The sequence below is a fragment of the Roseomonas haemaphysalidis genome (assembly GCF_017355405.1).
Lineage (GTDB): Bacteria > Pseudomonadota > Alphaproteobacteria > Acetobacterales > Acetobacteraceae > Pseudoroseomonas > Pseudoroseomonas haemaphysalidis.
On sequence record NZ_CP061177.1, the window covers coordinates 2,968,352 to 3,023,243 of the forward strand.

57 protein-coding genes (2 of these 57 cut by a window edge) are annotated in these 54,892 nt (G+C 71.0%); 35 read left to right on the plus strand and 22 right to left on the minus strand.

The window, feature by feature from the left end; all coding sequences use genetic code 11:
- Positions 1-1,725, plus strand: the 3' portion of a protein-coding gene (locus IAI59_RS13750) for a penicillin acylase family protein (protein WP_207419663.1). 639 nt of this gene lie to the left of the window's left edge; 1,725 of the gene's 2,364 nt are visible here — the last part of the coding sequence; its start codon lies off the left edge, out of view; it ends in the stop codon at positions 1,723-1,725.
- Between the two features lie 4 nt (positions 1,726-1,729).
- Here the strand turns inward: IAI59_RS13750 and IAI59_RS13755 are convergent, their stop codons facing one another.
- The 4 genes from IAI59_RS13755 to IAI59_RS13770 are packed head-to-tail and all read right to left on the minus strand — an operon-like array spanning position 1,730 to position 5,181.
- Complete coding sequence (locus tag IAI59_RS13755; protein ID WP_207419662.1) at positions 1,730-2,632, minus strand: retroviral-like aspartic protease family protein; 903 nt, start codon at positions 2,630-2,632, stop codon at positions 1,730-1,732.
- A complete protein-coding gene (locus IAI59_RS13760) occupies positions 2,626-3,147 on the minus strand; it encodes a YaiI/YqxD family protein (protein ID WP_419556473.1) in 522 nt (173 codons plus the stop codon). The genes IAI59_RS13755 and IAI59_RS13760 overlap by 7 nt, the downstream gene beginning before the upstream one ends.
- Positions 3,123-4,400 carry a hydantoinase/carbamoylase family amidase gene (locus IAI59_RS13765; protein WP_237181128.1) on the minus strand — a complete coding sequence of 426 codons (1,278 nt, stop codon included), beginning with the start codon at positions 4,398-4,400 and terminating at the stop codon, positions 3,123-3,125. Before IAI59_RS13765 ends, IAI59_RS13760 begins: the two co-directional genes overlap by 25 nt.
- Positions 4,393-5,181, minus strand: a complete 789-nt coding sequence (locus IAI59_RS13770; RefSeq protein WP_207419660.1) for an SDR family oxidoreductase — start codon at positions 5,179-5,181, stop codon at positions 4,393-4,395. Before IAI59_RS13770 ends, IAI59_RS13765 begins: the two co-directional genes overlap by 8 nt.
- 131 nt (positions 5,182-5,312) lie before the next feature.
- Between IAI59_RS13770 and IAI59_RS13775 the strand changes: the two genes are divergently transcribed.
- The 4 genes from IAI59_RS13775 (at position 5,313) to IAI59_RS13790 (ending at position 9,060) form a co-directional block, all read left to right on the plus strand.
- Positions 5,313-6,284, plus strand: a complete 972-nt coding sequence (locus tag IAI59_RS13775) for a 2-hydroxyacid dehydrogenase (RefSeq protein ID WP_207419659.1) — start codon at positions 5,313-5,315, stop codon at positions 6,282-6,284.
- Between the two features lie 158 nt (positions 6,285-6,442).
- The gene (locus IAI59_RS13780; protein ID WP_207419658.1) at positions 6,443-7,270 is read left to right on the plus strand and encodes an ABC transporter permease; all 828 of its coding nucleotides are present in this window, start codon (positions 6,443-6,445) and stop codon (positions 7,268-7,270) included.
- Positions 7,271-7,272: 2 nt separating this feature from the next.
- Entirely contained in the window at positions 7,273-8,022 is a 750-nt protein-coding gene (locus tag IAI59_RS13785; protein ID WP_207419657.1) for an ABC transporter ATP-binding protein, read from the plus strand.
- An 81-nt stretch (positions 8,023-8,103) separates the two neighbouring features.
- A complete protein-coding gene (locus IAI59_RS13790; RefSeq protein ID WP_207419656.1) occupies positions 8,104-9,060 on the plus strand; it encodes an ABC transporter substrate-binding protein in 957 nt (318 codons plus the stop codon).
- Positions 9,061-9,070: 10 nt separating this feature from the next.
- Here the strand turns inward: IAI59_RS13790 and IAI59_RS13795 are convergent, their stop codons facing one another.
- The gene (locus IAI59_RS13795; protein WP_207419655.1) at positions 9,071-9,643 is read right to left on the minus strand and encodes a TetR/AcrR family transcriptional regulator; all 573 of its coding nucleotides are present in this window, start codon (positions 9,641-9,643) and stop codon (positions 9,071-9,073) included.
- Between the two features lie 122 nt (positions 9,644-9,765).
- Here IAI59_RS13795 and IAI59_RS13800 point away from each other — a divergent pair, with 122 nt between their 5' ends.
- Complete coding sequence (locus tag IAI59_RS13800) at positions 9,766-10,983, plus strand: MFS transporter (RefSeq protein ID WP_336512485.1); 1,218 nt, start codon at positions 9,766-9,768, stop codon at positions 10,981-10,983.
- A gap of 55 nt (positions 10,984-11,038) precedes the next feature.
- Positions 11,039-11,677, plus strand: a complete 639-nt coding sequence (locus tag IAI59_RS13805; protein WP_207419653.1) for a flavin reductase family protein — start codon at positions 11,039-11,041, stop codon at positions 11,675-11,677.
- Between the two features lie 60 nt (positions 11,678-11,737).
- On the opposite strand, the gene IAI59_RS13810 is transcribed toward IAI59_RS13805, so the two are convergent.
- Positions 11,738-12,799 (minus strand): glycosyltransferase family 4 protein, encoded by a 1,062-nt coding sequence (locus tag IAI59_RS13810; protein ID WP_207419652.1) that lies wholly within the window; start codon positions 12,797-12,799, stop codon positions 11,738-11,740.
- 276 nt (positions 12,800-13,075) lie between these two features.
- Here IAI59_RS13810 and IAI59_RS13815 point away from each other — a divergent pair, with 276 nt between their 5' ends.
- From IAI59_RS13815 to parE, 7 genes are all read left to right on the plus strand, one after another.
- On the plus strand, positions 13,076-14,470 hold the full coding sequence (locus IAI59_RS13815; RefSeq protein WP_207419651.1) for an alpha,alpha-trehalose-phosphate synthase (UDP-forming): 1,395 nt from the start codon (positions 13,076-13,078) through the stop codon (positions 14,468-14,470).
- Positions 14,471-14,520: 50 nt separating this feature from the next.
- A complete protein-coding gene (locus tag IAI59_RS13820; RefSeq protein WP_207419650.1) occupies positions 14,521-15,294 on the plus strand; it encodes an ABC transporter permease in 774 nt (257 codons plus the stop codon).
- Between the two features lie 23 nt (positions 15,295-15,317).
- Positions 15,318-16,265: an aliphatic sulfonate ABC transporter substrate-binding protein gene (locus IAI59_RS13825; RefSeq protein ID WP_237181025.1), complete on the plus strand. Its 948-nt coding sequence runs from the start codon at positions 15,318-15,320 to the stop codon at positions 16,263-16,265.
- A 102-nt stretch (positions 16,266-16,367) separates the two neighbouring features.
- On the plus strand, positions 16,368-16,931 hold the full coding sequence (locus IAI59_RS13830; RefSeq protein WP_207419649.1) for a nucleoside 2-deoxyribosyltransferase: 564 nt from the start codon (positions 16,368-16,370) through the stop codon (positions 16,929-16,931).
- 72 nt (positions 16,932-17,003) lie between these two features.
- Positions 17,004-18,635: an MFS transporter gene (locus tag IAI59_RS13835; protein ID WP_207419648.1), complete on the plus strand. Its 1,632-nt coding sequence runs from the start codon at positions 17,004-17,006 to the stop codon at positions 18,633-18,635.
- A gap of 94 nt (positions 18,636-18,729) precedes the next feature.
- Complete coding sequence (gene dps / locus IAI59_RS13840) at positions 18,730-19,221, plus strand: DNA starvation/stationary phase protection protein Dps (protein ID WP_207419647.1); 492 nt, start codon at positions 18,730-18,732, stop codon at positions 19,219-19,221.
- A 136-nt stretch (positions 19,222-19,357) separates the two neighbouring features.
- Complete coding sequence (gene parE, locus IAI59_RS13845) at positions 19,358-21,340, plus strand: DNA topoisomerase IV subunit B (protein WP_207419646.1); 1,983 nt, start codon at positions 19,358-19,360, stop codon at positions 21,338-21,340.
- On the opposite strand, the gene IAI59_RS13850 is transcribed toward parE, so the two are convergent.
- Complete coding sequence (locus IAI59_RS13850; RefSeq protein WP_207419645.1) at positions 21,337-21,840, minus strand: DUF4347 domain-containing protein; 504 nt, start codon at positions 21,838-21,840, stop codon at positions 21,337-21,339. The genes parE and IAI59_RS13850 overlap by 4 nt on opposite strands.
- A gap of 71 nt (positions 21,841-21,911) precedes the next feature.
- On the opposite strand from IAI59_RS13850, the gene IAI59_RS13855 reads away from it, so the two are divergent.
- The 11 genes from IAI59_RS13855 (at position 21,912) to IAI59_RS13905 (ending at position 31,187) form a co-directional block, all read left to right on the plus strand.
- Positions 21,912-22,601, plus strand: coding sequence for an ABC transporter permease (locus IAI59_RS13855; RefSeq protein WP_207419644.1), 690 nt, complete (start codon positions 21,912-21,914; stop codon positions 22,599-22,601).
- Positions 22,602-22,718: 117 nt separating this feature from the next.
- On the plus strand, positions 22,719-23,672 hold the full coding sequence (locus IAI59_RS13860; RefSeq protein WP_207419643.1) for an ABC transporter substrate-binding protein: 954 nt from the start codon (positions 22,719-22,721) through the stop codon (positions 23,670-23,672).
- 8 nt (positions 23,673-23,680) lie between these two features.
- Positions 23,681-24,457, plus strand: a complete 777-nt coding sequence (locus IAI59_RS13865) for an ABC transporter permease (protein WP_237181024.1) — start codon at positions 23,681-23,683, stop codon at positions 24,455-24,457.
- Positions 24,454-25,245, plus strand: coding sequence for an ABC transporter ATP-binding protein (locus IAI59_RS13870; protein WP_207419642.1), 792 nt, complete (start codon positions 24,454-24,456; stop codon positions 25,243-25,245). Before IAI59_RS13865 ends, IAI59_RS13870 begins: the two co-directional genes overlap by 4 nt.
- Positions 25,246-25,281: 36 nt before the next feature.
- Positions 25,282-26,055: an SDR family oxidoreductase gene (locus IAI59_RS13875; RefSeq protein ID WP_207419641.1), complete on the plus strand. Its 774-nt coding sequence runs from the start codon at positions 25,282-25,284 to the stop codon at positions 26,053-26,055.
- Positions 26,052-26,462, plus strand: a complete 411-nt coding sequence (locus tag IAI59_RS13880) for a dihydroneopterin aldolase (RefSeq protein WP_207419640.1) — start codon at positions 26,052-26,054, stop codon at positions 26,460-26,462. Before IAI59_RS13875 ends, IAI59_RS13880 begins: the two co-directional genes overlap by 4 nt.
- Positions 26,463-27,202: 740 nt before the next feature.
- Positions 27,203-29,227, plus strand: coding sequence for an excinuclease ABC subunit UvrC (uvrC, locus tag IAI59_RS13885; protein WP_207419639.1), 2,025 nt, complete (start codon positions 27,203-27,205; stop codon positions 29,225-29,227).
- Positions 29,228-29,250: 23 nt separating this feature from the next.
- A complete protein-coding gene (gene pgsA / locus IAI59_RS13890; protein WP_207419638.1) occupies positions 29,251-29,859 on the plus strand; it encodes a CDP-diacylglycerol--glycerol-3-phosphate 3-phosphatidyltransferase in 609 nt (202 codons plus the stop codon).
- Positions 29,860-29,951: 92 nt separating this feature from the next.
- Positions 29,952-30,485 (plus strand): hypothetical protein, encoded by a 534-nt coding sequence (locus tag IAI59_RS13895; protein WP_207419637.1) that lies wholly within the window; start codon positions 29,952-29,954, stop codon positions 30,483-30,485.
- The gene (gene moaD / locus IAI59_RS13900) at positions 30,485-30,736 is read left to right on the plus strand and encodes a molybdopterin converting factor subunit 1 (RefSeq protein ID WP_207419636.1); all 252 of its coding nucleotides are present in this window, start codon (positions 30,485-30,487) and stop codon (positions 30,734-30,736) included. Before IAI59_RS13895 ends, moaD begins: the two co-directional genes overlap by 1 nt.
- A 4-nt stretch (positions 30,737-30,740) precedes the next feature.
- Positions 30,741-31,187: a molybdenum cofactor biosynthesis protein MoaE gene (locus tag IAI59_RS13905; RefSeq protein WP_207419635.1), complete on the plus strand. Its 447-nt coding sequence runs from the start codon at positions 30,741-30,743 to the stop codon at positions 31,185-31,187.
- A 21-nt stretch (positions 31,188-31,208) separates the two neighbouring features.
- On the opposite strand, the gene IAI59_RS13910 is transcribed toward IAI59_RS13905, so the two are convergent.
- The 7 genes from IAI59_RS13910 to IAI59_RS13940 are packed head-to-tail and all read right to left on the minus strand — an operon-like array spanning position 31,209 to position 37,614.
- The gene (locus tag IAI59_RS13910; protein ID WP_207419634.1) at positions 31,209-32,132 is read right to left on the minus strand and encodes a cation diffusion facilitator family transporter; all 924 of its coding nucleotides are present in this window, start codon (positions 32,130-32,132) and stop codon (positions 31,209-31,211) included.
- A 58-nt stretch (positions 32,133-32,190) separates the two neighbouring features.
- Positions 32,191-33,159 carry a magnesium/cobalt transporter CorA gene (corA, locus tag IAI59_RS13915; protein ID WP_207419633.1) on the minus strand — a complete coding sequence of 323 codons (969 nt, stop codon included), beginning with the start codon at positions 33,157-33,159 and terminating at the stop codon, positions 32,191-32,193.
- A gap of 13 nt (positions 33,160-33,172) precedes the next feature.
- Positions 33,173-34,504 (minus strand): glutamate--tRNA ligase, encoded by a 1,332-nt coding sequence (gene gltX / locus IAI59_RS13920; protein ID WP_207419632.1) that lies wholly within the window; start codon positions 34,502-34,504, stop codon positions 33,173-33,175.
- Positions 34,501-34,893 carry a hypothetical protein gene (locus tag IAI59_RS13925; RefSeq protein ID WP_207419631.1) on the minus strand — a complete coding sequence of 131 codons (393 nt, stop codon included), beginning with the start codon at positions 34,891-34,893 and terminating at the stop codon, positions 34,501-34,503. Before IAI59_RS13925 ends, gltX begins: the two co-directional genes overlap by 4 nt.
- A complete protein-coding gene (locus tag IAI59_RS13930; RefSeq protein ID WP_207419630.1) occupies positions 34,890-36,185 on the minus strand; it encodes a nitrilase-related carbon-nitrogen hydrolase in 1,296 nt (431 codons plus the stop codon). The genes IAI59_RS13925 and IAI59_RS13930 overlap by 4 nt, the downstream gene beginning before the upstream one ends.
- The gene (locus tag IAI59_RS13935; RefSeq protein ID WP_207419629.1) at positions 36,182-36,706 is read right to left on the minus strand and encodes a DUF805 domain-containing protein; all 525 of its coding nucleotides are present in this window, start codon (positions 36,704-36,706) and stop codon (positions 36,182-36,184) included. Before IAI59_RS13935 ends, IAI59_RS13930 begins: the two co-directional genes overlap by 4 nt.
- A complete protein-coding gene (locus tag IAI59_RS13940) occupies positions 36,703-37,614 on the minus strand; it encodes a DMT family transporter (RefSeq protein ID WP_237181023.1) in 912 nt (303 codons plus the stop codon). Before IAI59_RS13940 ends, IAI59_RS13935 begins: the two co-directional genes overlap by 4 nt.
- A 197-nt stretch (positions 37,615-37,811) precedes the next feature.
- Between IAI59_RS13940 and IAI59_RS13945 the strand changes: the two genes are divergently transcribed.
- From IAI59_RS13945 to IAI59_RS13960, 4 genes are all read left to right on the plus strand, one after another.
- Positions 37,812-38,315, plus strand: coding sequence for a type III secretion system chaperone family protein (locus IAI59_RS13945; RefSeq protein WP_207419627.1), 504 nt, complete (start codon positions 37,812-37,814; stop codon positions 38,313-38,315).
- Complete coding sequence (gene proC / locus IAI59_RS13950; protein WP_207419626.1) at positions 38,312-39,127, plus strand: pyrroline-5-carboxylate reductase; 816 nt, start codon at positions 38,312-38,314, stop codon at positions 39,125-39,127. The genes IAI59_RS13945 and proC overlap by 4 nt, the downstream gene beginning before the upstream one ends.
- Positions 39,128-39,185: 58 nt before the next feature.
- Positions 39,186-39,818: a TetR family transcriptional regulator gene (locus tag IAI59_RS13955; RefSeq protein WP_207419625.1), complete on the plus strand. Its 633-nt coding sequence runs from the start codon at positions 39,186-39,188 to the stop codon at positions 39,816-39,818.
- A gap of 120 nt (positions 39,819-39,938) precedes the next feature.
- Positions 39,939-40,394 (plus strand): phasin family protein, encoded by a 456-nt coding sequence (locus tag IAI59_RS13960; RefSeq protein ID WP_237181022.1) that lies wholly within the window; start codon positions 39,939-39,941, stop codon positions 40,392-40,394.
- A 26-nt stretch (positions 40,395-40,420) separates the two neighbouring features.
- Here the strand turns inward: IAI59_RS13960 and IAI59_RS13965 are convergent, their stop codons facing one another.
- From IAI59_RS13965 to IAI59_RS13975, 3 genes are read right to left on the minus strand one after another with little or no spacing between them, the layout of a single operon-like run.
- Positions 40,421-41,770, minus strand: coding sequence for an ATP-binding protein (locus IAI59_RS13965; protein ID WP_207419624.1), 1,350 nt, complete (start codon positions 41,768-41,770; stop codon positions 40,421-40,423).
- 10 nt (positions 41,771-41,780) lie between these two features.
- Positions 41,781-42,476: a response regulator gene (locus tag IAI59_RS13970; RefSeq protein WP_207419623.1), complete on the minus strand. Its 696-nt coding sequence runs from the start codon at positions 42,474-42,476 to the stop codon at positions 41,781-41,783.
- A complete protein-coding gene (locus tag IAI59_RS13975; RefSeq protein WP_408887633.1) occupies positions 42,476-43,018 on the minus strand; it encodes a MarR family winged helix-turn-helix transcriptional regulator in 543 nt (180 codons plus the stop codon). Before IAI59_RS13975 ends, IAI59_RS13970 begins: the two co-directional genes overlap by 1 nt.
- Positions 43,019-43,132: 114 nt before the next feature.
- Here IAI59_RS13975 and IAI59_RS13980 point away from each other — a divergent pair, with 114 nt between their 5' ends.
- Positions 43,133-44,032 (plus strand): branched-chain amino acid aminotransferase, encoded by a 900-nt coding sequence (locus IAI59_RS13980; RefSeq protein WP_207419621.1) that lies wholly within the window; start codon positions 43,133-43,135, stop codon positions 44,030-44,032.
- Positions 44,033-44,133: 101 nt separating this feature from the next.
- Here IAI59_RS13980 and IAI59_RS13985 read toward each other — a convergent pair whose 3' ends face one another.
- Positions 44,134-44,385, minus strand: coding sequence for a con-10 family general stress protein (locus tag IAI59_RS13985; RefSeq protein WP_207419620.1), 252 nt, complete (start codon positions 44,383-44,385; stop codon positions 44,134-44,136).
- Between the two features lie 150 nt (positions 44,386-44,535).
- On the opposite strand from IAI59_RS13985, the gene IAI59_RS13990 reads away from it, so the two are divergent.
- From IAI59_RS13990 to IAI59_RS14000, 3 genes are read left to right on the plus strand one after another with little or no spacing between them, the layout of a single operon-like run.
- Entirely contained in the window at positions 44,536-45,822 is a 1,287-nt protein-coding gene (locus IAI59_RS13990) for a glycerate kinase type-2 family protein (protein ID WP_207419619.1), read from the plus strand.
- 25 nt (positions 45,823-45,847) lie between these two features.
- Positions 45,848-47,281 carry a pyruvate kinase gene (gene pyk, locus IAI59_RS13995; RefSeq protein WP_207419618.1) on the plus strand — a complete coding sequence of 478 codons (1,434 nt, stop codon included), beginning with the start codon at positions 45,848-45,850 and terminating at the stop codon, positions 47,279-47,281.
- A gap of 47 nt (positions 47,282-47,328) precedes the next feature.
- Positions 47,329-47,952 (plus strand): flavin reductase family protein, encoded by a 624-nt coding sequence (locus IAI59_RS14000; RefSeq protein WP_207419617.1) that lies wholly within the window; start codon positions 47,329-47,331, stop codon positions 47,950-47,952.
- Here the strand turns inward: IAI59_RS14000 and IAI59_RS23055 are convergent.
- Entirely contained in the window at positions 47,949-48,884 is a 936-nt protein-coding gene (locus IAI59_RS23055) for a choice-of-anchor A family protein (protein ID WP_237181021.1), read from the minus strand. The genes IAI59_RS14000 and IAI59_RS23055 overlap by 4 nt on opposite strands.
- A 175-nt stretch (positions 48,885-49,059) precedes the next feature.
- Positions 49,060-49,626: a tetratricopeptide repeat protein gene (locus IAI59_RS14010; RefSeq protein ID WP_207419616.1), complete on the minus strand. Its 567-nt coding sequence runs from the start codon at positions 49,624-49,626 to the stop codon at positions 49,060-49,062.
- A gap of 138 nt (positions 49,627-49,764) precedes the next feature.
- On the opposite strand from IAI59_RS14010, the gene IAI59_RS14015 reads away from it, so the two are divergent.
- On the plus strand, positions 49,765-50,931 hold the full coding sequence (locus IAI59_RS14015) for a M20 family metallopeptidase (protein ID WP_237181020.1): 1,167 nt from the start codon (positions 49,765-49,767) through the stop codon (positions 50,929-50,931).
- 21 nt (positions 50,932-50,952) lie between these two features.
- Here IAI59_RS14015 and IAI59_RS14020 read toward each other — a convergent pair whose 3' ends face one another.
- Both IAI59_RS14020 and IAI59_RS14025 read right to left on the minus strand, forming a co-directional pair.
- Complete coding sequence (locus IAI59_RS14020) at positions 50,953-52,554, minus strand: hypothetical protein (protein WP_237181129.1); 1,602 nt, start codon at positions 52,552-52,554, stop codon at positions 50,953-50,955.
- 92 nt (positions 52,555-52,646) lie between these two features.
- Positions 52,647-54,293 (minus strand): NAD(P)/FAD-dependent oxidoreductase, encoded by a 1,647-nt coding sequence (locus IAI59_RS14025; protein ID WP_207419615.1) that lies wholly within the window; start codon positions 54,291-54,293, stop codon positions 52,647-52,649.
- Positions 54,294-54,386: 93 nt separating this feature from the next.
- Here IAI59_RS14025 and IAI59_RS14030 point away from each other — a divergent pair, with 93 nt between their 5' ends.
- Positions 54,387-54,892, plus strand: partial view of a nucleotidyltransferase family protein gene (locus IAI59_RS14030; RefSeq protein ID WP_207419614.1) — the 5' portion only. Its footprint extends 85 nt past the window's final position; 506 of the gene's 591 nt are visible here — the first part of the coding sequence; the start codon lies at positions 54,387-54,389; its stop codon lies beyond the right edge, outside the window.

Sequence of the window (54,892 nt, forward strand, 5' to 3'; positions counted from 1 at the left end):
ACCTTCAGCCCCGAGCGGCTGGCCGCGCCGCTGGAGGACTGGCGTCGCTGGAGCAAGGTGGCCGACAGCGGCGAGGTGATGCGCGCGGCGGAGATGGACGGCTCCAACAACTGGGCCGTGCATGGCAGCCGCACGGAAAGCGGCCGCCCCATCCTGGCCAGCGACCCGCACCGCGCCCATGCGGCGCCGGGCCTGCGCTACATCGTTCACCTGGATTCGCCGGGCTTCAACGCCATTGGCGCCGGCGAGCCGGCGGTGCCCGGCATCTCCATCGGCCACAACGGCACCAGTGCCTTCGCGCTGACCATCCACGGCGCCGACCAGGAAGACGTGATGGTCTACGAGACCGTCGCCGAAGGCCGCGCCTACCGCTACGGCGACGGCGAGGAGGACTTCGTCGAGGATGTCGCCGAATTCGCCGTGAAGGGCCACCCGTCGCAGACCCTGACGCTGCGCTTCACCCGCCACGGCCCCGTGCTGGCCGAAGGCGCCGGCCAGGCGGTGGCCATCCGCAGCGTGTGGTCGCTGCCCGGCTCGGCGCCCTATCTGCGCAGCCTGTCCGGCATGCGCGCCACCACGCTGGACGACTACGCCGCGGCGATGCGCGGCTGGGGCACGCCCTCGGTCAACCACGTCTATGCCGATACCGGCGGCACCATCGCCTGGATGCCCGCGGGCTTCGCGCCGCAGCGCCCCAACTGGGATGGGCTGCTGCCGATGCCGGGGGATGGCCGCTACGAATGGTCCGGGCTGCTCGACCAGTCGCTGAACCCCACGCTGGTGAACCCGCCGGAAGGGTTTGTCGCCTCCGCCAACGAGCAGAACCTGCCGCCCGACTGGCCGCACCTGGAAAAGATGTACGGCTTCGAGTGGACGGAGGCATCGCGGGCCAGGCGCATCCGCGAAGTGCTGGGCGCCACCGGCGTCAACGGCGCGCCGCTGCACCGGGTGGAGGATTCGGCGGCGTTGCAGACCGACGTGCTGTCGATCCCCGCCCGCCGCCTTTGCGCCCTGCTGCTGCGCCTGCCGCGCGCCGGCGCGCCGCCGGAACTCTGGGCCGCGCTGATGCTGCTGGAGGACTGGGATTTCCGCCTGCGTGCCTCCTCCCCGGCCGCGGCGCTGTTCGAGGTGTTCCTGGCGAAGTTCCTGAAGCCGCGCATGCTGGCGGCGCTGGTGCCCGACGCATCGCTCCGCCCGCTGCTGCTGCCGCAGGATACCGAGGTGCTGCTGCGTGTTCTGGAAACGCCGGACAGGCGCTTCGGCAACGACCCCCGCACGGCACGTGACACGCTGCTGAGCGAATGCCTGGTGGACGCCTTCCGCGATTGCGAGAAGCGCATGGGCGCCTCGCCTTCCGGCTGGGAATGGGGGCACCTGCACCACGGCTACTTCCAGCACGCGCTGGCCGGGTTGCCGGATGCCCCGGCGCAGCTCGATGTCGGGCCGCTGCCGGTGGGCGGCTCCGCTTCCACGCCCATGCACACCGGCTACCGGCCCAGCGACTTCCGCGCCATGCACGGCGCTTCCGTCCGGCTGGTGATGGATGTGGGCGAATGGGACAACAGCATCGCCATCAACGCCCCGGGCCAGTCGGGCGACCCGCGCTCGCCGCACTACGCGGACCTCGCGCCGCATTGGGCGCGCGGCGAATACGTGCCGCTGCTGTATTCGCGCGACAAGGTGGACGCCATGGAGATGCAGCGCATCGACCTGCTGCCGGGCTAGCCGTTCAGCGCGCCGGCGCCTCGACCCGCTGCACGAAGAGGCGCTGGCTGGAATAGGACAGCCACAGGCGGCGGGACCGCATGAAGTCCTGCCCCAGCACCATGTCGAAGGGCTCGGTGTCGGGCAGCGCCGTGACGCCCACCACCATGCCCTGCGTCACGTCCTGCCCCACCTGCATGGTGTTGAAGCGAAACGCGCGGACATCCAGCCGGTCCTGCCCGGCGCCGTGCACCTGCCCCGCCACGGGCTGCGCCAGCACGGCGGCGGGCATGCCGATCCGCAGCGCCGTGGACTGGCGGAAGGTGCTGAGCGCGGCGCCGGTGTCCAGCAGCGCCTCGACCGGCTGCCCGTCCATCAGCACCCGCACCAGCACCCAGCCGCCCGGCAGCACCCGCACCGGCACCGTGTCGAAGGAGCCCGCCCAGGGGGGCTGGCTCGCGCTGCACGCCCCCCCTCCGTGCAGCGTCAGCCGCCGGGCGGGGATGTCGATCTCCAGGTCCGAGATGCCCAGGAAGTCCGCCCCCAGCACGCCCGCCATGACCGGCTGGCCGGGCATGCCATGCGCGATCACCGGTACGGTCAGGTTGTTGACCGCCCGCCGGCCCACCCGCAGCTCGCCTACCACGACATTGTTGGCGGAAAAGCCGCCGCCGATGCCGCGCCCCCGGGTCACGCGCGTCGCATCGGTGGGCAACCGCAGCCGCTCCACGCCCTCGGGCAGCATCACGGTGTTGGTGGCGCCGGTATCCAGCAGGAACGGCGTGGGCGTGCCGTTCACATGCGCCTGCACGATGGGCACGCCGCGCAGCATGGTCAGGTTCAACGCGTCGCCGGCATCGGGCGCGCAGGGTGCGGCGCAGGCGGCCAGCAGCCCCGCCAGCGCCAGCGCCGCCCCGCGCATCACCATTCGATCGGCCGCCACAGCGCCACGGGGGGCGAGGCCTTGGCGCGGATCGCCGCCTGGCATTCGGTTTCCAGCGCCGACAAAAAGCGGGACTTGTCGGAGCCCTGCATCGGCGCCGGCCCGCGCGTGGTGGCGCCGGTGGAGCGCAGGTGCTCCGCCACCGCGCGCCCGGCCAGCGCCGAGCCGATGTTGTCCGTGGTCCAGAGCCTGCCGTTGCTGCTGATGGCGCGGGCACCCTTTTCCAGGCAGCGGGACGCGAGCGGGATGTCGGAGGTCACGCAGACATCCTGCGCCGAGACATGCTCCGCGATCCAGTCATCCGCGACGTCGGCGCCGGCTTCCACGATCACCCGCCGGATCCAGTCGACCTCCGGCAGGCGGATGCCGCGCGAACCGTTGCTGACCACATGCACCGTGAGGCCGAGCCGCTCGGCCACGCGGAACACCTCGTCCCGCACCGGGCAGGCGTCCGCGTCGATGTAGATGTCCGGCTTCAACCCGCCGCCTCGGTCAGCCACTGCGTCACCACGGCGCAGGCGGCGGAGAAGTCCTCCATGCGCATGGCCTCGTGCGGATTGTGGCTGCCGTTCTGGTTGCGCACGAACAGCATGCCGGACGGAATGCCCGCCGCCGCGAAGGCCGCCGCGTCATGCCCGCCGCCGGATGCCATCTCGATGCAGCCGACGCCCGCCGCCGCCGCCGCGCGCGCCAGCCCGGCCCGCACGCCCGCATCCATGGGCGAGGCCAGGGAGCCGGTTTCCGGGCCAAGTTCGAAGCGCACGCCACGCCGTGCCTCGATCTCCGGCACCAGCTCGGCCAGCCGTGCGAACACGGCGTCCACGCTGGCCGGGTTCACCGCGCGCACGTCCAGCATGAAGGTCGCCTCGCCGGCGATCTTGGTGAAGCCCGCCTCGGCGGTGGTGGCCATGGTGCAGAAGGTGCAGACCAGCCGGTGGCCATGGGCTTCCAGCCGCGCCCATTCCTCGTCCAGCCCCAGCGCGAACTCGGCCAGCGCGATGGCGGCGTCGCGGCGGAAGCGGCGGGGGGTGCCGCCGGAATGGTTGTATTCCCCGACCACGCGGCCCTGCCGCAGGCGGCGCGAGCCGGGAATGCCCGTGACCACCGCGACCGGAACCTGCTCCGCGTCCAGCACCGGTCCCTGCTCGATGTGCAGTTCCAGGAAGGCTGCGGTGTTGGCGGGCGTGAGCACCGTCTCGCCACGTTCGGCGAAGCCGGGGTCGAAGCCTTCCTCGCGCATGTGGTCGGCCAGCGAGCGGCCGGTGTCCTGCCGCTTCACCTGCAGCTCGGCCGCCTTGAGCATTCCCAGCGCGCCGCGGCTGCCAGGGTAGGAGGTGGGGAACCACGCCCCCGCCTCCTCCGCCCGCGTCGCGATCACGGTGATGTCGCGCGCCGGGCGGAAGCCCGCGCGCTTCAGCCCGGCCACCGCCGCCAGCCCCGCCAGCACGCCGGCGGCGCCGTCGAAGTTGCCGCCTTCCTTCACCGAATCCAGATGGCTGCCGAGCAGCACCTGTGGCGCCGCCCGGTCGTTGCCCGGCAGGGTCATGTAAAGGTTGCCGACGGGGTCCGCCTTGACCTCCAGGCCCAGGGCCTCCGCCTCGCGGCGGGCCAGGGCATGCGCCATCCGCTCGCCGGGGCCATAAGCGTCGCGCGTGACGCCCAGGCCGTCGGTGCTGTTGGCGCGCAGCTCGTCGAACATGCGCGACGCCAGGTCCACATCCGGCGTCAGGTTGGCGCGCCGCGGTTCAGACACCGACCACGGCCCCGCCATCGACCAGGTGGATGCGCCCGGTGGTATAGGCGGCGCGGTCGGAAGCCAGGAAGGCGCCCATCGGCCCGAACTCATCCGGGGTGCCGTAGCGGCCGGCCGGAATGGTCTTGCTGCGCGCCTGGATGATCTCCTCGGCGGTCTTGCCCTGCTTCTGCGCGGCGCCGGAGGCCAGCTCCACGCTGCGGTCGGTGCGAATGGCGCCGGGGGCCAGGATGTTGCAGGTCACGCCATCGCCGGCCACCTCGGCCGCCAGCGTCTTGTTCCAGCCCACCATCGCGGCGCGCAGGGTGTTGGACAGCGCCAGGTTCGCCAGCGGCTGCACCATGCCCGAGGAGCCGATGATGATGATGCGGCCCCACTTGCGCTCGCGCATCGCCGGCAGCGCGCGGGTCGCGGCGCGGATGGGCGACAGCACGATGCGCTGGAACCAGGTGGACAGGTCCTCCTGCTTGATGTCGGCCGCCGTGCACTGCGGCGGGCCGCCGTGGTTCAGCACCAGGATATCGATGCCGCCCAGCTCCGCGATGGCCTTGTCCACCAGCGCGTCCATCTGCGCGCCGTCCGCCACGTCGGCCGGGATGCCCACGGCCTTGCTGGCGCCGAGCTTGGTCAGCTCCCCCGCCACGCGGTCGAGGCTGGCCTGCTCGCGGCCGGACACGGCAATGGCCACGCCCTCGGCCGCCAGCGCGTCGGCCACCGAGCGGCCAAGGCCCTTGGAGCCACCCATCACCAGCGCGCGCTTGCCCTTGAGACCCAGATCCATGTGTCGTCCTCCCGTATCGGTCGGGCGGGACGGTGGCGGGTCCGCCGCCGGAAGGCAAGACCGGGCCGGCCCTTGGCGGCGGCGCCCGCCCCCTCCAAGCTGTGCCCGAGGAACGCAATCCTGGAGCCCCGATGCCCAAGCCGCCGCTGCTGATGACCCGCCACTTCCCGCCCGCCGTGGAGGCCCGCGCCGCGCGCGACTACGCCACCGTGCCCAACGCCGCCGACACGCCGATGAGCGGGGCCGAGATCGCCCGCGCGGCGGCACAGGCCGGGGTGGCGGGCATCCTCTGCGCGGCGGGGGACGCCATGACGGCGGAAGCCATCGCGGCGCTGCCGGACAGCGTGCAGATCATCGCCACCTTCAGCGCCGGCACCGACCACATCGACCTCAAGGCCGCGGCCGCGCGGGGCATTCCCGTCACCAACACGCCGGACGTGCTCAGCGTCGCCACCGCCGAGATCGCCATGCTGCTGATCCTGGCCACCGCCCGCCGCGCCGGCGAGGGCGAGCGATTCCTCCGTGCCCGGCAATGGACCGGCTGGGCGCCCACGCAGCTGATGGGGGTCACGCTGGCGGGCAAGAAGCTCGGCATCCTGGGCATGGGGCGGATCGGGCAGGAGCTGGCGCGGATGGCGCGCGGCTTCGGCATGGAAATCCATTACCGCAACCGCCACCCCCTGCCGGATGCCGAGGCGGGCGGCGCACGATATCACGATAGCGATGAGGGTTTTCTGGGCGCGATCGACGTCCTGTCCATGCATATCCCCGGCGGCGCCGCCACGCGACACTGGCTGGATGCGCGGCGCCTGGCGCTGCTCCGCCCCGGCAGCATCGTGGTGAACACCGGGCGCGGCTCCACGGTGGACGACGCGGCGCTGTGCGCGGCACTGGGCAGCGGCCATCTGCGCGCCGCGGGACTGGATGTCTTCGATGGCGAGCCACAGCTGTTCGAAGGCTATCACACCACCCAGAACCTTGTTCTGCTGCCGCATCTCGGCAGTGCCACCGTGGAAACGCGCGACGCCATGGGCCACCTCGCCCTCGACAATCTGGACGCGGTCCTGCTGCGCGGCGAGTCACCGCCGAACCGGGTCGGCTGACGACCGTCCAATAAATTACGATGGCTAACGGCATAAATATTTTACTAGCGACCGATTCTTGTTAAAACTGTCGCCGGACCCGACCGGCGACAGGAGACCTCGATGCCCGACCCCGACCGCAGCCCCCGGGATACCGCCTGCCACAGGGGCGGCCGGCCGTGAGCGCCACCACCGCCACCCCGGCGGCGCTCGTCGTCCCCGCCCGGGCGGGGCCGCGCCGCTGGTCGCTGGGCCGCGCCCGCCGCTTCGTGGTGCCGCTGCTGCTCGTGCTGGCGTGGCAGGCGGCCGCGCAATCCGGGTTGATCTCCACCCGGCTGCTGGCGCCGCCTTCCGCCATCCTGGCCGCGGCATGGACGCTGACCGCCTCGGGCGAGCTGGGTCACCACCTGCTGGTGTCGCTGCAGCGGGTCGGCATCGGCCTTGCCATCGCCATCGTGCTGGGCACCGGGCTGGGGCTGCTGTCCGGCCTGTCCCGCCGGGGCGAGGACGCGATCGACGCCACCTTGCAGATGCTGCGCGCCCTGCCCTTTCTGGCGCTGGTGCCGCTGCTGATCCTTTGGCTCGGCATCGGCGAGGCCACCAAGATCACCCTGGTGGCGCTCGGCGCGACCTTTCCGATCTACCTGACGCTGTTCGGCGGCATTCGCGGCACCGACCCGAAGCTGCTGGAGGCCGGGCGCGTGCTCGGCCTGTCGTCCGCCGCGCGCATCCGCCATATCGTGCTGCCGTCGGCCTTGCCGCAGGCACTGGTCGGGCTGCGCTACGCCCTGGGCACCGCCTGGCTGTCCCTGGTGGTCGGCGAGCAGATCAACGCCACCGCCGGCATCGGCTTTCTGGTGATGGACGCCCGGGAATTCCTGCGCACCGACATCATCGTGGTGGGGCTGATGGTTTACGCCCTGCTCGGCCTCGGCGCGGACCAGCTGGTGCGGGTGCTGGAACGCCACGCCCTGGCCTGGCGCCCCACCCTGGTACGGGAGGATTGAGCATGACCGCCCCCGTCGTTTCCCTGCGCGGCCTCACCCGCCGCTTTCACGGCCCGGACAGGCCGGCGGTGCTGGATGGCATCGACCTGTCCATCCAGGCCGGTGAGTTCGTGGCGCTGCTCGGCCGCTCCGGCTCCGGCAAGACCACCTTGCTGCGCACCCTGGCAGGGCTCGACCCGGTTGCGGAAGGACATGCCACCCTGCCGGACCGCCGCGCCGTGGTGTTTCAGGAGCCCCGGCTGCTGCCGTGGAAATCCGTGCAGGACAATGTCGCCCTCGGCTTGCCGGGCAATGCCGCGCAGAACCGCGCCCGCGCCCTGGCGGCGCTGGCCGAGGTGGAGCTGACCCACCGCGCCGGCGCCTGGCCGCTGACCCTGTCGGGTGGTGAAGCGCAGCGGGTCGGGCTGGCGCGCGCTCTGGTGCGTGCGCCGGAGCTCTTGTTGCTGGACGAGCCCTTCGCGGCGCTGGACGCGCTCACGCGGCTGCGCATGCAGTCGCTGGTGGCGCAGCTCGTGCAACTGCACCGGCCGGCCGTGCTGCTGGTGACGCACGACGTGGAGGAGGCGCTGCTCCTGGCCGACCGCGTGCTCGTGCTCGCCGGCGGGCATCTGGTGGAGGATATCCCCGTGTCCCTGCCCCGCCCGCGCCGCCGCGCCGAGGCCGGGTTCGACGCATTGCGGCTCCGCCTGCTGGCCGCACTGGGCGTGGACGAGGATGGCAATGACCGGGCCGCGGCGCGGAACGCCGCCTGATGCGTCCCGCATTGTCATTCCGGGGCCGATGTCGGCGGCGCTGAGCCGCTCCCAGCCCCACCCCCATCAGGACGATCCTACATGACGAACACGCCCTTCACGGCACCGCGCCGCCGCGCGCTGCTGGCCGCCGCCGCCGCCACGCTCGCCTTTCCCGCCATTGCGCGGGCCCAGTCGCTGCCCGTGCTGCGCGTGGGCAACCAGAGGGGTGGCGTCCGCTCCCTCCTGGAAGCTTCGGGCCAGGACAAGGGCATGCCGTTTCGCATCGAGTGGAGCGAGTTTCCCGCCGCGGCGCCATTGCTGGAAGCGTTGAACGCCGGCGCACTGGACCTGGGCAGCCAGGGCGAGTTCCCGTTTCTGGCCGTCTACGCCAATGGCGCGCCCATTCGCGCCGTCGGTGCCACCCGCGCCGATCCGCGCAGCCAGGCGATCCTGGTACGGGGCGACAGCCCGCTGAAGACGGTGGCCGACCTGCGGGGCCGCCGGATCGCCATCAATCGCGGCGGCTGGGGCCATTTCCTGGCCAGGGCCGCGCTGGCCGAGGCCAAGGTGGATGCCAGCGAGGTGACCCTGGTGCCCCTCGGCCCCGTGGATGCGGCCCTGGCCTTCCGGTCCGGCGCCATCGACGCCTGGCCGGTGTGGCAACCCTACGTAGCCATCGAGACCGAAACCTTCGGCGCCCGCGTGCTGCGCGATGGCGCGGGCCTGTGCCCTTCCGTCACGCTAACCTCCGCCCATGCCGATGCACTGCAAAGCAAGCGCCCGCTGATCCAGGATTTCCTGCGCCGGCAGCAGGAAGGTTGGGATTGGGCGCGGGGCCACCTGCCCGCCTTTGCCGCCACCACCGCGGCGCTGACCCGCATCCCCGAGCCGTTGATGCGCATCGCCCAGGCCAGCCAGGACACCCGGAGCGTGGCGCTGGACCAGGCCCTCATCGCGGAGCTGCAGCAGGCGGCCGATCGCGCCGTGGAATACGGCGTGCTGTCCCGCAAGGTCAGCGTGGCGGCGGCACTGGATACGGAGTTCGTGTCGGGCTGAGGCGGGTCGGTCAGGCGCCAGGCAGCCAGGCGCCGATCAGGCGGTCGGCCGCCTCGGCCACCGCCACGGCGGGCCCGCCGGCGCCGAACAACTGCCCCGACACGTAGGCACCCTCGATCAGCAGCAGCAGGCCGTCACCCAGCGCGTCCGGCGCGCCCATCTCGCGCGCCAGGGCGCGCAAGCGGCGGCGCAGCTCGTTCTTGCTGCTCTCGCTCACCTTTCGCGCCGGGTGGCCCTGCTCGGGGTATTCCACGGCGGCGTTGGTCAGGCCGCAGCCACGGAAACCCGTCTTGGCCGCGCGTTCCGCCAAAGGCCGCAGGAAGGCCGCGATCTGCGCGCGCGGGGCGCCAGGGTGCGCGGCCGCGGCGGCATCGAACCGCTGCCAGAACCGGGCGTCGTAATCGCGCAGGTAGCAGGCGGCGAGCGCGTCCTTGGACGGAAAGGACCGGTAAAGGCTCGGCTTGGTGACGCCGGCCGAGGTGACGATCTGCTCCACCCCCACGGCACGGATGCCTTCCCGGTAGAACAGCTCGGCGGCGCTGCCGCGGATCCGCGCGGCGGCGGTGGGCTTGGATTCGCTCATGCGGCTGACAGGGCCCTTGACGATGTTACCGCTCGGTACGTAGGCTGCGGAAACGCAACGTACCGATCGGTCACATGAACCTAGTCCGTCAGCGGCCTCTTGGCCAGAAATATGCATTTGTCGTGCTGGCCGTCATCTTTGTGGCGCTGCTGGTATCGGCCGCGCAGCGCTCCACCCCCGGCGTCCTGATCCTGCCGCTGGAACAGGCCTTCGGCTGGGGGCGCGGCACCACGGCGCTGGCCGCCGGCATCGGCATCTTCCTGTACGGGCTGGTCGGTCCCTTCGCCGCGGCGCTGATGGCGAATTTCGGCCTGCGCCGCACCGTGCTCGGCGCACTGGTGCTGATGACCGGCGCCACGGCCCTGTCCGCCTTCATGACGCAGCCCTGGCACCTGGTGCTGTGCTGGGGCGTGATGTCGGGCATCGGCTGCGGCGCGGTCGCCATGGTGCTGGGTGCCACCATCACCAACCGCTGGTTCGTCAGCCACCGCGGGCTGGTCATGGGCCTGCTGACGGCCAGCACCGCCACCGGCACCTTGTTGTTCCTGCCGGCCCTGGCGGCGATCGCCCAGGCCGGCGGCTGGCGCCCCGTGGTGCTCAGCGTATCCGCCGCCACGGCCCTGGTGATCCCGCTGGTCTGGCTGCTGGTGCCGGAAAAGCCGCAATCGGCCGGGCTGGTGCCCTATGGCGCCGGCGCCGACTGGCAGCCGCCGCCACCGCCGCGCGGCCTGCTGGCCACCACCTTCGGCAGCCTGGGGCGCGCCGCCCGCACGCGGGCCTTCTGGTACCTGTTCGCCACCTTCTTCGTTTGTGGCTTCACCACCAACGGGCTGGTCGGCACCCACCTGATCGCCTTGTGCGGCGACATGGGCATCCCCGAGGTGCGGGCGGCCGGCCTGCTGGCGGTGATGGGGGTGTTCGACCTGGTGGGCACCACCCTGTCGGGCTGGCTGACCGACCGCTACGACCCGCGCAAGCTGCTGTTCATCTATTACGCGCTGCGGGGGCTGTCGCTGATCTACCTGCCGTATTCCGATTTCTCTTTCTACGGCCTCAGCCTTTTCGCCGTGTTCTATGGCCTGGACTGGATCGCCACCGTGCCCCCCACCCTGCGGCTGGCCACAGAGGCCTTCGGCGAGCGCGACGCGCCGGTGGTCTTCGGCTGGATCGCCGCCGGGCACCAGATCGGCGCCGCCAGCGCCGCCTTCCTGGGCGGGGTGATGCGTGACAGCCAGGGCGACTACCTGGGCATGTTCCTGCTGGCCGGCGTCACGGGGCTGGCGGCGGCCGGCATCTCGCTCGCCATCAAGCGCGGCCCGGCCGCCGCCGCCAGCGCCTGACTGGACAGCACCGGGCGGCGCCCCGCACCATGCCGTGCCCCACAGGACCCGCCCGATGCTGTTCGACTTCACCACCCTGCCCACCAAGGACCGCTACAAGCTGATCACCGCGACGGTGGTGCCACGGCCGATCGCCTGGGTGGTCACGCAGGATGCGGCCGGCGTGCTGAACGCCGCTCCCTTTTCCTTTTTCAATGCCGTGTCCAGCGACCCGCCGATCCTGGCGCTGAGCATCGGCGGGGCCACCGGCGCGGAGCTGAACAAGGACACGCTGGCCAACATTCAGGCCACCGGCCAGTTCACCCTGTGCCTGGTGCCGGAAGACGCGCTGGACGCCATGAACGTCACCGCCATCAACCTGCCGCCGGAGGTGGACGAGCTGGCCGAGGCCGGGCTGGATACCCTGCCTTCCAGCAAGGTCGCCCCGCCGCGCATCGCGCGCAGCCCCGTGGCCTTCGAATGCGAAACCCACCAGCTCATCCCGCTGGGCGGCAACACCCTGGTGCTGGGCCGTATCCTGGCGCTGCACGTGCGCGACGACTGCGTGCTGGACGCCGCGCGCCACCATGTCGACACGCCCCGCCTGGGGCTGGTGGGCCGCATGCATGGCGGCGGCTGGTACCTGCGCACCACGGACCGCGTGGAGGTGCCGCGCATCCCGCTGCCGGACTGGTTGGCCCGCAAGCAGCTCTGAAACGACGAAAGGCCGGGGAAACGAGGTTCCCCGGCCTTCCGATTTGGCGATGCGGCAGCCTTAGTCGCCGGCGACGGCGCGCAGGCGCGGCGCGTTCGCGGCGTCGATCAGCTCCTGGTACAGGTCCAGGTAGTCCTGCGCCATGCGGCGGGCGGTGAAGCGCTGGTCGAACCGCTTGCGCACGGCGGCGCGGTCCAGCTGCGGCAGCCGGCCGATGGCGGCCAGCGCCTCCTCCTCCGTCTCGACGACGAAGCCGGTCAGCCCGTCCTCCATCACCTCGGGCACCGAGCCATGGCGGAAGGCGATCACCGGGGTGCCGCAAGCCATGCTCTCGATCATCACCAGGCCGAACGGCTCCGGCCAGCGGATCGGGAACAGCAGCGCGTGGGCGCCGGACAGGAACTCGGGCTTCTGGTCGTCGTTGATCTCGCCGATGAACTCGACATCGCCGATGCTCAGCAGCGGCTTGATCTCGTTTTCCCAGTAGTCCTTGTCCGCGTTGTCGACCTTGGCGGCGACCTTCAGCTTCATGCCGGCGGCGGCCGCGATGCGGATCGCGCGGTCCAGGCCCTTTTCCGGCGAAACACGGCCCAGGAACGCCAGATACTCCTGCTTCACGTCCAACGGCCGGAGGCGCTCGGCCGGCATGCCGTGCAGCACGGTGCGCGCCCAGTGCAGCTGCGGGATCGGGCCGCGCTGGTGGTCGGAGATGGAGACAAAGGGCGTGTGCTTGTAGGTGCCGTAGATCTCGCCGAACTCGGGCAGGTCCAGGCGGCCGTGCAGCGTGGTCAGGAACGGCGTGCGCTGGCGCGTCAGCAGCCCCAGCGGGAAGTAGTCGATGTGCGAATGGATGACGTCGAACTCGTCGGCGCGGCGGCCCACGGTTTCCACCATCTTCATGTAATGCGCCACCCAGTCCTTCACCGTCGGGTCCAGGCGCAGCGCCTCGGGGCGCATGGCGGCCAGCTTGGCGCTGGTCACGGAATCACCGCTGGCGAACAGCGTGACGTCGTGACCCATCGCGACCAGCTCCTCGGTCAGCGAATGCACCACCCGCTCCGTCCCGCCGTAAAGCTTGGGCGGGACTGCCTCGAACAGCGGGGCGATTTGCGCGATACGCATGAAGCGTTCCCTCAGGACTGTACCTGCAACCACAGGTACGAAGATGGACTTGAGCAATACTGAAAAATTGGCGAGCGTGACTGGTTGTCGGCCAGCGTTACACCCTCACCCAGCTAAAGTACTAGCGTTTGATTATGGCGAAATATGGGCTCGTTGCATTGCGGCGCAGACATGCCGGGTTCACCGCCGCGCCACGGATTCGGCCGCCACCCGGCGCAATTCTGCCTGAATCGCGCCCTCCCATGCGGCTCGCAACCTGTGCCAGGGCGAAGCCAGATGTCCCGCCTGATCGTCGTTTCCAACCGCGTCGCCCCCATCACGGAAGGCGAGCCCACCGCCGGCGGCCTCGCCGCCGGCGTGATGGACGCGCTGCGGCAAAAGGGCGGCCGCTGGTTCGGCTGGAGCGGTTCGGTGGTGCCGGACATGGTGACGCCGCCGCTGCCGGTGACGGAACAGCGCTCCGGCCCCGTCAGCCTCTACACCATGGACCTCAACCAGGGCGACTACGACGCCTACTACAAGGGCTTCGCCAACGGCACGTTGTGGCCGGTGTTCCATTACCAGGCGGGCCTGTCGCGCTTCGACTGGGCGGAGTTCGCGGGCTACCGCCGCGTCAACGGCCGCTTCGCCGATGCGCTGCTGCCGCTGGTGGCGCCGCAGGATGTGGTCTGGGTGCATGACTACCACCTGCTCTGCCTGGCCGAGGCGCTGCGCGCCCGCGGCGCCGGTAACCGCATCGGGCTGTTCCTGCACATCCCCTTTCCGGCGCCGGCGCTGCTGATGAACATCCCGGCGCATGCCGAGCTGATGGCGGCAATGGTGCAATACGACCTGATCGGCTTCCAGACCGAGCCCGACCGCCAGGCCTTCGCCGACTACGTGCAGCGCGAGATGGGCGGCGAGGCCCGCGCCGAGGGCGTGCTCGCCGTGGGCGGCCGCGTGCTGCGCACCGGCGTCTACCCCATCGGCGTGCAGGACGACCTGCTGCGCGCCGAGGCGGCACAGGACAGCCCCCCCGTCGCCGCGTTGCGGGACAGCCTGCGTGGCCGCGCCCTGGTGATGAGCGTGGACCGGCTGGATTATTCCAAGGGCCTGCCGCAGCGCTTCCACGCCTATGAGCGCTTTCTGGCGGAGAACCCGGCCTGGCACCGCCGCGTGGAATTCGCGCAGATCGCCGTGCCGTCGCGCTCCGACGTGCAGGCCTACCAGGAAATCCGCCGTGAACTGGAAGGCGAGGCCGGTCGCATCAACGGCCGCTTCGCGGAGCTGGACTGGACGCCGCTGCGCTACCTCAACCGCTCCTTCGCGCGGCGCGACCTGATGCCGATGTATGCCGGCGCGCAGGTCGGGCTGGTGACGCCGCTGCGCGACGGCATGAACCTCGTGGCCAAGGAATACGTGGCGGCGCAGAACCCCGCCGATCCGGGCGTGCTGGTGCTGTCGCGCTTCGCCGGCGCGGCGCGGGAGCTGGACGCCGCGCTGCTGGTCAACCCGCATGACGAGCAGGGCATGGCCGCCGCCCTGCTCCAGGCGCTGGAGATGCCGCTGGCCGAGCGGCGCGAGCGCCACGCCGCCATGTTCGCCGCCATGCGCCACAACAGCCTGGACCGCTGGCGCGACCGCTTCGAGCGCGACCTGCGCCAGCCCGCGGCGCTGCCCGCCGTCGCCTGAACCGCCACCAGGGGTGGCGCGGGCGCCGCCGCTGGTCCAGATGGTCGGCGATGCGTGACAACGCCCCAACCTCCGGCTGGCTCAGGCTGCTGTCGCCGCTGGCGCTGCTGCTGCTGTGGCAGCTTGCCAGTGCCTGCGGCCTGCTGCCGCCCCGCGTGCTGGCGTCCCCCGCGCAGATCGTCGCGACCGCCTGGGAACTGACGCGCGCCGGGACCTTGCCGCAGGGGCTGGCGGTTTCCGTGCTGCGGGTGGCGGCGGGCTTCGGCATCGCGCTGGGGCTGGCCGTGCCGCTGGCGATCCTGGCCGGCCTGTTCCGGTTGGGCGAGCTTGTGCTCGATCCGCCGCTGCAGATGCTCAAGGCCATGCCGTTTCTTGGCCTGCTTCCCCTGTTCATCCTGTGGTTCGGCATTGGCGAGGCGCCCAAGGTCGGGCTGGTCGCCATCGGCGCCGTGTTTCCCATCTACCTGACGTTGCATGCGGGCATCCGCGGCACCGACGCCCGGTTGCTGGAAGCCGGGCGCACCCTGGGCCTGTCCTGGCTGGGGCAGGTGCGCCACGTCGTTCTCCCGGGGGCCTTGCCGGCGCTGCTGGTGGGCATCCGCTATGGCCTCAGCCTCGCCTGGCTGAGCCTGGTGGTGGCGGAGCAGATCAACGCCGGCAGCGGGCTGGGCGCGCTGATCGCCACGGCGCGGGATTTTCTGCAAACCGACGTCATCATCGTCTGCCTGCTGGTCTATGCGGCGATGGGGCTGGCCACCGACGGGCTGGTGCGGCTGCTGGAAGCCCGCGCGCTGCGCTGGCGCCCGGACCTGCCCGCCGCATGACCTTTTCCCGGAGAACCCGACCCATGCCCCTCCTGCCCCGCCGCCAGGCCCTTGGCCTGCTGGGTGCCGCGGCCTTGCCACTGCCGGCCGTGGCTCAGGCCACCCCCGTCCGCATCGGCTGGCTGCGCGCACCCAACGATATCACCACCGGCCGGGCGCGGGGCACGCTGGAACGGGCCCTGGCGGCCCTGGGTGCCAGGGTGGAATGGGCCGGGCCCTTCGCCGCCGCCGCCCCGGCGCTGGAAGCGTTGAACGCCGGCAGCATCGACATCACGGCCGGCTCCTCCACCGCCTCCATCGCCGCCCTGGCGGCCGGCATCCCGATGCAGGTCTTCGCCTACCAGAAGATCGCGCCGGGCGGCGAAGGCATCCTGGTGAAAGACGACAGCCCGGTCCGCCGCCTGGCCGACCTCGCGAACCGCAGCGTCGCGGTCAACCGCGGCGGCACCGGCGAATATCTCCTGATGCGGGCGCTGGACACCAACGGCGTGCCGGCGGCGGCGGTGCGGCGGGTTTACCTGTCCCCCGGCGACAGCGGCGCCGCATTCGCCCAGGGCCATGTGGACGCCTGGGCCACCTGGGACCCCTTCGTGACCATCGCGCTGCAAAGCTACGGCGCCCGGATGCTGGCGGATGGCGCCGCCATCGGCTCCGACAACGCCGTGACGCTGCTGTGCGCCCGCGACTTCGCGGCCCGCCGCCGCCCGCTGCTGCAGGCGGTGCTGGATTGCTGCCGGGCGGACAACCGCTGGGCGCAGGACAACACGGCGGAAGCCGGCCGCATCTGGGCCGAGGCCATGAGCCTGCCCGCCGCGCTGGCCCCCGCCATCGGGCGCAACAACGCGGTGCCGACCCGCGCCGTGTCGGATGCCGACATCGCGCAGATCGGGCTGATCGCGGACTGGTACGTGGCGAGCGGCATCATCCCCCGGCGGCCCGATGTCGCGGCCGGCGTGGTGCGGCTGGACTAGGCGGTTGTTGCGCGCCCGGGGTCTTCGCGCCCTGCGCGAAAGCGACAAGCCATGACACAGCAACCCTAGGCTCCGGGCCGCGCGGCGGGCACATTGCGAATCATGCGCATCTACCTCGCCGGTCCCGACGTCTTCCTGCCCGACGCCAACGCCATCGCGGAGGCCAAAAAGGACATCTGCGCCCGGCATGGGATGCAGGGCGTATTTCCGCTGGACCCGATCCATTGCGCCGCGGCCGATGCGGTGCCCGACCGCTTCCTGCAGATCTATCTGCGCAACGAGGCGCATATCCGCGCCTGCGATGCCCTGATCGCCAACCTGACGCCGTTCCGTGGCCCCTCGGCCGATGCCGGCACGGTGTACGAGCTGGGCTTCATGCGCGCGCTGGGCCGCCCGGTGCTGGGCTACGCCAACACGGGCGAAACCTTTCGCGACCGCACCCTGGCCTTTCTGGGCCCCGCGGCGCGGCTGCGGGCCGAGGACGACTGGGTGGATGGCGAGGGCCTGCACCTGGAAAGCTTCGGGCTGACCGACAACCTGATGATCGACGGCGGCATCATCGCCGCCGGCGGCCGGCTGGTGACCCGCGCGGTGCCCGCGGCGGAACGCTGGAGCGACCTGGCCGCCTTCGAGGACTGCGTCCGGGCCCTGGCCGGGCGAGCTTAGAGCTTCCCACCCCCTGGCACCCCGCCGCCCGGCGCGGCACAACGGCAGCGGGACAACGGGGAACGACCAACGATGCCGAGACGGGCCGACGCAGCCCCCATTGCACGCGACACGGTGCCGACCAGCTCCACCTTCTCGCCGCTGCGCCACGCCAACTTCCGGCTGCTGTGGATTGCCAGCCTGGCCAGCAACACCGGCATCTGGGTGCAGAACACCGGGGCCGGCTGGCTGATGACCAGCCTCGCCCCTTCGCCCATCATGGTCAGCCTGGTGCAGGCGGCTTCCATGCTGCCGGTGTTTCTGCTGGCGCTGCCCGCCGGTGCCTTTGCCGACATCCTGGACCGCAGGCGCCACCTGATCGCGGCGCAAAGCTGGATGTGCCTGATGGGCGCGCTGCTGTGCCTGCTGACGGCGCTGCATCTGATCGGCCCCTGGGGATTGCTGGCGCTGACCTTCGCCATCGGCGCCGGCAGCGCCATGAACTCGCCCGCCTGGTCCGCCACCATGCCGGAGCTGGTGCCGCGCGCCGACCTGACGCAGGCCATCCTGCTCAACAACATCGGCTTCAACATCGCCCGCTCCATCGGCCCGGCGCTGGGCGGCTTCATCATCGGGCTGGCGGGCACCCAGGCGGCCTTCGCGGTCAACGCCGCCTGCTTTCTGGTGCTGATCGTGGCGCTGCTGGTGTGGAAGCGGGAGGCGCCGCGACAGACCCTGCCGAAGGAGCACTTCCTGTCCGCCATGCGGGCCGGCGCGCGGTTTGTTTCGGCCAGCCCCGTCATGCGCGCCATCATCCTGCGGGCGCTGGCCTATTTCCTTTTCGCCGCCTCCATGTGGGGGCTGCTGCCGCTGCTGGTGCGCGAGCGGCTGGGACTGGGGCCGGAGGCCTTCGGGCTGATGCTGACGGCCATGGGCGTCGGCGCCGTGGGCGGCGGGCTGGCGATGGGCCGGCTGCGCGCCATCATGGGGCGCGGCCAGCTGGTGCTGCTGGGCAGCGTCACCGGCATGGTCGCGCTGCTGCTGCTGGGGGTCGCGCCGCACTGGTCGGTGGCCGGGGTGGGGATGCTGCTCTACGGCGTTTCTTGGATCGTCGCTTCCTCCTCGCTGCAGGCCTATGCGCAGCTTTCCGCGCCGGCCTGGGTGCGGGCGCGGGCCATCGGCATCTACCAGCTCGGTACCTTCGGGGCGCTGGCCTCGGGCTCGGCGCTGGCCGGCTGGCTGGGGGACGTGGTGGGGGTGCAGTGGGCGCTGCTGGGCTTCGGGCTGGTCGGGCTGGTGACGGCCTTCGCGGTGCTGCCCTGGAGGATGGAAACCGCCACCCACGCTGAGCCCGCCGCCTCCGCCCTGCCGCAGCCGGAAGCCGTGGCACCCGAGCTGGCGCCGCTGCTGGCGCGCGACCGCGGCCGGGTGCTGGAAGCCGTGCGCTACCGCATCGACCCCGCTGACCGCACCGCCTTTCTGGCGGCCATGGCACAGCTGCGCGGCGTCAGGCTCCGGTCCGGCGCCCTGTGGTGGCGGCTGTACGAGGACGTGGCCCACCCGGAGCAGTGGGCCGAGTTCTGGGCCATGGAAAGCTGGACCGAGCACCTGCGCGAGATGCACCGGCTGGAGCCGGAGGACCGCGCCGCCATCGCCCGTGCGGCCGCGCTGCACAGGGGCGACCGCCCGCCCGAGGCGTCGCGCTCCATCGCCCACGATCCGTGACGGCATGGCTCCATGGTCCGATGGTCATGCGTCCGTGGGGCAACTCTCCCTTTGAAAAGGGCGTTAGCGAGCCAGCCAGCAAGGAGACGGATACATGGCCCTGAAGAAGTCCCGCAACGACGTCGGCGAAAACGCCAAGAAGACGTCGATCAACGTGCTGAACGGCGTGCTGGTCGACAGCATCGACCTGACCCATTGCGTCCGCCAGGCGCATTGGACCCTGCGCGGCCCCAACTTCATCGGGCTGCACCTGATGCTGGAAACCTTCTACAACGAGCTGTTCGTGTCCACCGACGACATCGCGGAGCGCATCGTGCAGCTCGGCGGCACGCCGGATGGCACCACCCAGCTGATTTCCGAGAAGACCCGCCTGAAGCCCTACCCGCGCGACACCACCTATACGTTGACGCACGTGGCTGAGCTGGCGGACCGCTTCGCGGCCAATGCCAAGGCGGTGCGCGACGGCATAGACACGACGGACGAGGCCGGTGACGCCGACACCGCTGACCTGTTGACCGAGGTGTCCCGCGCTCTCGACAAGAAGCTGTGGATGCTGGAAGCCCATATCGAGAACGTCGAGAAGTAATCCTTCGCGAACCAGTGTGCGACGGCGGCGGCGCTCCGGAAGGGGCGCCGCCGTTGTCATGTCCGCCCCCCGCCCGCCGGGTTGCGGCACACCCCCCGGGGCCGCTACGGTGCGCCACGAGGGGTGTGAACAAGACATGAACGATCTCTTCGGCGGCAAGGGGGCCAAGGCCCCCGCGACGGCCCAGCAGACCACTTATTCCGCCAAGGACATCGAGGTCCTGGAGGGCCTGGAGCCGGTGCGCCGCCGCCCTGGCATGTATATCGGCGGCACCGACGAGAATGCCCTGCACCACCTGGCGGCCGAGGTGCTGGACAACGCCATGGACGAGGCGGTGGCCGGCCATGCCGACCGCATCGAGATGTCATTGGAAGCCGGCAACGTGCTGGTGGTGCGCGACAACGGCCGCGGCATCCCAGTGGACCCCCACCCCAAGTTTCCCAAGCTATCCGCGCTGGAGGTGATCCTCACCACCCTGCATTCCGGCGGCAAGTTTTCCGGCAAGGCCTATGACACCTCGGGCGGCCTGCACGGCGTCGGCAGCAGCGTGGTCAACGCGCTGTCGGAGCTGATGGAGGTGGAGGTCGCGCGCGACCGCACCCTGTTCACTCAGCGCTATTCGCGCGGCAAGCCGACCACCAAGCTGAAGAACGCCGGCCCCATCCACAACCGGCGCGGCACCACCATCCGCTTCAAGCCGGACCCCGAGATCTTCGCGACGCAGCAGTTCTCGGCCACGCGGCTGTTCAAGCTGTGCCGCTCCAAGGCCTATCTGTACCGGGGCGTCGAGATCCGCTGGTCCTGCGACCCGGCGCTGATCCGCGACGACACGCCCAGCAACGCCACGCTGCATTTCCCGGGCGGCCTGTCCGACTTCCTGGCCGCGGCGGTGGAAAACACGGCCACCGTCATCCCCGCCCCCTGGGCCGGCGAGGCCACCTTCCCCAATGCCGCCGGCCGCGTGGAATGGGCCGTCACCTGGGTGGAGCGCGGCGAGGGTTTTGTTCATACCTACGCCAACACCATTCCCACCCCCCAGGGCGGCACGCATGAGGCGGGGCTGCGCGCCGCGCTGGTCAAGGGCCTGCGCGCCTATGGCGAACTGAAGAAGGAGAAGCGCGCCAGCGTGGTGACGGCGGAGGACGTGTTCGGCGGCCTGGCCGGCATGCTGTCCGTCTTCGTGCGCGACCCGCAGTTCCAGGGCCAGACCAAGGACAAGCTGACCAGCCCCGAAGCCGCCCGCCTGGTGGAGGCCGGGCTGCGCGACAATTTCGACCACTGGCTGGCCGGTGACCCGCAGACCGCCGGCAACCTGCTGGCCTTCGCGATCGAGCGCGCCGAGGACCGCATCCGCCGCCGCGAGCAGAAGGATACGCCGCGCAAGACCGCGACGCGCCGCCTGCGCCTGCCCGGCAAGCTGGCGGATTGCGCCCGCGAATCGGCGGAAGGCACCGAGCTGTTCCTGGTGGAGGGCGATTCGGCCGGCGGCTCCGCCAAGCAGGCGCGCGACCGCGAAACCCAGGCCGTGCTGCCGTTGCGCGGCAAGATCCTCAACGTTGCTTCCGCTTCCGCCGACAAGCTGCGGCAGAACCAGGAATTGAAGGACCTGATCGAGGCGCTGGGCTGCGGAGCGGGCGAGCGCTTCGACATCGCCCGCCTGCGCTACGGCCGCATCATCATCATGACGGATGCCGACGTGGACGGCGCCCACATCGCGACGCTGCTGATGACCTTCTTCTACCAGGAACTGCCAGAGCTGGTACGCCAGGGCCGGCTGCACCTGGCCCGCCCGCCGCTGTTCCGCCTGACCGCCGGCGGCAAGACCGTTTATGCCATGGACGACGCCGAGCGGCTGAAGCTGATGAAGAAGGCCTTCAAGCCATCCCAGAAGGTGGAGGTCAGCCGCTTCAAGGGGTTGGGCGAGATGCCTGCCGCGTCGCTCAAGGAAACCACCATGGACCCGAAGCGCCGCACCCTGCTGAAGGTGGTCCTGCCGTCCGAGGAACGGGAAGCCACCGCCAAGCGCGTGGACGAGCTGATGGGCCGCCGCCCGGAATTGCGGTTCCGCTTCATCCAGGACAACGCCGCCCGACTGGATGCCGAGGAAGTGGACGCCTAAGCCTGCCGATGCCGTGCCGCCGCTTCCCGGACCGCCGCCCCGGCCACCAGGGCGGCGGGCACCAGCGCGCCGATGCTGCCCGGCATCCAGGCCGCCCGGGGCACCGTCACGTCCCGTCCCATCAGCCGTGCCAGCGCCGCCACGAAGCGCCCGCCCGCGGCACTGGCACCGCCGCCCCCGCCGCACAGATGCAGCACGCCGCCGGGGGCCAGCCGCTGCCCCAGCCGTGCCAGATCCTCTTTCCGCGCCGCCAGGGCCGGCATGTCCAGCACCAGCGCGCCCAGGCACAGCCGCCCGGGACCACCGGCATCGGCAATGCGGATGCGCGCGAACCCCGGGCGGCCCTGCGTGGCGTCCAGCATTTCCCGCAGCCCGTCCCGCCGGCAGTCCAGCAGCAGCACCATCGTCTCGGCGCCGGCCTCGGCCACCAGCGCGGGCCAGTCGTCGCGGCGCGGGTCCAGGACCAGCAGTTCCATCGTTTCTCCGCCATTCTGCGTCATGTCAGTCATTCCCTTCTGGGCCGTCGGCATCCTGCACCCGCGCTCCTTGCCAAATCGTCAACGGGGGCGGCGTGAACGACGTGGCGGAGGCCGCCCGCCTGGCAATGGGCCTGCTGGCGGGCGGGGATGCCGAGCTGTGGCGCATCGTCGTGCTGTCGCTGCGGGTTTCCGGCACCGCCGCCGCCCTCGCCTTTCTGATCGGCCTGCCGCTGGCGGCGCTGCTGGTGGGCGGCCGCTTTGCCGGCCGCAAGCTGCTGCTGCTGCTGGCCAATGCGTCGTTGGGGCTGCCACCGGTGGTGGTCGGGCTGGCGTGCTACCTGCTGCTGTCGCGCTCCGGCCCGCTGGGGGCGCTGGGCTGGCTGTTCACCCCCACGGGCATGGTGCTGGCCCAAAGCATCCTGGCCATACCCATCGTCATCGCGCTGGCCGCCCGCGCATTGGCACCCTTCTGGGCCGAGCACCGCGATGCCCTGGCGATCGACGGCGCCAACCCCGCCCAGGCCTTCTGGCAGGTGGCGCGCATGGCCCGGCCGCCGCTGGCCACGGTGTTCCTGGCCGCCTTCGGTCGCGCCATTGCCGAGGTCGGTGCCATTCTGGTGGTCGGCGGCAACATCCGTGGCGAAACCCGCACCATGACCACCGCCATCGCGCTGGAAACCCAGAAGGGCGACCTGCCGATGGCCCTGGCGCTCGGCGCCGTGCTGCTGCTGCTGTGCCTGGGCGTCAGCATGGCGGTGCTGCTGCTCGACCGGCGGGCATAGGCTGCCCAAGCTGCGGCCAAACCGCGTCCCGTTACGGGCCGGGGGCCGCGCGACGGCCCTTCCCGGCCGCATCGCCGCTGTCTAGGCTGGCGCCCTTGACCCTGGGAGACGACACCGATGCTGCATCGCCGCCTGCTGCTAGGCGCCGCCCTCGCGCCGCTCGCCATGCCGCATGTCGCCCGGGCACAGGCGATGCCGAAGATCACCATCGGCATGTCCGGCTGGACCGGCTTCGCGCCGCTGACGCTGGCCGAGCAGGCCGGGCTGTTCAAGGCCAACGGCGTGGAGGTCGAGACCCGCTTCGTGCCGCAGGCGCAGCGCAACCTGGCACTGGCCAGCGGCGCGTTGAACTGCGTGGTCACCACGGTGGACACCATGATCCTCTGGGCCAGCACCATGCCGCTGGTCCAGGTGCTGGTGCTGGACAAGAGCAAGGGCGGCGACGGCATCGCGGTGCGGCCCAGCATCGGCGGCTGGGCGGACATGAAGGGCAAGACCTTCGCGGTGGATGGCGCCGGCACCACGCCCTACTTCGTGCTGGCCTACATGCTCCGCGAGAACGGCCTGTCCATCAAGGACGTGCAGACCGCGACCCTGGCGCCGCAGCCGGCCGCCCAGGCCTTCGTCGCCGGGCAGTTCGACGGCTGCTCGACCTATGAGCCCTACCTGTCCTCCATCCGCAGCCTGCCGGCCGACAAGGGCCGCATCCTGGCGACCACGGTGGATTACCCCGTGGTCGTCGATACGCTCGCCTTCACGCCTGACTTCGTGTCCAAGAACGAAGCCGCCGTGCGCGCCGTGGTGAAGAGCTGGAACGACGCGCTGGCCATGATCGAGCGCGAGCCGGACAAGTCCTACGAGATCATGGGCAAGCGGGTGAACCAGTCGGGCGAGGCCTTCAAGGCGTCGGCCGCGTTTATCGACTGGCAGGACGCGGCCGAGAACAAGGCCTATGTGGGCGGCGGCATCCAGGAGTTCATGGGCAAGGCCCTGGAAGTGCAGCGGGAAGCCGGCGTGGTGCGCACGGCGCCCGACCTCGGCAAGCTGCTGGACACGCGCTTCGTCGCCTGATCACGCCCTTGCAACCGCTCAAGCCTGTTTCCGCCGCTGCCCGGCTCGTGCTCGGCATCGGCTTCTTCGTCGTCTTCGTCGGCCTTTGGGGCGCCGTCACCTATGGCGGCGTCGTGCCGCCGCTGTTCCTGGCCTCGCCCGGCCAGGCGCTGCTGGCCGGCGTCGCGCTGTTCACCGAATACGGCTTCATCCATGACATCGGCATGACCGTCTGGCGCGTGCTGGGCGGCTTCGGGCTGGCCGCCGTGGTCGCCGTGCCGCTCGGGCTGGCGATGGGGGCCTACAAAGGCGTCGAGGCCTTTTTCGAACCCTTCATCTCCTTTGCCCGCTACCTGCCGGCCTCGGCCTTCATTCCGCTGCTGATCCTTTGGGCCGGCGTGGGGGAAGCGCAGAAGCTATCGGTCATCATCCTCGGCTCGGTGTTCCAGATCGTCATCATGGTCGCCGTCATCGCCGGCGCCACGCGCATCGACCTGGTGGAGGCCGCCTATACACTGGGCGCCCGCTCCTCCGGCATCCTGCGCCGCGTCATCATTCCGGCCGCCGCGCCGCAGGTGATGGAAGCGCTGCGGCTGGTGCTGGGCTGGGCCTGGACCTACGTGATCGTCGCCGAACTGATCGGCGCGCAAAGCGGCATCGGCCACATGATCATGGACAGCCAGCGGCTGCTGGATACGGGGCAGATGATCTTCGGCATCGTCGTCATCGGCATCATCGGACTGGTGACGGACTTCCTGTTCAAGGCGCTGAACCGCCGCCTGTTCCGCTGGGCGGCGCTGACATGACCCTGACCATCCGTGCCGTGACCCGCACCTTTCCCGGCCAGGGCAAGACGGGCCCCACCCTGGCGCTGCAGCCCACCGACCTCGACGTCGCGCCGGGAGAGTTCGTTTCCATCCTCGGCCCCTCGGGCTGCGGCAAGTCCACCCTGCTGCGCATCGTCGCGGGGCTGGACCGGCCCAGCGGCGGCAGCGTGGCGCTGGACGGGCGCGGCGTGACCGCGCCCGGGCCGGAACGGGGGATGGTGTTCCAGTCCTACACCCTGTTCCCCTGGCTGACGGTGCGGCAGAACATCGAGTTCGGCCTGCGCGAGCGGAAGCTGCCGGAGGCGGAAGTCCGCGCGGTCTCGGACAAGTTCATCGCCCGCACGGGCCTGCGCGGCTTCGAGGACCACTGGCCCCGGCAGCTGTCGGGCGGCATGCAGCAGCGCACCGCCCTGGCCCGCGCCCTGGCCAACGACCCCGCCGTGCTGCTGCTGGACGAGCCCTTCGGCGCGCTGGACCACCAGACCCGCGAGCTGATGCAGGAACTGCTGCTGGAGGTCTGGGGCGCCGACAGCCCGGAGGCGCGCAAGACCGTGCTGTTCGTCACCCACGATATCGACGAGGCCATCTTTCTGGCCAACCGCGTGCTGGTGATGTCCGCCCGCCCCGGCCGGGTGAAGGCCGAGGTCGCGGTGCCCCTGCCCTACCCCCGCGACTGGACGGTCAAGACCACCCCCGTCTTCGCCGAGCTGAAGGCCCGGCTGATGGCTGAAATCCGCGAGGAAGTGCGCAAGGCCGCGCTGGCCTGATTGACCGGACGCGCGGCTGCCGCCATTGGCACCCGCATGCCCATCCCGCCTTCCATCCCCCGCGTCGCGCTGGTGTCCGGCGGCGCCCGGCGCCTGGGCCGCGCCTCGGCCCTGGCGCTGGCGGGCGCCGGCTTCGACATCGCGCTGCACCACCGCGACAGCCAGGCGGATGCCGAGGCGACGGCCCGGGAGATCGAGGCGCTGGGCCGCCGCGCCGCCATCCTGCGCGCCGACCTGATGCGGGAAGACGAGGTGGAGGCCCTGCTGCCGGCCGCCGGCGCCGCGCTCGGGCCGGTCGGCGTGTTGCTGAACAACGCGTCCACCTTTGAACGCGACGAATGGCATGACGCGACGCGCGACAGCTGGGACCGCCATGTGGAGCCCAATCTGCGCGCCCCCTTCGTGCTGATGCAGGCCTTCGCACAGGCATTGCCCGAGGCCGCCGAGGGCGTGGTGATCAACATGCTGGACCAGCGCGTCTGGTCGCTGACGCCGCATTTCATCTCCTACAGCCTGTCCAAGGCCGCGCTGTGGGCCCTGACGCAAAGCATGGCCCTGGCGCTGGCGCCGCGCGTCCGGGTCAACGGCATCGGGCCCGGCCCGGCCATGCCCAGCCCGCGCCAAACGCCCGAGCACTTCGCCCAGCAATGCGCCGGCGTGCCCCTCGCCCACGGCACCAGCCCCGACGAGGTGGCGGAAGCTGTGCTCGCCATCCTGCGCCTACCGGCGATGACCGGGCAGATGATCGCGCTGGATGGCGGGCAGCATTTGCAATGGTCGCCCGCCCGTGGCCCGGGGATGACGGAATGAGCGGCTATGGTCCTGACGCCGCGCGGGGCCTGCGCCGCGTCTTCATCCGCCGGCTGGAAGTGATGGCACGCCTTGGCGTTTACCCGCAGGAGGTGGTGCCCCAGCGCGTGCTGATCGATATTGAGCTGCTGGTGGAGGACGATGCCGCGCCGCATGACATCGGTCCGGACCGGCTGGACCGGGTGGTCGATTACGGCGCCGTGGCCGACGCCGCCCGGAGCACCGCCACCACCGGCCACACCCGCCTGGCTGAAACACTGGCAGAGCGGATCGCTTTGGCCGCCCTGGCGGATGTGCGGGTGCGGTCTGTCAGGGTCACCGTGGAAAAGCCTGATATCGTGGCAGATGCGGCCGGCGTGGGTGTGACGGTGGAGCGGCTGCGGAATTCATCCACCGCGCCGCAATAGGCTTTCGCAGGTCTGAAAGCCTTTGCATCTTGACAGCCGTGAGCCATTGATTTTCCACACTACCATTTAAAATCAATGCATTAGTCAATTGCCTAAACGCTGGGCAACACTCTGCAACAGCCGGAACTGCAAGGCTTTGCGGGGTTGTGAGCTGCTGCGTCCACACACTTATCCACAGCTTTGGTGGGAAACTCCCGTTCGGCAGCCCGTAATCAGGGCAACGGCCGCCGTCACGGAGCTGTCCAGTCCCAAAACGGGTGGGTCAGTCATGCCGTGGCTTGTGCCGGGGTGCGGTACCGGTTGCGGCCGGCCTATCCACAACGCTGTCCACGGAAACGGTGGACAACCGCCCCGCCGCCGGCGCCGGGCCGATGCGACGACAGATCATCCCCGGCTTGTTCGCGGCCAGACGCCGGTGCCCCACATTGTTATCCACCGGATTGGTGGATAACCGAGGCGGCCCGCCGAGGCTTTCAAAGGTCCACTCCGCCCCGCCGGCGAGTGCGCGAGCGTCAAGTTCATTCCTGCCATTGACATTTCCGGGCAGGCCGGAAAGCCCTAAGTTATTGTTTTTTATTGCAAGGCTTGATTGCCCAATGCATGAGCACCACCGTATGAACGGCAGATGACAGCCACTTACGGGTGGTTGCCCCCCATGCATCCACACCCTTATCCACAGCTTCGGTGGAAAAACCGCCTCTCCCCTTGAGCCGCCAGCCCTTGCGTGATTGATCCCCCCCATGCCTGACGCCACCCCTCCCGGCGAGTTCGAGCCCACGCCCATGCAAGGCGTCGCGGTGATCGAAGCCGCCCTGCTGCAGATGCCCGAGGCCCCCGGCGTGTACCGGATGCTCGATGCCAAGGGCGACGCGCTGTACGTCGGCAAGGCGCGCAACCTGAAGCGGCGCGTGTATTCCTACACACAGATCGGCCGGCTGCCGGAGCGCTTGCGGCGCATGGTGTCCGGCACCCGGCGCATGGAGATCGTCACCACCGGCTCCGAGGCCGAGGCGCTGCTGCTGGAAGCCAACCTGATCAAGCGCCTGCGGCCGCGCTTCAACATCGTGCTGCGGGACGACAAGTCCTACCCCTGGTTGCTGCTGACCGACGACCACGACTGGCCGATGATCGGCAAGCACCGCGGCGACAAGAAGAAGGGCGCCAGCTATTTCGGCCCCTTCGCCAGCGCCTGGGCGGTGAACCAGACCATCACGGCGCTGCAGCGCGTGTTCCTGCTGCGCTCCTGCCGCGACACGGTGTTCAACAGCCGCGACCGGCCCTGCCTGCTGTACCAGATCAAGCGCTGCTCGGCGCCCTGCGTGGAGCGCATCAGCCGGGAGGACTATGCCGGGCTGGTGAAGCAGGCCAAGCAGTTCCTGTCCGGCGAAACGCCCTCCATCCAGAAGAAACTGGCCGCCGAGATGGAGGCCGCCGCCGCCGAGCTGCAGTTCGAGCGCGCGGCCTCCATCCGCGACCGCATCCGCGGCCTGACCCACGTGCAGGGGCAGAACAGCATCCACCTGGATGGCATCGGCGATGCGGACGTGGTGGCGATGCACCAGTTGGCCGGCCAGTCCTGCGTGCAGGTGTTTTTTTTCCGCGGCGGCCGCAACAACGGCAACCGCTCCTTCTTTCCAAGCCACGGCAAGGACGACGCAGCCCCGGACGAGGTGCTGACCGCCTTTCTGTCGCAGCTCTACGACGACCTGCCGCCGCCGCCGCTGGTGTTGCTGAACCACGACCTGCCGGAATCCGCGCTGATCGCCGAAGCCCTGTCCATCAAGGCCGGACGCAAGGTGGAGCTTCACCGCCCGCAGCGTGGCGACAAGCGCGCCGCCGTGGACCATGCCGCCACCAACGCGCGGGAAGCGCTGGAGCGGCACCTGGCCGAGGGCACCGCGCAGGCCGCCCTGCTGGACGGCGTGCAAAGGCTGTTCGACCTGCCCGAGGTGCCCCGGCGCATCGAGATCTACGACAACAGCCACATCCAGGGCAGCAATGCCTATGGCGTGATGGTGGTGGCCGGGCCGGACGGCTTCACCAAGGGCGCCTATCGCAAATATGCCATCCGGGGCGAGACCACCGGCGTGGTGCGCAACCCCCGCGCCCCCGCGCCCGACATCGTGGACACCGACGGCGACGCGGTGCCCCTGCCCGCCGCGCCAGCCCGCCCTGGCGGCGGCTCGCGCGCCGCCAGCGGCGGCGGCGACGACTTCGCGATGATGCGCGAGGTGTTCGAGCGCCGCTTCGGCAAGGCCTTGAAGGAGGACCCGACGCGCGATGGCGAGGGGTGGCCGGACCTGGTGCTGATCGACGGCGGCGCCGGCCAGCTGTCCGCCGCCCGCGCCATCATGGCCGAGCTGGGGCTGGAAGACCTGCCCATGGTCGCCGTGGCCAAGGGCCCGGACCGCGACGCCGGGCGCGAATGGTTCTACCGGGATGGCCACGACCCCATCCAGCTGCCGCCGCGCGACCCGGTGCTGTACTACCTGCAGCGGCTGCGGGACGAGGCGCACCGCTTCGCCATCACCACCCACCGGGCGGGGCGCTCAAAGAACCTCACCCGCAGCGAACTGGACGAGATCCCCGGAGTCGGGTCGGCCATCAAGCGGCGGCTGCTGAATCATTTCGGCTCGGCGCGCGGCGTGCGGCAGGCCGGACTGTCCGATCTTTCCAACTGCCCGGGCATCGGCCCCGCCATGGCGACGCGCATCCATGAGCATTTCCACCCTGGCGCGCGGCAGCCGAATTCGGCAAAGGGCTGAGGCGATGCTTACGGGACCCCGTCTTGCCCACTGACCTGCCCAATCTGCTGACCATGTCGCGCATCGCGGCCATCCCGCTGCTGGTGCTGCTGGCGGCGCTGCGCACGCCGTGGGGGGATGCCGCGGCGTGCTTGGTGTTCTCGGTCGCCGCCATCACCGACTACTTCGACGGCAAGATCGCGCGCGAGCGCAAGCTGATCTCCGCCTTCGGCCGCATGCTGGACCCGATCGCCGACAAGCTGCTGGTGGGCGCGGCGCTGATGCTGCTGGCGGGGCTGGGCCGGCTCACCGGCTGGGGGCTGCTGCCCGCCATCATCATCCTGCTGCGCGAGATCCTGGTGTCCGGCCTGCGGGAATTCCTGGCGGAGCTGCGCGTCGGCCTGCCGGTCACCAAGCTGGCCAAGTGGAAGACCGGCATGCAGATGGGCGCGCTCGGCACCCTGCTGGCGGGCGACACGGCGGCGCGCGTGCTGGGCCTCGGCTTCCTGCCAGTGTCGCTGATCGGCGAGGCGATGCTGTGGGCGGCGGCGGTGCTGACGCTGGTGACCGGCTGGGACTACCTGCGCGCCGGGCTGCGGCACGCGGAGGCGCAGGATGCCAAGCTGGCGGCCAAGCAGCCCCGCCACCCTTGAGCATTGCCTCCCCCGGGCGCATCTTCCGCGCCATGAGTACTGGCAGACATCAGGAGCGGATCATGCGGCAGCCACGGATGGCGACCCGAGCAATGGCCTTGGGCGGCCTGGCCCTGTTGGCGGCCTGCGGTAGCACGCCGATCCAGCCGCCGGTGGACAGCCTGACCGTCGCCCGCGTGATGGGCCGCGACGTGGAGGTGCCGCCGCTGCTGCCGGAATCCGGCAACAGCGTCTGGCCCAGCGAGGACGCGCCGCGCGGCACCATCGGCAACCCCGACGCCCGCGTGCGCCCCGGCGAGCCGCCGACCACGCGCAACCAGGAGCGGCGCGGCAGCTCCAGCCCGCCGCCGATGAACGACGTTTATTCCGGCCCGCCGCCCGGCTTCCAGGCCCCCAACCTGCGGCCGCTGAACCCGGCCCCCGCCCCGCTGGCCCCGCCGCCGCCCCGCGCCGACGGGCGGGTGATCCCGACGCCGAACGGCCCCGTGGTGACCAGCACGGGCGGCCCCGGCTACGCCACCTACACGACGCCCGAAGGCGCCACCGGCATCGCCATCCCGCAGGGTGGCACCACCACGCTGCTGGACGGGCGCGGCGGCGTGCGCCAGGTGCCGACGCCGCGCTGATGCAGGTCCTGTACTTCGCCTGGGTACGCCAGCGGATTGGCCTGGGGGCCGAGCGGGTGGACCCGCCGGCCGAGGTAGCGGACGTGGCCGGGTTGATGCGGTGGCTCGCCGGGCGCTCGCCCGGCCATGCCAGCGCCTTTGCCGAGGCGGGGCAGATCCGCTGCGCGGTGAACCAGGCCTTTTGCGGGCCGGAGCACCCGGTGCGGGCCGGCGACGAGGTGGCCTTCTTTCCCCCCGTCACGGGCGGCTGAGCCGGTGGCCCTGATCCGCGTGCAGGAAGCACCCTTCGACCTCGCGGCCGAAAGCGCGGCGCTGACGGCGGGGCGCGACGATGTCGGCGGGCTGGCCAGCTTCGTGGGGCTGTGCCGTGCCGACGACGGGCTGGCGGCGCTGGTGCTGGAACACTACCCCGGCATGACGGAGCGCGCCCTGGCGGAGATCGCGGCGCAGGCGGAGGCCCGCTGGCCGCTCACCGGCTGCACCGTGATCCACCGGCACGGGCGCATCCTGCCGGGCCAGCCGATCGTGCTGGTGCTGACCGCCAGCCGCCACCGCACGGCGGCGCTGGAAGCCTGCGCCTTTCTGATCGACTGGTTGAAGACCGGCGCGCCCTTCTGGAAGCACGAGGAGTTCGCTGACGGCACCACCCGCTGGGTGGCGGCCAGGAGCAGCGACGACGCGGCGGCGGCCAAGTGGGGGTGAAGGCCTGCCGCCAGGCGCGGTTCAGGCCGGCGCGGCCACCGGCAAACGCCGCGGGCGCATGAACAGCCGGGTCACCTCCGGGTGGCTGGCTTCCACGGCCTGGGTCAGCTCCGCCGCCGCGCGCTCCACCGCATCGCCCGACAGGTCGTCGCGGAAGTCGATGGTGATGGCCACCAGCACCTCGCGCGGGCCGAGCTGCATGCTCAGCACCTCGTCCACCGCCCGCACCCGCGGGTCGGCCCGCAGCAGGGCGCGCACGCCGTCCAGCGAGGCGCGGGACGCGGATTCGCCGGTCAGCAGGCTCAGCGTTTCGCGCCCCAGGAACACCGCCGTGGCCACCAGCAGCAGGCCGATGGCGAGGGAGGCGACGCCGTCCAGCGCCGGCAGGTTCAGCAGCTGCGACAGGGCCACGCCCGCGATCGCCACCACCAGCCCGGCGAGCGCCGCCGAATCCTCCAGCAGCACGGCGAAGACGCTGGGGTCCTTGCTGGCGCGGATCGCCTGCCAGAACGGCTCGTCGGCATGGGCGAGGTTGAATTCCTTGAGCGCCACGCTGAAGGAATAGCCTTCAAACAGGATGGAGGTGCCGAGCACGGCGTAGTTCACCCAGGCATTCGCCACCGGCTCCGGCGCTAGAACCTTGTGGATGCCTTCGTAGATGGAAAAGGCACCACCCAGCGCGAAGATCATCAGCGCCACCACGAAGGACCAGAAATACAGCTCCATGCCGTGGCCGAAGGGGTGGGTGGCGTCCGGCGGCCGGGCGGCACGCTTCAGCCCCAGCAGCAGCAGGCCCTGGTTGCCCGTGTCCACCGCCGAATGGATCGCCTCGCTGAACATGGCGGAGGAGCCGGTATAGGCGGCCGCCAGCCCCTTGGTGACGGCGATGGCGAGGTTGCCCGCCAGTGCCGCATAGATGACCTTGCGCGATCCGCCGCTGCTCATGCCGAAAATCCCCCGATGCTGCGGTGCAAAGCACGGGCGGTGCCATTGGGTTGCGCGGCTAAAGCCACCCCGCCTTGCGGAAGCGCCAGTACAACACGCCGCACACCAGCGCGATCACGCCCAGCACCGTGGGGTAGCCGTACTGCCACTTCAGCTCGGGCATGTTCTCGAAGTTCATGCCGTACAGCCCGGCGATGGCCGTCGGCACAGCCAGGATGGCGGCCCAGGAGGCCAGCTTCCGGGTGATGACGCTTTGCTGCTGCTGCTCGATCAGCAGCCCGGCCTCGAACACCGAGCGCAGTACCTCGCGCAGCCCGTCCGTCATCGCCTGCACGCGGCGCAGGTGGTCGTGCACGTCGCGGTAATACGGGCGCATGTCGTTGTCCACGCAGGGCAGGTCGAGGTTTTCCAGTTGTCCCACCACCTCTTCCATCGGGCCGAGGGTGCGGGAAAAGCGCATCAGGTCGCGCCGGTGGCGGAAGATGCGGTGCACCTCGTCCTTGCTCAACGGGCAGTCGATGGAGCGCGCTTCCAGCTCCAGCACCTCCTCCTCAATGCCATCGATCACCGGCTCGTAGCCCTTGACGATGAAGTCGAGCAGCCCGTGCAGCACGAAGTCGGTGCCGTGCTTCAGCCGCGCCGGCGCCGCCTCCAGCTGCTGGCGCAACTTGGTGTGGGCGCGCGCCGAGCCGTGGCGGACGGTGATGATGAAGTTGGGACCGACAAAGATGCTGGTCTCGCCATACACGATCGCGCCGTTCTCCAGCCGTGCCGTGCGGGCGACGACGAAGAGCTGGTCGCCGTAGCTTTCCAGCTTGGGCAGCTGGTGCGCCGTCAGCGCATCCTCCACCGCCAGCGGGTGCAGGTGGAAGCGCTGCGCCAGATCGCGCAGCTCATGTTCCTCCGGCTCGAACAGGCCGATCCAGACAAACTCGTTGCGCTTCAGTTCCCACAGGGATTCCGGCGGCACCAGCGCGCCGCCCACCCGGGCACCGTCGCGATAGGTCGAGGCAGCGACGATGCTCATGGCGGCGGGGTTCCTACCCGATGGCGGATCGCAGGCGCTGCGCAGCGCGGTCAGGGCCGATCAGGGGCAGAAAAGCCTTGAGCTCCGGCCCATGGTCCTCGCCCGTCAACGCACGCCGCAGCGGCAGGAACAACGCCTTTCCCTTGCGCCCGGATGCAGCGCCCAGCGCACGGGTCCAGCTTCCCCAGGTGGTGTCGTCCCAGGGGGCCGGCGGCAGGGTGTCCAGCGCCAGGCGCAGCAGCTCCGCCTCCTCCGGCTGGGCGGCGATGGCCGGGGTGCCGGCGGCGACCTCGTGCCAGTCCCGCGCCTCGGAGATCAGGTCGAGGTTGCCGCGCACCGCCAGCCAGAACCGCTCGTCGGCACCGTCCGGCAGGCGGTCGCGCACCGTGGCGAAATCCAGCCCGTGCAGATAGCGGCGGTTCAGCGCCAGCAGCTGCGTCGGGTCGAAGCGCGCCGAGGACCGCGACAGGTGCTCCAGCGAGAAGCCCGCCAGCAGCTCGCGCGGCATGCCCGGCACCGGGTCCTGCGAGGAGCCGAGGGCTGCGAGGTAGCCGCACAGCGCCGGCGCCTCCACCCCGTCCCGCCGCAGCTGGCGCAGGCCCATGGAGCCGATGCGCTTGGAAAGCTGGCTGCCGTCGGCATCCGTCAGCAGCGGCAGGTGCGCGAAGTCGATGCGCCCGGGGCGCATGCCCAGCGCCTCCATGATGTCGATCTGCACGCCGGTGTTGGTGACGTGGTCCTCGCCGCGGATCACGCCGGTCACGCCGGTTTCCAGGTCATCGACCACGGAGGTGAAGGTGTACAGGAACGACCCGTCCGCGCGGATCAGCACGGGGTCGGAGATCGGTGGCAGCTTGACCTGCCGGCGGCCGAGCACGCCGTCGTGCCATTCCACCGTGCGTGGCGACAGCTTGAAGCGCCAGTAGGGCTGCTTGCCGTTGGCCAGCGCGCGCTCCAGCTGCTCGGCGGTCATCTTCAGCGCGGCGCGGTCGTAGACGGGCGGGCGGCCCTGCTTTTGCCGCTGCTCGCGCTTGAAGCGCAGCTCCTCCTCCGACTCCAGGCAGGGATAAAGGTGGCCGGACTTCTTCAGCCGCTCGGCGGCCGCCTCGTAGGCCGCGAGGCGGGAGGACTGCGCGAAGCTCTCGTCCCAGTCCAGGCCCAGCCAGCGCAGGTCCTCCTCGATCGCCGTGGCATATTCCGGCTTGGACCGCTCAGTGTCCGTGTCGTCGAAGCGCAGCACGAAGGTGCCGCCGGCGCGGCGGGCGACCAGCCAGTTGGCCAGGGCCACGCGGGCGTTGCCCACGTGCAAAAAGCCGGTCGGGCTGGGGGCGAAGCGCAGCTTCATGCCTCGTCCTCCGCTTCCGCGTCGTCCACGTCGCGGCGCGGGTCCAGCACGCGCCAGTTGCGGTCCTCCGGGTCGCTCACCGGCTTGGCGGCGAAGTCGCGGATCTCGGCGCCGCTGCTCCAGGCCCCGCCGTCCTTGGTCACCACCTCGGCGTCCTCACCGAAGGCGAACCAGGCGGCCAGCACGGCCTCGGCGTCCATGCCGCGCGTGCGGCAGCGCTCGATGCTGTCGCGCACGTAGCGGCGCGCGAAGGCATTGGCCTGCACCAGCGTGGGAAAGCCGCGGATGGTTTCCACTGGCTCGCTGCCATTGCCGCCCGACAGGTCGCGGATGCGCACCACGAAGCCGCCCTCGGGCGCGAAAAGGTTCTGGTCGAAAGTGGCGCTCATGGGGTGCAGTCAGTGAATCCGTGGTGTTGTGGAAAGCGACGTTCGGGCCGGCGGCCGAGCAGCAGGCCCGGGGCGGCGTGCAGCGGGTTGTACCCGCCAGCCTGCACCCGGCGCCAGATATCCGCCACCTCGGCCGCCGGAAAGCCCTGGGCGACCAGGGCGGCGGGGGGCTCGGCGCGCTCCACCAATCCCTGCAAGATGGGTTCGGCCGGATGCGGCGGGACGGGGCCGATGGCCTGGTCGGGCCAGCGGCCGTCATGCCATTCCGCCAGTGCCGCAAGTTGCGAGGGATACAGCCCCAGCAGCGGCGCGAACCCCGCCCCGCGGCCACCCAGCAGCCAGGTGGCGCGGTTCAGCGGCGACAGCAGCGCTGCCCCGGGCCCGGGGGACGGCAGCAGCGCATCGCCCAGCGCGGCGCGCGCGCAGGCGGCCAGCAACCGCTCGCCAGGTGCCGCCGCCAGCACGGCGCCGTCGAAGCCGCCCTTGCGCACATGGTCGGCGATGCCGCGGCACAGCGCCTGCCACAGAAGCGCCGGTTCCGGCACGGCAGCCGGCAAGGGCTGGGGCGTGCAGTGCCAGGCCTCGTTCCAGTCCACCACCGCCTGCCCGGCCGCGAAGGGCGGCAGCGACAGGGCCAGCGTCCGGTCGGCGTTCAACGCGAAGGCCCCGCCCGCGAACACATCCGCCCCCTGCCCGCCCAGCAGCCCCACCCAGGCCAGCGGCAGGCCGGTTTCCACCACCCGGGCCACCGCGTGGTCCTGCGCCCGCGCGGCGCTGCCGGGGGCGAAGGGCATGGCGGACGCGCAGAGCAGCAGCTCGGCACCTGTTTCGGCCAGCGTTTCAGCGACGGACGGATCTTCCAGGTCTTCGCCCGCCAGCAGGCCCAGCCGCGCACCGCGAAAGGCCACCGGCCCCGGCGCCGGCCCGGCATCGAAGGGCGGGGGCCCAGCGGCATGCCGGGCGCGGCGGGCCACCAACCGGCCGCCGTCCAGCAGCACCAGGGAGTCATGCACCCGCCCGTCCCGCCGCCACGGTGCGCCCAGCAGGATCGCCGGGCCGCCATCGGCGGTTTCGCCGGCCAGTTGGTCCAGCGCCGCGTCGCAGGCATCCAGAAAGGCCGCGTCGCGGCCCAGGTCCAGCAGGGCGGCGCCGGTCAGGCTGGCCTGCGGCGTGCTCAACAACGCGGCACCGGCCGCCGCCGCCGCGGCGCGCGCGCCACGCAGCCGCCCCAGGTTGCCTGGCAGGTTGCCGAGCCAGGGCGCCAGCGGCGCGAGGGCGAGCCGCAGCGTCATCCCCAAGGCGACCGGAACGTTGGGGGGGACGGCGGCGGCGGGGGTGGCGGCGCGATGGCGGGCACGCTGCGGGCCGGCACCGGCGGCATGGCCGGCTGGCCGCGCCCGGGGCCGTAGCGGTTGCCGCCGTCCTCGCCCCGCAAGAAGCCCAGTGCCAGCAGCCCCGCGCCCCAGCCCAGCACCGGCACCAGCAGGACGCAGTTCCACCAGCCGCTTTGCCCCAGGTCGTGCCAGCGCTTGGCGGCACCCACCAGCCCCAGCACCTGCACCAGCAACCATCCCGCCAAGGCCATAAAGAAGCGTGGCAGCGCGGGCGGCGGCATGTCCAGCATCAGCTCGTGCAGCATGGCCAGCGCGTCCGGCTGGTCTTCCAGCAACACCAGCAGCACCACGGCGCCCATGCGCCAGATTTCCTGCGACAGCACCACCAGCACGGGCAGGCTCAGCACGCTCAGCGGCAGCACGTAGCCCAGCCAGAACTCGCCCCGACCGATGCGGCCGCGCGGGCTGAACCAGGTCACGCCCGCTTTCCCATCACCCCCAGCACCATGCCGAGGGACACCAGCACCACGCCCATCAGACCGGCCGTGCCCAGCGGCTCCGCCATCAGCGGCCAGGCCAGCAGCGCGGCCAGCGCGGGCGTCAGCGCCGTGACGGTGGTGGTGCGGGCGGAGCCTATGGCGTTCACCGCGCGGGTGAACAGAAAGCCCGCCACTACCACGGCCAGCACGCCGTGATAGGCCATCTGGAAGGCGATGGCGCCGGCCGGGGCCTCGTGCAGGCGGCTGGGCAGGAACAGCAGCCAGACCGGCAGGTAGATCACCGCCGGATACAGGGCCAGCGCCGTGGTGGCGGTGATGGCCGGCACCCGCCAATGGCGGATCAGCAGCGTGAAGCCCGCCCAGGACAGGCAGCCCACCAGAAAGATCAGGTCGCCCCGCCAGGCGCCGGGATAGCTGCCAAAGGTATCGGCCGCCAGCAGCCCGATGCCGGCGCCCACCACGGCCAGGGACAGCAGCTTCCGCCCTGTCCAGCGTTCGCCCATGAACAGGGTGGCGAGGCCGGCGGTGACGAAGGGCAGCAGCCCCGTCATCATCACCGCGCCATGCGCCACGGGCGCGAAGCCGAAGCCGATGTAGGAGGCCAGCGGAAAGCCGAAGGCGGCGCCCGCCATCAGCCCCAGCGCCTTGCCGGCGCCCAGGCGCGGCCAGCCGAAGCGCGCCGCCAGCGCCAGCCCGCACAGAAAGCCGCCGGTGTAGCGCAGCGCCGCCACGTCCCACGGCGTGAAGGGCTGCTGCGCCGACAGCCGCGCCGCGAGCAGAAAGCCGCACCACACCAGCGTGACGCCAAAGGCGCAGGCAAAGCCCACGGCCCGCTCCCGCGCGGGAGCGGGGCTGGGGGCGAGGACAGCGGGCGCGGCTTGGGACATGGCCGCCACAGTATCCGCCGCCCCGCGGCTTGCCCAGGCGGGCGGCGGCGTGAAAATGCGGCCGGCGGCGGCGGACTCGGGCGATGCCCCCTTGCGGCGGTATTTCGCGCTGCGATATCGATATCTTGGTGGTGGAGCCTTCCGCTGACCCAAGCATAGGTGTCCCGCACCGCTCCAACCAGGAAGGAGGTGCCACGATGTCCGGCCTGCAAACCGTAGACCGAGACCGTTCAGCCAACCCGCTGGACGTCCTGGAACAGATTGTCACCGCCAACGAATGGACCTTCGAGCGCCGCTCGGACGGCGAAATGGCGGCCGAGGCCCCCGGCAAGTGGTGCAACTACGGCCTGTTCTTCTGCTGGTCGCAGGACATCAGCGCCATGCACTTCACCTGCGCCTTCGACCTGAAGGTACCCCCCGCCCACCGGCAAAAGATGTTCGAGCTGCTGGCGCTGGCCAACGACCGGCTGTGGATCGGGCATTTCGGCATCGACAGCGAGGATGGCGGGCCGGTGTTCCGCCATGCCATGCTGCTGCGCGGCGCCCGCGGCGCCAGCGCCGAAAGCCTGGAGGACATGATGGACATCGCCATCACGGAATGCGAGCGATTCTACCCGGCCTTCCAGTTCGTGCTGTGGGGCGGCAAGTCGCCGGCCGAGGCGCTGGAAGCCGCCATGCTGGACTGCGTCGGCGAGGCATGAGCAGCGCACCCCTGCCCGCGCTGTTGCTGATCGGCTGCGGCAAGATGGGCGGCGCCATGCTGGAAGGCTGGCTGGAACAGGGCGTGGAGCAGGTGGTGGTGGTGGAGCCGCACGGCGCTTCCGCCGCCGCCTTCGCCGGCCGCGCCACCATCTGCGCCAGCATGGACCAGGTGCCGGCGGGCTTCGCCCCCGCCGCCATCGTGCTGGCCACCAAGCCGCAGCAGGCGGATGGCGCCCTGCCGGGGGTCGAGCATTTCGTGCGGGCCGGTGCGCTGGTGGTGTCCATCATGGCCGGCAAGACCGTGCAAGGCATCGCCGCCGCGGTGGGTGGCGCCGCGCGCGTGGTGCGCGCCATGCCCAACACGCCCGCGGCCATCGGCCAGGGCTTCACCTGCTGCTTCGCCGGCCCCGGCGTGGACGTGCGGCAGAAGGCCCTGGCGGACGAGCTGCTGGCCGCCGTGGGAGAAGTTGCCTGGGTGGAGGACGAGGGGCTGATCGACCCGGTCACCGCCGTGTCGGGCGGCGGCCCCGCCTATGTGTTCCTGCTGGCCGAGGTGATGGAGCAGGCTGCCATCGCCCAGGGCCTGCCGCCGGACCTGGCACGGCGCATGGCCCGGCGCACGGTGTCCGGCGCCGGCGCGCTGCTGGCCGCCAGCGCGCAGGACGCGGCGCAGCTGCGGATCAACGTCACCAGCCCGAAGGGCACCACGGAACGCGCCCTGGCGGTGCTGATGGCGCCCGACGCCTGGCCCCGGCTGATGGACGAGGCGATCGCCGCCGCCACCGCACGCTCGCGCGAACTGGCCGGATGATGCGCCGCCACCCGCTGGCCCCCTGGTCAAACGCCGCCATCGCCCCAAACTTGGCAGCATGAGCGACAGCACCGGCCCCGCGCCCGTTTCCGATTCCGTCCTGTTCGACACCTTCTGGTCGCTGGTGGCCGAGCAAGGTTGGCAGCAGCTTTCCATGCAGGCGGTCGCCAGCCGCAGCGGCATGACCCTTGCCGAGCTGCGGGCGCGCGCGCCTTACAAGGGTGCGCTGCCGCTGATGTTCGCCCGCGCGGTGGACGAGGCGGTGCTGCGCGACAACCCCACCGTCGCCACCGGCAGTGCCCGGGACCGGTTGTTCGACGTGCTGATGCGGCGCATCGACGCGCTGCAGCCGCACCGGGACGGCGTGATCCGCCTGGGGCGCGACATGCGCACCGACCCGATGCTCACGCTGATGCTGGCGCCGCAGCTCGGCGCGTCCATGGCCTGGATGCTGGAAGCGGCGGGCATCGAGGCCAGTGGCTTCAAGGGCGCGTTGCGGGTGAATGGCCTGAGCGGCGTTTGGCTCGCCACCCTGCGGGCCTGGGAAAAGGACGAGGGCCAGGACCTGGGCGGCACCATGGCGGCGCTGGACCGGGCGCTGGACCGCGCCGCGCAGATCGCCGGCACGCTGCGCATCGACATGCCCGAATCATCCGCGGCCGCGGATGAGCCGCTGTCGCCCTCCATCTGATCTCACGGCGCGCATCTCGCCTTGCGTGAGATGCAAAGCCATCCGGCGGCCGCATTGTCGTTCCGAAACGGTGTTCCGGGCGTTATGTTCGTGGCCAAGCCAAACACAAGGGAGACGCCGATGTCCGACCAGTTCAAGGGCCCGCAGATGGATATGATGAAGATGCTGTCGGAGTTCCGCGTCCCTGGCATGCCGGACGTCGAGACCCTGGCCGCCGCCCAACGCCGCAACTTCGAGGCCTTGTCCGCGGCCAACCGCATTGCTCTGGAAGGTGCGCAGGCCGTGGCCAAGCGCCACATGGAAATCCTGCAGCAATCCATGGCCGAGCTGACGGACGCGGTGCGGTCCGCCTCCTCCCCCGGCGGCTCGGCGCAGGACAAGGCGGCCAGCCAGGCGGAGATGGTCAAGGCCACCTACGGCCGTGCCGTGGCGAACATGCAGGAGATCGCCGATCTCATCCAGAAGTCCAACGGCGAGGCGCTTTCGCTGCTGAACAAGCGCTTCGCCGAGGCGATGGACGAGGTGAAGGGGCTGGTCGCCAAAAGCAACGGCGCCCTGCCCCCCACCGGCTCCTGAGCAGCCACGCGGCGCCTGTCGGCCGTTCAGGCCGGCAGGCGCACCCGCGCCCGCAGCCCGCCCATCGGGCTGCCTTCCAGCACCACGTCACCACCATGCGCGCGCGCGATGTCCCGCGCGATGGCCAGCCCCAGCCCGGTGCCGCCGGCCGAGAATGACGCGAAGGGGCGGAAGGCTTCCTCGCGCGAGGCCTCCGGGATGCCTGGCCCGTCGTCATCCACCGTGATCTCCACCCAGCGGGACGGCGCGCGCCCTGCTTCCATCAACGTCGCCTCGTGCAGCGCCACCACGATGCGGTGGGCATGCGCGCGGGCATTGTCCAGCAGGTTGCCCAGGCAGCGGCGCAGCGCATCCACGCGCAGCGGCAGGATCAGCGATTCCGGCGCCTCCACGGACAGGCCGGTACCGGCGCGGCGCGCCTTGGCCACCAGGTCGCGCACCAGCTGCGCCAGGTCGGCGGGCTGCGACTGCTCCGTGCCCTCGCCCCGCGCGAAGGACAGGTAGGTGGCGATCAGCCGCTCCATCTCGGCCACGTCCTCGCCCATCGCCACCGCGTCCTCTTCCGCGCCCGGCGGCAGCATGGCGAGGCCGAGGCGCAACCGGGTGAGCGGCGTGCGCAGGTCGTGGCTGATGCCGGCCAGCATCTCGGTGCGCTGGTTGATGAAGCGGCGGATGCGGCCCTGCATCTGGTTGAAGGCCGCCGCCGCCTGCCGCACCTCGGCCGCGCCTTCCGGCTTGATCGGCCCGTGCTGGCGGCCGATGCCGAAGGATTCCGCCGCGCTGGCGAGCCGCCGGATAGCGCGAACCTGATTCTTCATGAACAGCGCCGCCACCAGGAACAGCAGCAGCGAGGTGCCGACCAGCCAGATGACGAACAGGTACAGCGTGCCAAAGAACAGCCGCTTGCGCGGCGCCTCCACATGCAGCACCCCGTCCGGCATCTGCACGCGGATGATCACGCTGCGCGGGTCGGACTGCCAGTCCGTGTCGAAGGGCAGCCGCACGCGCTCGCCCAGCGCCTGTACCAGGTCGTCCTCCAACGGCAGGATCGGCAGCCAGCTCGGCCGGTTGGTGCCGCCCGCGATGGAGGCCGCCGGCTCAAAGGCCAGCGACAGGTCGAAGCGCCAGGCGGCTTCGTGGAAGATCCAGCCCCGGTCGTCTTCGCCCGGAAAGCGGGACAGCAACTCGGTCACCATGCCGACATCGCCCGCCACGCCGCCCGCCAGCCGGCGGGAGATGACATCCAGATGCCCGCCGTAGAACAGCTGCAGCGCCACGCCCTGCAGGATCAGCAGCGGCAGCAGGATGATCAGCAGCGCGCGGCCGAGCAGGCCGCGCGGCAGCAGCCCCCGGAACAGCCGGGCGATGCGTTTCACGCGCCCCTCCTCACGCGCCGGGCCGCAGCACGTAGCCACGGTGGCGAATGGTTTGCAGGAAGCGCGGCTCGCGCGGGTCGGGCTCGATCTTGCGGCGCAGCCGCGTGACCTGCACGTCGATCGCCCGCTCGCCGGCTTCCGGGGTGCCGAGGGCGGCGGCGATCTCCTCGCGGGTCAGCACCTCGCCGGCCCGGCGGGCCAGCGCGGACAGCAGCGCCGCCTCGCCCCCCGTCAGGCGCTGCGTGCCGTCGGCGCCGCGCAGCTCCCCCCGCTCCGGATCGAACCAGTGGGGGCCGAGCTGCACCGGTGCCTGCGGCAAGGCCGAGGGCGTGGCGGGAGCGGCCCGCTTCAGGATGGTGCGGATGCGCAGCGCCAGCTCGCGCGGCTCGAAGGGCTTGGCCAGGTAGTCGTCGGCGCCGTGCTCGAAGCCGGCGATGCGGTCCTCCGGCCCGCCGGCGGCGGTCAGCATCAGGATCGGCACCTCATGGCCTTCGCGGCGCAGGCTTTCCGTCAGGTCCAGGCCACTTTCGCCGGGCATCATCACGTCCAGCACCAGGAGGTCAAAGGCCATGGAGGACAGCGCCTGCCGGGCCGCCGTGGCATCGGCCGCCACGGTGATGCGAAAGCCCTGCTCCGACAGGAAGCGGTGCAGCAGGGTGCGCAGGCGGGCGTCGTCGTCGACGACCAGGAGATGGGCATTGTCCACTAGGCGGCACTCTGGCTGGTGTTGGGCAGGGCACGGTCAAGCTGCGCGCGGGCGTCCTCGCCCATCAGCCCGCGCATCACGCGGCGGAAGCCTTCCACCGCCACGGGGCCGGCTTCGCGATAAGCGCGCATCACCCATTCGCGCTGCCGCTCGAACAGCCGGCGCTCCAGCGCCTCGCCTTTCGCTGTCAGCGACAGGAGGCGCTGGCGCCGGTCGTTGCGGCCGGGGGCCTGGGTCACGTAGCCCTCCTCCACCAGGGGCGTCAGCACGCGGCCGAGCGACTGCTTGGTGATGCCGAGGATGGCCAGCAGGTCGCCCACCGTGATGCCCGGGCGGCGGCCCACGAAATGCAGCACGCGGTGGTGGGCGCGGCCCATGTTCAGTTCGGCCAGGATCTCGTCAGCCCCCGCGGTGAAGTCGCGGTAGCCGAAGAACAGCAGGTCCTGCGCCAGGCGCAGCTCCTCTTCCCGCAGAAACAGGAGCTGGCGGCCGGCGGTGCCGGGGCTGCGGTCCATGACCGGCTTGTCGGGCGCTTCGGGCATTGCTGTCATGCTTGCCTGTTGGGTCAGCTTCATTGACACATAGTGCCAGAGATTTTACGGTTCGGCTATCACACGCAATGTTATTGCGCGAAACACCCCTGGAGGATAGCTGACATGGCGTTGGTTCCTTTCGACGACCGCGACGGCTGGATCTGGTTCGACGGCGAGATGGTGCCGTGGCGCGATGCCAAGCTACACGTTCTGACGCACGGGCTCCATTACGCGAGCGGCGTGTTCGAGGGTGAGCGCGCCTATGAAGGCAACATCTTCAAGCTGCGCGAGCACACCGACCGGCTGATCGGCTCCGGCAAAATCCTGGGCTTCGACATCCCCTATTCGGCCGACGAGATCGACGCCGCCTGCAACGCGGTGCTGGAAAAGAACGGCTTCACCAACGCCTATGTCCGCCCCATCGCCTGGCGCGGGTCGGAGATGCTGGCGGTGTCCGCGCAGCAGACCAAGATCCACCTGGCCATCGCGGCCTGGGCCTGGCCCAACCTGTTCGGCGACAACCGCATGAAGGGCGTCCGCCTCGGCATGGCGCAGTGGCGCCGCCCGGCCCCCGACACGGCGCCCACCGCCTCCAAGGCCGCCGGCCTGTACATGATCGGCACCCTGTCCAAGCATCAGGCCGAGGCCGAGGGCTTCGACGACGCCATGATGCTGGACTACAAGGGCGACGTGGCCGAGGCGACCGGCGCCAATGCCTTCTTCGTCTTCAACGGTGAGGTGCACACCCCCAAGCCCGTCTGCTTCCTGGACGGCATCACCCGCCGCACCGTGATGAAGCTGGCCAAGGCCCGGCAGATGACCGTGGTGGAGCGCACCATCAAGGTGGAGGAGCTGAAGGACGCCACCGAGGTGTTCCTGGCCGGCACCGCCGCCGAGGTCACGCCGGTGCGCCAGATCGGCGAGCACCACTACACCCCGGGCCAGATCACCGAAACGCTGATCGGCGACTACGAGGCCCTGGTGCGGATGAGCCCCGAGGAAGTGGCGCGCCGCGCCGCCTGAACACGACGAAGGGGGCCGAAAGGCCCCCTTTTCCGTTTCGCGGCCGCCGCCGGTCACCCGGTGCTGCGGGTCCGGTGGCCGGTGCGGCCGGGCGCGGACCGTCAGGAGTGGTGGCCGCCATTCTTGCCGGCGTCCGATGCCTTCTGCCGGTCGTTGGCGAAGTTGCCGCTGTCCGCCTGCTTGCCGCTGCCGACCTCGGACTGGCGATGCTGCATGCCCTGCTGGCCGGTGCCCGCATGGCCGCCGCCAGCATGGCTGGCCTGCCCGCCTTTGCGCCCCGCCTCGGACGCGAGGTCGTGGTCCTTGGCGAAACCCTGCCTGCCGCTCGTATTCTGCTTGTCGTTCGTTGCCATGTTGCTGTTCCTCTTCGTTTTTCTCGATCAGTCGCAGCGCAGGGAAAACCGGCACCCCGCCTTGAGGTTGCCGGGCGAAAACGCCGCCGGCCTCTCGACCCCGCAACGGAAAACCGGCAAACCGGCGAAATCGCAGGAGGATCGGCAGGCATGGGCTGGGACGACACGACATCGCGAGCCGTCCTGCACCGGTTGTTCGAGGCCGGCATCCGCGCCGCCGACCCCCGCGCCATCCTGGCCGACCACCTGCCGGAACCGCCGCGCGGCCGGGTGGTGGTGGTGGGTGCCGGCAAGTCCGCCGCCGTGATGGCCACAGCGGTGGAAGAGGCCTGGCCGGAGGTGCCGCTGTCCGGCCTCGTCGTCACCCGCTACGGCCACGCTGTCCCAACCCGGCGCATCGAGGTGGTGCAAGCCAGCCATCCCGTGCCGGACGCCGCCGGCGAGCAGGCCGCGCGCCGCATCCTGTCCCTGATGCAGGGGCTGACGGCGGACGACCTGGTGCTGGCGCTGATTTCCGGCGGCGGCTCGGCGCTGCTGGCCCTGCCGGATGGCGGGCTGACGCTGGCGGACAAGCAGGCGGTCAATCGCGCCCTGCTGGCCAGTGGCGCCGCCATCGGCGAGATGAACTGCGTGCGCCGGCATCTGTCCGCCATCAAGGGCGGGCGGCTGGCGGCGGCGGCGCACCCGGCGCGGGTGGTCACGCTGGCGATCTCCGACGTGCCGGGGGACGACCCCATCGCCATCGCCTCCGGCCCCACCGTGCCGGACCCCACCAGCTTTGCGGAAGCGCGCGCCATCCTGGCCCGCTACGGCGCCGAGGTGCCGGACGCCGTGGCGGCTCACCTCGCCGCCGCCGCCGACGAAACGCCCAAGCCTGGCGACCCGCGCCTGGCGGGGGCCGAGTTCCGCCTGATCGCCACCCCCCAGATGGCGCTGGAGGCCGTGGCCGCCGAGGCCCGCGCCCTGGGCCTGCCGCCCCTGCTGCTCGGCGATGCGCTGGAAGGCGAGGCCGCGGTGCTGGGCACGGTGCTGGGCGGCATGGCCCGCAGCGTGCGCGCCCATAGCCACCCCCTGCCCGCCCCTTGCCTGCTGCTGTCGGGCGGGGAAACCACGGTGACCATCCGCCCCGGCACCCCGAAGGGCGGGCGCGGCGGGCGCAACAGCGAGTGCTTGCTGGGCCTGGCCCTTGCGCTGGACGCTGCCCCGGGCGTCTGGGCCTTGATGGGTGACACCGACGGCATCGACGGATCGGAGGACAACGCGGGCGCGATCCTGGGGCCCGACACGCTGCGGCGTGCGCGGGACGCGGGAATCGACCCCCGCCTCGCCTTGTCTTCACACGACAGTTATGGGTTGTTCAGTACCCTGGGCGACACCATCGTCACGGGGCCGACGCTGACCAACGTGAACGACCTGCGGCTGGTCCTGATCGCCTGAGCCTGACTTCCAGAAGGATTTCCCCTTGCCGCCGCGCATCCCGCTTCGCCGCCGCCGCCGTACCAAGATCGTCGCCACCCTCGGCCCCGCGAGTTCCACGCCGGAGGTGATCGAGCGGCTGTACCGCACGGGCGCCGACGTGTTCCGGCTGAACTTCAGTCACGGCAGCCATGAGGACCACGCGGCGCGCATCGGCATCATCCGCGCGCTGGAGCGCAAGGTGGGCCGGCCCATCGGCATCCTGGCGGACGTGCAGGGCCCGAAGCTGCGCGTCGGCCGCTTTCAGGCCGGGCGCGTGCAGTTGCAGACCGGCCAGTCCTTCCGCCTGGACATGAGCGCGACCCCCGGTGACGTGCGGCGCGTGCAGCTGCCGCACCCCGAGATCATGGAGGCCGCGCGCATCGGAACCACCCTGCTGCTGGACGACGGCAAGCTGCGCCTGCGCGTGGTGCACAAGCGCGACGACCACCTGGAAACCGAGATCCTGGTCGGCGGCGCGCTGAGCGACCGCAAGGGCGTCAACGTGCCGGACGTGGCGCTGAACATCCCGGCGCTGACGGCCAAGGACCGGGCCGACCTCGACTTCGTGCTGCCGCTGGGCATCGAGTACATCGGCCTGTCCTTCGTGCAGCGGGCCGAGGACGTGGCCGAGACGCAAAGCATCGCCGATGGCCGCGCCTGGGTGATGGTGAAGCTGGAAAAGCCGCAGGCGGTCGAGAACCTCGACAGCATCCTGGCGCTGACCGATGCCGTGATGGTAGCGCGCGGCGACCTGGGCGTGGAGATGCCGCCGGAGGAGGTGCCGCTGATCCAGAAGCGCATCGTCCGCGCGGCGCGCGACCTGGGCAAGCCGGTGGTGGTGGCGACGCAGATGCTGGAAAGCATGATCAGCGCCCCCGCCCCCACACGCGCCGAGGCCTCCGACGTCGCCACCGCCGTGTTCGACGGCGCGGATGCGGTGATGCTGTCGGCCGAAAGCGCCGCCGGGCAGTTTCCGTTCGAGGCGGTGAACATGATGGACCGCATCCTGTCCCGCGTGGAGCAGGACAGCGGCTGGCGGCAGTTGACGGACGCGGCCCGCCCGGCGCCGCAGAAGACCTCGGCCGGTGCCATCTCCGCCGCCGCGCGGCAGGTGGCGGAAACGATCGATGCCAAGGTGATCGCCACCTTCACCGCCACCGGTTCCACCACGCTGCGCGTGGCGCGGGAGCGGCCGGCGGCGCCCATCCTGGGCCTCACCAGCAGCGAGGAAACGGCGCGGCGCATGGCCGTGGTCTGGGGCGTGCACCCCCTGCCCTCGCACGAGCCGAACAGCATGACGGACATGGTCAACAAAGCCATGCGCGCCGCGCAGTCGGAAGGCTTCGCCACCAGCGGGGACGAGATCGTCGTCACCGCCGGCGTGCCCTTCGGCACCCCCGGCACCACCAACGCCCTGCGCGTGGCAGCCTTGAAGTAACCTATGCGCGGGCGGCCCAGTGCCGCCCGCCCCGGAGCCGGAACCGCATGCCTGACGACATCCACTTCTATGAACCCGCCAAGGGCCACGGCCTGCCGCACGACCCGTTCAATGCCATCGTCGGCCCGCGGCCGATCGGCTGGATCGGCTCCAAGGGCGCCGACGGATCGGTCAACCTGGCGCCCTACAGCTTCTTCAACGCCTTCTGCTACACGCCGCCCATCGTCGGCTTTTCCACCACCAACTCGCCGCGCGACAGCCTGCGCAACGCCCGCGAAACGCGGGAATTCACCTGGAGCCTGGTGACGTGCGACCTGGCGGAGCAGATGAACGCCACCTGCGCCCCCGTACCCTACGGCACCGACGAGTTCGAGCTGGCGGGGCTGACCAAGGCGGCCTCGCGGCTGGTGGCGCCGCCCCGGGTGGCGGAAAGCCCGGTCAGCTTCGAATGCAAGGTCAGCGACGTGATCGACCTGAAGCGCGCCGATGGCAGCCCCGCCAAGGGCTGGCTGGTGATCGGCGAGGTGGTGGCGGTGCACATCAACAAGTCGCTGCTAAAGGATGGCATCTACGATACCTTCCATTCCGGCGTCGTGCTGCGCGCCGGCGGCCCTTCGGCCTATGCCGCGATCGGCCCGGACAACCGCTTCGATATGGACCGGCCCCGCTAGGCCGCGACGCGGCGGCGGCGGCGCGCGGCCGCCAGTCCGGCCAACCCCACCGCCATCAGGGACAGCGAAGCCGGTTCCGGCACCGGCACGGGGGGATCCACGGGCGGCAGCCTGCCGGCAAAGCCATAGTCGTGCAGCTCGCCGTTGCCGTTGAAGGAGGCCGCCACCAGCGTCCCCTCGATGGGCGTCGAGTTGGTGACCGCCGCGTTCAGCGCCAGCACGCTGCCGTGCCAGAAGCCAAAGTCCAGGGACGTCGCCTCGAAGAAATTCCAGATGACGTGGCGATTGACATCGGCACCGGCGTTGAAGTTGCCGCCGCCGCGAAAGCTGCTGCCGGTGACGTTGATCACCACCGTGTCCGCGCCGTTCAGGTTGACCACCATGTTGCGAAAGGTTTCCAGCGTGCTGGCGGACAGCTGGAACACCGCGCGGCCCGCGGCATCGGGCACCGCGTTGAAGGCGACGTTGTTGAGGTCGCCGGCGGTCACGGCGCTGTTGGCCTGCAGCGCGGCCAGTTGCCCCGCCAGCGCGCCGAGCGGTGCCAGGAAGTCCGCCGCGGACATCCCGGCATCGCCGGTCCGCAGCGTGCCGCCGCCGTTCAGGTTGAAGCGGCCCTCGCTGGTGCCGCCGACCACGACGCTGCCGCCGTTGTCGACGTTGTAGGTCCCGGCCGCCACGTTGCCCGCGACATTGACGGCGCCGAAGCCCGGCATCGCCCCGCCGCGTGGCTGGTTGAAGAAGGTGGCGCCGCCGGCGAGGTTGCCGCCGACCATGAGCCGGCCTTCCACGTCATGGCGGCTGGAGAAATCCCCCAGGACCACGGCGTTGAACCCGCCCAGGATCTCGGCGGCCGTCAGCGGCGCGGCCTGCCCGGGAGCACCGGCCAGCATCATCGCCGCCGCCAGCAGGGAAACAGTCCAGAAGCGTGCCATGGTCGTATCCTCGCACCGGAATCGTCGTCCTCATTCCGGTTGCAAAACACATGCCACGAGCTTGACCATTGATATGATTGGCTCTGAGCGGCAGCCATGCGGGAACCGTAATATTTTCCGACAAATTCAGGCGATCTATCGCCGAGGTATTTATAAAAACCTTACAGTTGTGCCTTCAGGTCGCCTGCCCCTCGACCTTTTGGAGGAGCAGCCGGGCGCGGTCCTCGCCGCCCGCCAGCCTGGGGTGGATCGCCAGTGCGGCGCGCAGGCTGCGCAGCGCGCCCGCGTGGTCGCCCGTCTGCTCCTGAATGCGGGACAGCAGGTCCAGCGCATCGAAGCGGCGGGGTTCCAGGACCAGCGCCTGCTGCACGTCGCGGGCGGCGGCGGCATTGTCGCCGGTGGCGGACAAGGCCGCGGCGCGCAGCAGCCAGGCATCGGCGAAATCGGGCTGCAGCGTCAGCGCGGCGTCGAAGTCCTCCACCGCGTCGCTGTCCGCATCGGCCTGCAGGTTGCGGCGGCCGCTCTGCATCAGCAGCACCACGGCCGGGCTCGCCGCCTGCGCCCAGGCCGCGCGGATACGGGCTTCCACGGCGGCACCGGCCACTTCGTCCGGTGCCGCGGCCAACGCCGCGAACAACCGATCCAGCTCCACCGCGCGGGCGGCGGGCGTGGCGGCCGGCGGGGCCTGCGCCAGGACAGGCGCGGCGGACAGCAGCAGCAGGGCGAGGGCGGCGGCGCGCATGGCCTCAAAGTTGGCCCGCCGGGGCGCCGGCGCAAGCGGAATCGGCCACGCGGCATGGCCACTCCGGCGCGCCCCCCCTCTTTCCGGCCGGCACCGTTTCCGCCACCTTGCCCGGCCAACCGCGCAGGAGCGATCCGCATGACCGACACCCGCATCGACGACTGGCTGGCCAGCCAGCAGGACGAAATGCTCGCCGAGCTGCAAGCGATGGTGAACATCGACGGCGGCAGCTACGACAAGGCGGGCGTGGACGCGGTGGGTGCCCGTGTGCGCGATTTCCTGGCGCGGCACGACGTGGCGGTGGAAACCCTGGCCCAGCCGAAGCACGGCGATTGCCTGCGCGCCACCGTGGACGGCGGCGACGGTGTGGCCAGCGGCAATGCGCGGCGCAACATCGTGCTGATGGGCCACCGCGACACGGTGTTCCCCAAAGGCGAGCCGGAGCGGCGGCCGTTCCGGGTGGAGGACGGCATCGCCTACGGCCCCGGCGTTTGCGACATGAAGGCCGGCATTGTGATGAACATGTTCGTGCTGGCGGCCTTCCGGAAGTTCGGCGGCGCCCCCGGCCCCGTAGTCGGTCTGTTCACCGGGGATGAGGAGATCGGCTCCCCCGAAGGCCGCCCGGTGATCGAGGCCGAAGCCAAGCAGGCCCGCGTGGTGTTCAATTCCGAGCCCGGTCGCCCCAGCGGCGCGGTGGTGACGGGCCGCAAGGGCGGCGTGTTCTCCGTCATCGACATCGTCGGCAAGGCCGCGCATTCCGGCGGCAACTTCGAGGCCGGCATCAGCGCCATCGAGGAACTGGCGCGCAAGATCCAGGCGCTGCACGCGCTGACCGACCTGCCGCGCGGCATCACGCTGAATGTCGGGCTGGTGTCCGGCGGCCAGTCGGTCAACACGGTGGCGCCTTCCGCCCAGGCGCAGATCGACCTGCGCTACGTGGACCCCGCCGACCGGGACGAGCTGATGGGCAAGATCCACGACATCGCGGCCCGCAGCTTCGTGCCCGGCACCAGCGCCACGCTGACCATCCGGGGCGAGTTCGTGCCGCTCAAGCAGAACGCGGGCACCGACGCCGTGTTCAACCTGTACAAATCCGTGGCGGGCTTTGACACGGCGGGCGAGTTCACCGGCGGCTGTGCCGACAGCGGCTTCACGGCGCTGATGGGTGCGCCGACGCTTTGCGCCGTCGGCCCCGTGGGCGGCAAGGCGCACAGCCCGGAGGAATATATGGAGGTGGCGTCCATGGTGCCCCGCGCCCAGGCTGTGGCGCGGGCCATCCAGAAGCTCGACGCGGCCGGGGTCTGACCGGTTGGCGGGGCGGCGGCGCTACTCGTTGTTCTCCACGGGTGGCGCCGTGGCGCAGCCCTCGCCGTCCCGCTTGAAGACCTGCAGCCCGTCCAGCGTGGCGATCTGCCGGTAGCGCGCCCAGACCTCGGCGAAGCCGGCATCGGCGGCGGCCAGCACGGACGGGTAGTTGATGTCGTCCGGCCCGCGCCGCCGGTCCACCACCACCAGGTCGGGGCAACCGGCGATGAAGTCCTGCGCCACCCACAGGCGCATGGGCCATTCCGCCGGGGGCTTGCCGTCCATGCGGGCGCGCCACAGCTCGCCCCGCAGCGCCCACATGGAATCAAAGCGGCTGGCCCAGGTGACGCCGGTGTCCTCGACCACCGGGAAGCCCAGCCCGATCCATTCGGAAAAGGCGACGTAGGTGCGCACCTTTTCGCGGCGGATCAGCCGCTCCAGCTTCACTTCGGTGGATTGCTCCGGCTCCACGGCCAGCACCAGCCGGTCATGCAGCCGCTCGCCCAGCTTGTCGGCCTGCAGCGCCAGCGGCACCAGGGCCAGCAGCATCAGCGCGGCGAAGCGGCGGCCAGTGAAGGCTTCCGCGCGGCGGCGGGCCAGCGAGGCTTCGGCGCACCAGTACAGCAGCGCCAGCACCACCGCCGTGCTGGCGGGGATGCGGTGGTAGAACCAGTTCTTGCCGTCCAGGAACATGGCGACCGTGGCGGCGGCGGCAAAGCCGGCCAGCACCGCCAGCACCATGCGCTGGGCCGAGCCGCGTGGCATGGTCAGCGCCAGCAGCGCGGTGATGCCCACCCCCGCCAGCAGCTTCCAGCATTCCAGCAGCAGTTCCCAGTGGCTGGTGTCCGTGCCGCCATACAGCGTCACGGCCAGCGGCACCGCGCGGTCGATGAAGCTGGGAAAGAACGCCAGGATGGCGGCGGCGTACAGCCCCGCGGCACCAAAGGCCACCACGGGCGAAAGCCGGATGCGCAGGCCCCGCGCGCACCAGCCCACCAGTTCCACCACCGCGAGGCACAGCAGGTAACGCGGCTTCAGCGCCACGCCGAGCCCGGCCACCACGGCGCTGCCGGCGGCGAGGCCCAGCCCGGTCGTCTGGCGTTGCAGCGAACGCGTCAGGATCGCGAGATGCGGCAGAACCGCGATGAACAGTAGGTGCTCGCGCTGGCCGAACTCGACGCCCGGCATCAGCAGCAGGACGCAGGCGATCACCGCGAAGGTGACCGGCACCCGGTCAAAGGCCGGCGCCACGCCCCGCAGCAGCCGGGCCGACAGCCACGCGGACCACAGCGCGGAACCGGCGAACAGCAGCACCGCCACCGTCTTGGCCGACACGCCGATCAGGTCGCCGATCATCACCGGCACGGCGCTGATCCAGATGATCAGCGGCGGGTTCACTTCCACCAGATCGATGTAGAGGCGCTGCCCGCGGAGCCATTGCCGGGCCACGTAGAGCAGCCAGGCGATGTCGTCCTTCATCGGCGCGCGCAGCAGGGTGAACAGCACCAGGGCCAGCGCCGCGAGGACGACGGCGGCGCAGATGACGGTGGTTCGGTGGCTGGACCGCAACACGGCCGGACGGGGGGCGACACCCCCCGGCATTCCAGGAAAGCTCAGGCTCACGCGATGCTGCCCCCGGCGGTTCGGAACGTAAGGAACGGTATCCTCTCAATCTGTTTAGATTGAGGCAGGAAACCCGGCAAGACCGATGCGTGTTACGCCGCCCGCGCCGCTTCTCCGTCCAGCAGGCTGCGCGCCACCGCCTCGGCCGTCTTGATGCCATCCACGCCCGCGGACAGGATGCCGCCCGCATAGCCCGCCCCTTCCCCCGCCGGGAACAGCCCACGCGTGTTCAGGCTGTGCCCGTCGCCCCCCCGCGTCACCCGGATGGGCGAGGAGGTGCGGGTTTCCACCCCCGTCAGCACCGCGTCCGGCCGCGCGTACCCGCGTAGCTGCCGGTCAAAGGCGGGCAGGGCCTCGCGGATCGCGGCCACGGCGTAGTCCGGCAGGAGCGGCGCCAGGTCCGTCGGCGTCACGCCCGGCTTGTAGGACGGCACCACCTCGCCCAGCGTGGCCGAGGGCCGGCCGGCCAGGAAGTCCCCCACCGTCTGGGCGGGCGCGCGATAGCCGCCGCCGCCGGCGTGAAAGGCGCCTTCCTCCAGCCGCCGCTGGAAGTCGATGCCGGCCAGAACGCCGCCCGGGTAGTCGGCCGGCGTGACGGTGACGACGATGGCGGCGTTGGCGTTGCGCTCGGCGCGCGAATACTGGCTCATGCCGTTGGTCACCACGCGGCCGGGCTCGCTGGTCGCCGCCACCACGGTGCCGCCAGGGCACATGCAGAAGCTATAGACCGTGCGCCCGGCCAGCCCCGGGCCCTTGCAATGGTGCGCCAGCTTGTAGTCGGCGGCCCCCAGCGTGCTGTTGCCCGCGAAGTCGCCGAAGCGGCAGCGGTCGATCATCCCCTGCGGGTGCTCGATGCGGAAGCCGACCGAGAAGGGCTTGGCGTCCAGGTGCACGCCGCGCTCCAGCAGCGTGGCGAAGGTGTCGCGCGAGGAATGGCCCACCGCCAGCACCACGTGGTCGGCTTCCAGAAAGCCGCCGCCATCCAGGTGCAGGCCGCGCATGCGGCGCGTGCCGTCTGGCGCGGTGGCGATCTCCAGGTCCGTCACCCGCGTGCCGAAGCGGTATTCGCCGCCCAGCGCCTCGATGGTGCGGCGCATGTGCTCCACCATGGTGACCAGCCGGAAGGTGCCGATATGCGGCTTGGACACGTAGAGGATCTCCTCCGGCGCGCCCGCCGCCACGAACTCCTCCAGCACCTTGCGGATGCGGTTGGCGTTGTCGCCGATCCCCGACCAAAGCTTGCCGTCGGAGAAGGTGCCCGCGCCGCCCTCGCCGAACTGCACGTTGGATTCCGGGTCCAGCTCACCCCGGCGCCACAGGCCCCAGGTGTCCTTGGTGCGCTCGCGCACCACCTTGCCGCGTTCCAGGATGATGGGGCGGAAGCCCATCTGCGCCAGCACCAGCGCCGCCAGCAGCCCGCAGGGCCCGGCGCCGATCACCACCGGGCGCCGCGCGGCGCCTTCCGGTGCCCGGGCCACCAGGCGGTAGGCCGTGTCGGGTGCCGCGCTCACATGCGGGTGGGCGGCGTGGCGGGCCAACGCGGCGGGCTCGTCCCGCACCGCCACGTCCAGGGTGTAGACCAGGTGGATGGCGCTGCGGCGTCGCGCGTCGTAGCCGCGGCGGAACACCTGCAGGTCCAGCAAATCGCCGGGCGGCAGCCCAAGGCGTTCAAGCGCGGCTTCGCGCAGCGCTTCGGGCGGGTGGTCGAGCGGCAGTTTCACTTCGGTCAGGCGCAGCATGGCATGGGCTTCCGGGATGGGCGGGGGCGATCCGCCAGGGGAATGGCGCGGTATAAACCTCCGCCCTCCGCTTCGCCAGGAATCGCCACGGCCATGACGCTGACCCCTGCCCTGCTCCGGACGCTGGCCCTGCGCGACCCGGCCAATGCCGCCATCCTGGCGCGGCTGCCGGCACTGGCGGCCCCGGAGGCGCACCTGGTCGCGGGCAGCATCTTCCAGGCGGTGTGGAACCACCGGGGCGGCCGCCCGCCCGGCGAGGGCATCCACGACTACGACATCTTCTACTTCGACGACGCGGACCTGTCGTGGGATGCGGAGGACCGGGTGATCCGCCGTGCCGCCGCCCTGTTCGGCGACCTCGGCGTGGCGGTGGAGGTGCGCAACCAGGCGCGCGTGCACCTGTGGTACCCCGCGCGCTTCGGCGCCCCCTACCCCCGGTTGCGCTCCGCCCGCGACGGGATCGACCGCTTTCTGGTGGCGTGCACCTGCATCGGGCTGGCGGCGGACGGCACGCCTTATGCGCCGGACAGCCTGGACGACCTGTGGCACGGGCGGCTGCGCATCAACCCGCGCCACCGCCAGCCCGCGCAGTTTCCCGC

What these genes read in the sequence shown, in the direction of transcription:
- IAI59_RS13755 (WP_207419662.1), bottom strand. Translation starts at nt 2,632, where the DNA reads ATGGTGATGCGCGGGGCGGCGCTGGCGCTGGCGGGGCTGCTGGCCGCC.
- IAI59_RS13770 (WP_207419660.1), bottom strand. Translation starts at nt 5,181, where the DNA reads ATGGATCTGGGTCTCAAGGGCAAGCGCGCGCTGGTGATGGGTGGCTCC.
- IAI59_RS13775 (WP_207419659.1), top strand. Translation starts at nt 5,313, where the DNA reads ATGCCCAAGCCGCCGCTGCTGATGACCCGCCACTTCCCGCCCGCCGTG.
- IAI59_RS13785 (WP_207419657.1), top strand. Translation starts at nt 7,273, where the DNA reads ATGACCGCCCCCGTCGTTTCCCTGCGCGGCCTCACCCGCCGCTTTCAC.
- IAI59_RS13790 (WP_207419656.1), top strand. Translation starts at nt 8,104, where the DNA reads ATGACGAACACGCCCTTCACGGCACCGCGCCGCCGCGCGCTGCTGGCC.
- IAI59_RS13795 (WP_207419655.1), bottom strand. Translation starts at nt 9,643, where the DNA reads ATGAGCGAATCCAAGCCCACCGCCGCCGCGCGGATCCGCGGCAGCGCC.
- IAI59_RS13805 (WP_207419653.1), top strand. Translation starts at nt 11,039, where the DNA reads ATGCTGTTCGACTTCACCACCCTGCCCACCAAGGACCGCTACAAGCTG.
- IAI59_RS13810 (WP_207419652.1), bottom strand. Translation starts at nt 12,799, where the DNA reads ATGCGTATCGCGCAAATCGCCCCGCTGTTCGAGGCAGTCCCGCCCAAG.
- IAI59_RS13815 (WP_207419651.1), top strand. Translation starts at nt 13,076, where the DNA reads ATGTCCCGCCTGATCGTCGTTTCCAACCGCGTCGCCCCCATCACGGAA.
- IAI59_RS13820 (WP_207419650.1), top strand. Translation starts at nt 14,521, where the DNA reads ATGCGTGACAACGCCCCAACCTCCGGCTGGCTCAGGCTGCTGTCGCCG.
- IAI59_RS13825 (WP_237181025.1), top strand. Translation starts at nt 15,318, where the DNA reads ATGCCCCTCCTGCCCCGCCGCCAGGCCCTTGGCCTGCTGGGTGCCGCG.
- IAI59_RS13830 (WP_207419649.1), top strand. Translation starts at nt 16,368, where the DNA reads ATGCGCATCTACCTCGCCGGTCCCGACGTCTTCCTGCCCGACGCCAAC.
- IAI59_RS13835 (WP_207419648.1), top strand. Translation starts at nt 17,004, where the DNA reads ATGCCGAGACGGGCCGACGCAGCCCCCATTGCACGCGACACGGTGCCG.
- dps (WP_207419647.1), top strand. Translation starts at nt 18,730, where the DNA reads ATGGCCCTGAAGAAGTCCCGCAACGACGTCGGCGAAAACGCCAAGAAG.
- parE (WP_207419646.1), top strand. Translation starts at nt 19,358, where the DNA reads ATGAACGATCTCTTCGGCGGCAAGGGGGCCAAGGCCCCCGCGACGGCC.
- IAI59_RS13850 (WP_207419645.1), bottom strand. Translation starts at nt 21,840, where the DNA reads ATGACGCAGAATGGCGGAGAAACGATGGAACTGCTGGTCCTGGACCCG.
- IAI59_RS13860 (WP_207419643.1), top strand. Translation starts at nt 22,719, where the DNA reads ATGCTGCATCGCCGCCTGCTGCTAGGCGCCGCCCTCGCGCCGCTCGCC.
- IAI59_RS13870 (WP_207419642.1), top strand. Translation starts at nt 24,454, where the DNA reads ATGACCCTGACCATCCGTGCCGTGACCCGCACCTTTCCCGGCCAGGGC.
- IAI59_RS13875 (WP_207419641.1), top strand. Translation starts at nt 25,282, where the DNA reads ATGCCCATCCCGCCTTCCATCCCCCGCGTCGCGCTGGTGTCCGGCGGC.
- IAI59_RS13880 (WP_207419640.1), top strand. Translation starts at nt 26,052, where the DNA reads ATGAGCGGCTATGGTCCTGACGCCGCGCGGGGCCTGCGCCGCGTCTTC.
- uvrC (WP_207419639.1), top strand. Translation starts at nt 27,203, where the DNA reads ATGCCTGACGCCACCCCTCCCGGCGAGTTCGAGCCCACGCCCATGCAA.
- IAI59_RS13895 (WP_207419637.1), top strand. Translation starts at nt 29,952, where the DNA reads ATGGCCTTGGGCGGCCTGGCCCTGTTGGCGGCCTGCGGTAGCACGCCG.
- moaD (WP_207419636.1), top strand. Translation starts at nt 30,485, where the DNA reads ATGCAGGTCCTGTACTTCGCCTGGGTACGCCAGCGGATTGGCCTGGGG.
- IAI59_RS13910 (WP_207419634.1), bottom strand. Translation starts at nt 32,132, where the DNA reads ATGAGCAGCGGCGGATCGCGCAAGGTCATCTATGCGGCACTGGCGGGC.
- corA (WP_207419633.1), bottom strand. Translation starts at nt 33,159, where the DNA reads ATGAGCATCGTCGCTGCCTCGACCTATCGCGACGGTGCCCGGGTGGGC.
- gltX (WP_207419632.1), bottom strand. Translation starts at nt 34,504, where the DNA reads ATGAAGCTGCGCTTCGCCCCCAGCCCGACCGGCTTTTTGCACGTGGGC.
- IAI59_RS13925 (WP_207419631.1), bottom strand. Translation starts at nt 34,893, where the DNA reads ATGAGCGCCACTTTCGACCAGAACCTTTTCGCGCCCGAGGGCGGCTTC.
- IAI59_RS13930 (WP_207419630.1), bottom strand. Translation starts at nt 36,185, where the DNA reads ATGACGCTGCGGCTCGCCCTCGCGCCGCTGGCGCCCTGGCTCGGCAAC.
- IAI59_RS13940 (WP_237181023.1), bottom strand. Translation starts at nt 37,614, where the DNA reads ATGTCCCAAGCCGCGCCCGCTGTCCTCGCCCCCAGCCCCGCTCCCGCG.
- IAI59_RS13945 (WP_207419627.1), top strand. Translation starts at nt 37,812, where the DNA reads ATGTCCGGCCTGCAAACCGTAGACCGAGACCGTTCAGCCAACCCGCTG.
- proC (WP_207419626.1), top strand. Translation starts at nt 38,312, where the DNA reads ATGAGCAGCGCACCCCTGCCCGCGCTGTTGCTGATCGGCTGCGGCAAG.
- IAI59_RS13955 (WP_207419625.1), top strand. Translation starts at nt 39,186, where the DNA reads ATGAGCGACAGCACCGGCCCCGCGCCCGTTTCCGATTCCGTCCTGTTC.
- IAI59_RS13960 (WP_237181022.1), top strand. Translation starts at nt 39,939, where the DNA reads ATGTCCGACCAGTTCAAGGGCCCGCAGATGGATATGATGAAGATGCTG.
- IAI59_RS13975 (WP_408887633.1), bottom strand. Translation starts at nt 43,018, where the DNA reads ATGCCCGAAGCGCCCGACAAGCCGGTCATGGACCGCAGCCCCGGCACC.
- IAI59_RS13980 (WP_207419621.1), top strand. Translation starts at nt 43,133, where the DNA reads ATGGCGTTGGTTCCTTTCGACGACCGCGACGGCTGGATCTGGTTCGAC.
- IAI59_RS13985 (WP_207419620.1), bottom strand. Translation starts at nt 44,385, where the DNA reads ATGGCAACGAACGACAAGCAGAATACGAGCGGCAGGCAGGGTTTCGCC.
- IAI59_RS13990 (WP_207419619.1), top strand. Translation starts at nt 44,536, where the DNA reads ATGGGCTGGGACGACACGACATCGCGAGCCGTCCTGCACCGGTTGTTC.
- IAI59_RS14000 (WP_207419617.1), top strand. Translation starts at nt 47,329, where the DNA reads ATGCCTGACGACATCCACTTCTATGAACCCGCCAAGGGCCACGGCCTG.
- IAI59_RS23055 (WP_237181021.1), bottom strand. Translation starts at nt 48,884, where the DNA reads ATGGCACGCTTCTGGACTGTTTCCCTGCTGGCGGCGGCGATGATGCTG.
- IAI59_RS14010 (WP_207419616.1), bottom strand. Translation starts at nt 49,626, where the DNA reads ATGCGCGCCGCCGCCCTCGCCCTGCTGCTGCTGTCCGCCGCGCCTGTC.
- IAI59_RS14015 (WP_237181020.1), top strand. Translation starts at nt 49,765, where the DNA reads ATGACCGACACCCGCATCGACGACTGGCTGGCCAGCCAGCAGGACGAA.
- IAI59_RS14025 (WP_207419615.1), bottom strand. Translation starts at nt 54,293, where the DNA reads ATGCTGCGCCTGACCGAAGTGAAACTGCCGCTCGACCACCCGCCCGAA.